This is a genomic window from Bradyrhizobium yuanmingense (assembly GCF_025200905.1).
GTDB lineage: Bacteria > Pseudomonadota > Alphaproteobacteria > Rhizobiales > Xanthobacteraceae > Bradyrhizobium > Bradyrhizobium yuanmingense.
This window is the reverse complement of the sequence record NZ_CP104173.1, coordinates 1,073,733-1,130,383: the sequence shown is the minus strand read 5'-3', so window position 1 is coordinate 1,130,383 and position 56,651 is coordinate 1,073,733. Positions and strand designations below refer to the sequence as shown.

52 protein-coding genes (2 of these 52 cut by a window edge) are annotated in these 56,651 nt (G+C 65.1%); 19 read left to right on the top strand and 33 right to left on the bottom strand.

What is annotated here, in order from left to right; translation table 11 throughout:
* From N2605_RS05320 to N2605_RS05280, 9 genes are all read right to left on the bottom strand, one after another.
* Positions 1–287, bottom strand: partial view of an acyl-CoA thioesterase gene (locus N2605_RS05320; protein ID WP_036013863.1) — the 5' portion only. It extends 121 nt beyond the left edge of the window; 287 of the gene's 408 nt are visible here — the first part of the coding sequence; it begins with the start codon at positions 285–287; its stop codon lies off the left edge, out of view.
* A 7-nt stretch (positions 288–294) separates the two neighbouring features.
* Positions 295–2,391, bottom strand: a complete 2,097-nt coding sequence (locus N2605_RS05315; protein ID WP_260347410.1) for a 3-hydroxyacyl-CoA dehydrogenase NAD-binding domain-containing protein — start codon at positions 2,389–2,391, stop codon at positions 295–297.
* 2 nt (positions 2,392–2,393) lie between these two features.
* On the bottom strand, positions 2,394–3,677 hold the full coding sequence (locus tag N2605_RS05310; RefSeq protein WP_260345989.1) for an acetyl-CoA C-acetyltransferase: 1,284 nt from the start codon (positions 3,675–3,677) through the stop codon (positions 2,394–2,396).
* The gene (locus N2605_RS05305) at positions 3,677–5,944 is read right to left on the bottom strand and encodes an acyl-CoA dehydrogenase (RefSeq protein WP_260345988.1); all 2,268 of its coding nucleotides are present in this window, start codon (positions 5,942–5,944) and stop codon (positions 3,677–3,679) included. Before N2605_RS05305 ends, N2605_RS05310 begins: the two co-directional genes overlap by 1 nt.
* 280 nt (positions 5,945–6,224) lie before the next feature.
* Complete coding sequence (locus tag N2605_RS05300) at positions 6,225–6,848, bottom strand: flavin reductase family protein (protein ID WP_036024785.1); 624 nt, start codon at positions 6,846–6,848, stop codon at positions 6,225–6,227.
* A 176-nt stretch (positions 6,849–7,024) separates the two neighbouring features.
* A complete protein-coding gene (locus tag N2605_RS05295) occupies positions 7,025–7,624 on the bottom strand; it encodes a TetR/AcrR family transcriptional regulator (RefSeq protein WP_036024783.1) in 600 nt (199 codons plus the stop codon).
* Between the two features lie 33 nt (positions 7,625–7,657).
* On the bottom strand, positions 7,658–10,795 hold the full coding sequence (locus tag N2605_RS05290; RefSeq protein WP_057026238.1) for an efflux RND transporter permease subunit: 3,138 nt from the start codon (positions 10,793–10,795) through the stop codon (positions 7,658–7,660).
* Between the two features lie 222 nt (positions 10,796–11,017).
* Positions 11,018–12,124, bottom strand: a complete 1,107-nt coding sequence (locus tag N2605_RS05285) for an efflux RND transporter periplasmic adaptor subunit (protein ID WP_057026237.1) — start codon at positions 12,122–12,124, stop codon at positions 11,018–11,020.
* 222 nt (positions 12,125–12,346) lie between these two features.
* Positions 12,347–13,678: an MFS transporter gene (locus N2605_RS05280; RefSeq protein WP_260345987.1), complete on the bottom strand. Its 1,332-nt coding sequence runs from the start codon at positions 13,676–13,678 to the stop codon at positions 12,347–12,349.
* A gap of 79 nt (positions 13,679–13,757) precedes the next feature.
* Between N2605_RS05280 and N2605_RS05275 the strand changes: the two genes are divergently transcribed.
* The gene (locus N2605_RS05275) at positions 13,758–14,201 is read left to right on the top strand and encodes a ribosomal maturation YjgA family protein (RefSeq protein ID WP_225115082.1); all 444 of its coding nucleotides are present in this window, start codon (positions 13,758–13,760) and stop codon (positions 14,199–14,201) included.
* 83 nt (positions 14,202–14,284) lie between these two features.
* Here N2605_RS05275 and N2605_RS05270 read toward each other — a convergent pair whose 3' ends face one another.
* From N2605_RS05270 to N2605_RS05260, 3 genes are all read right to left on the bottom strand, one after another.
* Positions 14,285–15,445, bottom strand: coding sequence for a winged helix-turn-helix domain-containing protein (locus N2605_RS05270; protein WP_225128112.1), 1,161 nt, complete (start codon positions 15,443–15,445; stop codon positions 14,285–14,287).
* A gap of 111 nt (positions 15,446–15,556) precedes the next feature.
* Positions 15,557–15,805, bottom strand: coding sequence for a hypothetical protein (locus N2605_RS05265; protein WP_036013887.1), 249 nt, complete (start codon positions 15,803–15,805; stop codon positions 15,557–15,559).
* Positions 15,806–15,923: 118 nt separating this feature from the next.
* On the bottom strand, positions 15,924–16,160 hold the full coding sequence (locus tag N2605_RS05260; RefSeq protein WP_036013890.1) for a hypothetical protein: 237 nt from the start codon (positions 16,158–16,160) through the stop codon (positions 15,924–15,926).
* Positions 16,161–16,532: 372 nt separating this feature from the next.
* On the opposite strand from N2605_RS05260, the gene N2605_RS05255 reads away from it, so the two are divergent.
* On the top strand, positions 16,533–17,174 hold the full coding sequence (locus tag N2605_RS05255) for an OmpA family protein (protein ID WP_260345984.1): 642 nt from the start codon (positions 16,533–16,535) through the stop codon (positions 17,172–17,174).
* Positions 17,175–17,229: 55 nt separating this feature from the next.
* Here the strand turns inward: N2605_RS05255 and N2605_RS05250 are convergent, their stop codons facing one another.
* Positions 17,230–18,519 (bottom strand): phospholipid carrier-dependent glycosyltransferase, encoded by a 1,290-nt coding sequence (locus N2605_RS05250; RefSeq protein WP_225115085.1) that lies wholly within the window; start codon positions 18,517–18,519, stop codon positions 17,230–17,232.
* Between the two features lie 191 nt (positions 18,520–18,710).
* On the opposite strand from N2605_RS05250, the gene N2605_RS05245 reads away from it, so the two are divergent.
* Positions 18,711–19,412 (top strand): FecR family protein, encoded by a 702-nt coding sequence (locus N2605_RS05245; protein WP_057026234.1) that lies wholly within the window; start codon positions 18,711–18,713, stop codon positions 19,410–19,412.
* 2 nt (positions 19,413–19,414) lie between these two features.
* Positions 19,415–20,599 (top strand): hypothetical protein, encoded by a 1,185-nt coding sequence (locus tag N2605_RS05240; RefSeq protein ID WP_036024776.1) that lies wholly within the window; start codon positions 19,415–19,417, stop codon positions 20,597–20,599.
* 159 nt (positions 20,600–20,758) lie between these two features.
* Here N2605_RS05240 and N2605_RS05235 read toward each other — a convergent pair whose 3' ends face one another.
* The 3 genes from N2605_RS05235 to N2605_RS05225 form a co-directional block, all read right to left on the bottom strand.
* Positions 20,759–21,247: a VOC family protein gene (locus N2605_RS05235; protein WP_036024771.1), complete on the bottom strand. Its 489-nt coding sequence runs from the start codon at positions 21,245–21,247 to the stop codon at positions 20,759–20,761.
* A 35-nt stretch (positions 21,248–21,282) separates the two neighbouring features.
* A complete protein-coding gene (locus tag N2605_RS05230; RefSeq protein WP_036024775.1) occupies positions 21,283–21,711 on the bottom strand; it encodes a VOC family protein in 429 nt (142 codons plus the stop codon).
* 128 nt (positions 21,712–21,839) lie between these two features.
* Positions 21,840–22,358, bottom strand: a complete 519-nt coding sequence (locus N2605_RS05225) for a cupin domain-containing protein (protein ID WP_036024770.1) — start codon at positions 22,356–22,358, stop codon at positions 21,840–21,842.
* Between the two features lie 128 nt (positions 22,359–22,486).
* Here N2605_RS05225 and N2605_RS05220 point away from each other — a divergent pair, with 128 nt between their 5' ends.
* The gene (locus N2605_RS05220; protein ID WP_036013900.1) at positions 22,487–22,705 is read left to right on the top strand and encodes a CsbD family protein; all 219 of its coding nucleotides are present in this window, start codon (positions 22,487–22,489) and stop codon (positions 22,703–22,705) included.
* 160 nt (positions 22,706–22,865) lie between these two features.
* Here N2605_RS05220 and N2605_RS05215 read toward each other — a convergent pair whose 3' ends face one another.
* The 5 genes from N2605_RS05215 to ggt all read right to left on the bottom strand — a co-directional run bounded on the left by N2605_RS05215 (position 22,866) and on the right by ggt (position 29,076).
* Positions 22,866–23,330 carry an FKBP-type peptidyl-prolyl cis-trans isomerase gene (locus tag N2605_RS05215; RefSeq protein ID WP_036024769.1) on the bottom strand — a complete coding sequence of 155 codons (465 nt, stop codon included), beginning with the start codon at positions 23,328–23,330 and terminating at the stop codon, positions 22,866–22,868.
* A 62-nt stretch (positions 23,331–23,392) separates the two neighbouring features.
* Positions 23,393–25,684, bottom strand: coding sequence for a xanthine dehydrogenase family protein molybdopterin-binding subunit (locus N2605_RS05210; RefSeq protein WP_036024768.1), 2,292 nt, complete (start codon positions 25,682–25,684; stop codon positions 23,393–23,395).
* A gap of 2 nt (positions 25,685–25,686) precedes the next feature.
* A complete protein-coding gene (locus N2605_RS05205) occupies positions 25,687–26,703 on the bottom strand; it encodes an FAD binding domain-containing protein (RefSeq protein ID WP_036024767.1) in 1,017 nt (338 codons plus the stop codon).
* A gap of 4 nt (positions 26,704–26,707) precedes the next feature.
* On the bottom strand, positions 26,708–27,322 hold the full coding sequence (locus tag N2605_RS05200; protein ID WP_036024774.1) for a (2Fe-2S)-binding protein: 615 nt from the start codon (positions 27,320–27,322) through the stop codon (positions 26,708–26,710).
* Positions 27,323–27,489: 167 nt separating this feature from the next.
* Positions 27,490–29,076: a gamma-glutamyltransferase gene (gene ggt, locus N2605_RS05195; RefSeq protein WP_036024766.1), complete on the bottom strand. Its 1,587-nt coding sequence runs from the start codon at positions 29,074–29,076 to the stop codon at positions 27,490–27,492.
* Between the two features lie 196 nt (positions 29,077–29,272).
* On the opposite strand from ggt, the gene trhO reads away from it, so the two are divergent.
* Positions 29,273–30,040, top strand: coding sequence for an oxygen-dependent tRNA uridine(34) hydroxylase TrhO (gene trhO, locus N2605_RS05190; RefSeq protein ID WP_036024765.1), 768 nt, complete (start codon positions 29,273–29,275; stop codon positions 30,038–30,040).
* Positions 30,030–30,248 (top strand): SlyX family protein, encoded by a 219-nt coding sequence (locus N2605_RS05185; protein WP_036024763.1) that lies wholly within the window; start codon positions 30,030–30,032, stop codon positions 30,246–30,248. Before trhO ends, N2605_RS05185 begins: the two co-directional genes overlap by 11 nt.
* A gap of 6 nt (positions 30,249–30,254) precedes the next feature.
* On the opposite strand, the gene N2605_RS05180 is transcribed toward N2605_RS05185, so the two are convergent.
* The gene (locus N2605_RS05180; RefSeq protein WP_225158260.1) at positions 30,255–32,156 is read right to left on the bottom strand and encodes a diguanylate cyclase; all 1,902 of its coding nucleotides are present in this window, start codon (positions 32,154–32,156) and stop codon (positions 30,255–30,257) included.
* A gap of 175 nt (positions 32,157–32,331) precedes the next feature.
* A complete protein-coding gene (locus N2605_RS05175; protein ID WP_036013926.1) occupies positions 32,332–32,547 on the bottom strand; it encodes a hypothetical protein in 216 nt (71 codons plus the stop codon).
* Positions 32,548–32,653: 106 nt separating this feature from the next.
* Here N2605_RS05175 and hemE point away from each other — a divergent pair, with 106 nt between their 5' ends.
* On the top strand, positions 32,654–33,688 hold the full coding sequence (hemE, locus tag N2605_RS05170) for a uroporphyrinogen decarboxylase (protein WP_074448117.1): 1,035 nt from the start codon (positions 32,654–32,656) through the stop codon (positions 33,686–33,688).
* A 264-nt stretch (positions 33,689–33,952) separates the two neighbouring features.
* Here the strand turns inward: hemE and hemC are convergent, their stop codons facing one another.
* The 3 genes from hemC to N2605_RS05155 are packed head-to-tail and all read right to left on the bottom strand — an operon-like array spanning position 33,953 to position 37,228.
* Positions 33,953–34,933, bottom strand: a complete 981-nt coding sequence (gene hemC, locus N2605_RS05165) for a hydroxymethylbilane synthase (protein ID WP_260345983.1) — start codon at positions 34,931–34,933, stop codon at positions 33,953–33,955.
* A 25-nt stretch (positions 34,934–34,958) separates the two neighbouring features.
* Complete coding sequence (locus N2605_RS05160) at positions 34,959–36,584, bottom strand: GMC family oxidoreductase (protein WP_260345982.1); 1,626 nt, start codon at positions 36,582–36,584, stop codon at positions 34,959–34,961.
* Between the two features lie 53 nt (positions 36,585–36,637).
* Positions 36,638–37,228 carry a TetR/AcrR family transcriptional regulator gene (locus N2605_RS05155; RefSeq protein WP_260345981.1) on the bottom strand — a complete coding sequence of 197 codons (591 nt, stop codon included), beginning with the start codon at positions 37,226–37,228 and terminating at the stop codon, positions 36,638–36,640.
* Between the two features lie 101 nt (positions 37,229–37,329).
* On the opposite strand from N2605_RS05155, the gene N2605_RS05150 reads away from it, so the two are divergent.
* Positions 37,330–37,695 carry a nuclear transport factor 2 family protein gene (locus tag N2605_RS05150; protein WP_036013913.1) on the top strand — a complete coding sequence of 122 codons (366 nt, stop codon included), beginning with the start codon at positions 37,330–37,332 and terminating at the stop codon, positions 37,693–37,695.
* A gap of 11 nt (positions 37,696–37,706) precedes the next feature.
* On the opposite strand, the gene N2605_RS05145 is transcribed toward N2605_RS05150, so the two are convergent.
* Complete coding sequence (locus tag N2605_RS05145; RefSeq protein ID WP_260345980.1) at positions 37,707–38,717, bottom strand: hypothetical protein; 1,011 nt, start codon at positions 38,715–38,717, stop codon at positions 37,707–37,709.
* Between the two features lie 203 nt (positions 38,718–38,920).
* Between N2605_RS05145 and N2605_RS05140 the strand changes: the two genes are divergently transcribed.
* From N2605_RS05140 to N2605_RS05130, 3 genes are all read left to right on the top strand, one after another.
* The gene (locus tag N2605_RS05140) at positions 38,921–39,481 is read left to right on the top strand and encodes a TetR/AcrR family transcriptional regulator (RefSeq protein ID WP_478209841.1); all 561 of its coding nucleotides are present in this window, start codon (positions 38,921–38,923) and stop codon (positions 39,479–39,481) included.
* 72 nt (positions 39,482–39,553) lie between these two features.
* Positions 39,554–40,414, top strand: a complete 861-nt coding sequence (locus tag N2605_RS05135; RefSeq protein WP_036024747.1) for a DMT family transporter — start codon at positions 39,554–39,556, stop codon at positions 40,412–40,414.
* A 171-nt stretch (positions 40,415–40,585) separates the two neighbouring features.
* A complete protein-coding gene (locus N2605_RS05130; protein ID WP_260345979.1) occupies positions 40,586–42,547 on the top strand; it encodes a putative bifunctional diguanylate cyclase/phosphodiesterase in 1,962 nt (653 codons plus the stop codon).
* A gap of 165 nt (positions 42,548–42,712) precedes the next feature.
* On the opposite strand, the gene N2605_RS05125 is transcribed toward N2605_RS05130, so the two are convergent.
* The 4 genes from N2605_RS05125 to pgm all read right to left on the bottom strand — a co-directional run bounded on the left by N2605_RS05125 (position 42,713) and on the right by pgm (position 47,352).
* A complete protein-coding gene (locus N2605_RS05125) occupies positions 42,713–43,693 on the bottom strand; it encodes a PDR/VanB family oxidoreductase (protein ID WP_260345978.1) in 981 nt (326 codons plus the stop codon).
* An 11-nt stretch (positions 43,694–43,704) separates the two neighbouring features.
* Positions 43,705–44,457, bottom strand: a complete 753-nt coding sequence (locus tag N2605_RS05120) for a GntR family transcriptional regulator (RefSeq protein ID WP_036013918.1) — start codon at positions 44,455–44,457, stop codon at positions 43,705–43,707.
* Between the two features lie 3 nt (positions 44,458–44,460).
* On the bottom strand, positions 44,461–45,510 hold the full coding sequence (locus N2605_RS05115) for an aromatic ring-hydroxylating dioxygenase subunit alpha (protein ID WP_036013919.1): 1,050 nt from the start codon (positions 45,508–45,510) through the stop codon (positions 44,461–44,463).
* A gap of 195 nt (positions 45,511–45,705) precedes the next feature.
* Complete coding sequence (pgm, locus tag N2605_RS05110; RefSeq protein ID WP_260345976.1) at positions 45,706–47,352, bottom strand: phosphoglucomutase (alpha-D-glucose-1,6-bisphosphate-dependent); 1,647 nt, start codon at positions 47,350–47,352, stop codon at positions 45,706–45,708.
* A 164-nt stretch (positions 47,353–47,516) separates the two neighbouring features.
* Here pgm and N2605_RS05105 point away from each other — a divergent pair, with 164 nt between their 5' ends.
* Both N2605_RS05105 and N2605_RS05100 read left to right on the top strand, forming a co-directional pair.
* Positions 47,517–48,653 (top strand): alpha/beta hydrolase family protein, encoded by a 1,137-nt coding sequence (locus tag N2605_RS05105; protein ID WP_260345974.1) that lies wholly within the window; start codon positions 47,517–47,519, stop codon positions 48,651–48,653.
* Positions 48,654–48,705: 52 nt separating this feature from the next.
* Positions 48,706–49,476: a transglycosylase SLT domain-containing protein gene (locus tag N2605_RS05100; protein ID WP_260345973.1), complete on the top strand. Its 771-nt coding sequence runs from the start codon at positions 48,706–48,708 to the stop codon at positions 49,474–49,476.
* Between the two features lie 68 nt (positions 49,477–49,544).
* On the opposite strand, the gene N2605_RS05095 is transcribed toward N2605_RS05100, so the two are convergent.
* The gene (locus tag N2605_RS05095; RefSeq protein ID WP_036024738.1) at positions 49,545–50,348 is read right to left on the bottom strand and encodes a response regulator transcription factor; all 804 of its coding nucleotides are present in this window, start codon (positions 50,346–50,348) and stop codon (positions 49,545–49,547) included.
* Positions 50,349–50,595: 247 nt separating this feature from the next.
* On the opposite strand from N2605_RS05095, the gene N2605_RS05090 reads away from it, so the two are divergent.
* Positions 50,596–51,444 (top strand): MBL fold metallo-hydrolase, encoded by an 849-nt coding sequence (locus N2605_RS05090; RefSeq protein ID WP_109145042.1) that lies wholly within the window; start codon positions 50,596–50,598, stop codon positions 51,442–51,444.
* A gap of 62 nt (positions 51,445–51,506) precedes the next feature.
* Here the strand turns inward: N2605_RS05090 and N2605_RS05085 are convergent, their stop codons facing one another.
* Positions 51,507–52,394 (bottom strand): aldose 1-epimerase family protein, encoded by an 888-nt coding sequence (locus tag N2605_RS05085; protein ID WP_260345971.1) that lies wholly within the window; start codon positions 52,392–52,394, stop codon positions 51,507–51,509.
* A gap of 181 nt (positions 52,395–52,575) precedes the next feature.
* Between N2605_RS05085 and N2605_RS05080 the strand changes: the two genes are divergently transcribed.
* The 4 genes from N2605_RS05080 to N2605_RS05065 form a co-directional block, all read left to right on the top strand.
* Complete coding sequence (locus N2605_RS05080) at positions 52,576–53,679, top strand: glycosyltransferase family 4 protein (RefSeq protein WP_260347409.1); 1,104 nt, start codon at positions 52,576–52,578, stop codon at positions 53,677–53,679.
* 253 nt (positions 53,680–53,932) lie between these two features.
* The gene (locus N2605_RS05075) at positions 53,933–55,072 is read left to right on the top strand and encodes a glycosyltransferase (RefSeq protein ID WP_260345970.1); all 1,140 of its coding nucleotides are present in this window, start codon (positions 53,933–53,935) and stop codon (positions 55,070–55,072) included.
* Positions 55,072–56,412 (top strand): hypothetical protein, encoded by a 1,341-nt coding sequence (locus tag N2605_RS05070; RefSeq protein ID WP_225186845.1) that lies wholly within the window; start codon positions 55,072–55,074, stop codon positions 56,410–56,412. Before N2605_RS05075 ends, N2605_RS05070 begins: the two co-directional genes overlap by 1 nt.
* Before the next feature lie 30 nt (positions 56,413–56,442).
* Positions 56,443–56,651, top strand: partial view of a glycosyltransferase family 4 protein gene (locus N2605_RS05065; RefSeq protein WP_036013938.1) — the beginning only. It continues 1,060 nt past the right edge of the window; the window shows 209 of its 1,269 coding nt (coding positions 1–209); it begins with the start codon at positions 56,443–56,445; its stop codon lies beyond the right edge, outside the window.

Genomic DNA, 56,651 nt, shown 5'->3' with positions numbered 1-56,651 from the left:
GCCCAGGCCTCGAGATGCACGGTCAGCGAGGTGCGCCCGACGCGCACGAGATTGGCGTAGACCGAGACGAGATCGCCGACATAGACCGCTTTGCGAAAATTCATCGCCTCGATCGCGACCGTCACGGTGCGCGACCGCGCGACCTTCGAGGCGAACACGCCGCCGCCGACGTCCATCTGGCTGAGCAGCCAGCCGCCGAAGATGTCGCCATTGGCATTGGTGTCGGCCGGCATAGCCAGCGTGCGGATGCAGAGATCCCCGCTCGGTCCGGCCGCTTGTTCGCTCATATGGCTCTCACTTGAAATTGTCCCAGCCCGGATCGGGCGCGAAGCGCGCGCCGAATCGTTCCGCCAGCGCGCGCAGAGTGGATACGATGTTCTCCACGCCGCGCGTGCGCGCGTAATTCAGCGGGCCACCGCGGAAGGGTGCATAACCAGTGCCGAAGATCATGGCGCCATCGACCGCGTCGGCATCGTAGACAATGCCCTCGCGAAGCGCCGCGACGCAGACATTGGACATCGGCAACACCAGGCGGTCGATCATCTGGTCGGTGACCCGCGGTCCGGTCTCCGGCAACGCTGCTTTCTCCGCCTTGCCGTCCTTCCAGGTGTAAAAGCCCTTGCCGGTCTTGCGGCCGAGCTCGCCCTTGGCGACCTTCTCGCGCAGCCAGGCCGGCGTCGGCGGCAGGAGATCGCCGAACTTGGTGCGCAGCATATCGCCGACGTCGAGGCAGATATCGAGCCCGACCTGATCGGCCAGCTCGATCGGGCCCATCGGCATGCCGAACTGCTCGGCCGCTTCATCGATCAGGCGCTGGTCGATCTTCTCGTCCAGCATCACCATCGCTTCCAGCATGTAGGGCGTCAGCGCGCGGTTGACGAGGAAGCCGGGCGAGCTCTTCACAGGCAATGGCAGGCGGTCGATCGCTCCGACGAAGGCGAGCGCCTCTTTCAGCACGTGTGCATCGTTGCCGTCATGGCTGACAACCTCGACCAATTGCAGCCGCGACACTGGGTTGAAGAAATGCAGGCCGACCAGCCGCTCCGGCCGCGCCAGCGTGGTGCGCAGATCCTGCAGCGGAATGCTGGACGTGTTCGTCGCAAGGATGGCTCCGGGCTTCATCCGCGGCTCGAGTCCGGCATAGACCTTCTGTTTCAGCTCCAGCTTTTCCGGCACCGCCTCGATGATGAGATCGGCGTTGCGGACGCCCTCGCCGTCCATGTCGGGAATGAGGCGGTCGAGCGCGTCGCGCTCGTCGGTGGGCTTGCGGATGATCTTGCCGTAGAGGTCGGCCGCGCGTTTGACCGCGCCTGCGATCGGCTCCGGCTTCATGTCGGCGAGCGACACGCGAACGCCCTGCCCCGCACACCAGGCCGCGATGTCGCCGCCCATCGCGCCGGCGCCGATGACGTGGACATGCTTCACCGTGTTGCCGGCGCCTGCCGCCTTCTTCATCTGCTCGCGCAGGAAGAAGACCCGGATCAGATTCTGCGCGGTCGGCGTCACCATCAGCTTGGCGAACGAGGCCTGTTCCGCCTTCAGCATCGCGGATTTGCTGCCGCCATGCGCTTCCCAGAGATCGATCAGCGCATAGGGCGCCGGATAATGCTCGCGCGATGCGGCCTTCGCGGCCTCCGCTCGCATGCGCTTGGCCAGCAGGCCGCGCACCGGCCCGAGATTGGCGGCACGCATCAGCAGACCAGGCTTGGCCCGCTTCAGACGGCCGAACAGCGCATCCTTCACCGCGCCCTGGACATGCCGCTCCTGCGTCACGGTGTCGACGAGGCCGAGCGATCTGGCTCGGCGCGCATCGATGGTGCGCCCGGTCAGCATCAGCGCTATCGACTGCGTCGGATTAACGAGCGCAGTGAAACGCGCGGTGCCGCCAAGGCCGGGATGCAGGCCGAGCATCACCTCCGGGAAGCCGAAACGCGCCCCATCGATGGCGATGCGCGCCTGGCAGGCCAGCGCCACCTCGAGCCCGCCGCCGAGGCAGAAACCGTGGATGACCGCGACCGTCGGCAGCCTCAAGGCTTCCAGATGGTCGACCACCGCATGCGCGGCGCGGATGCGCGTCTCCACCATGCCGGGATCGTTGGCACCGCGGAATTCATTGACGTCGGCGCCGGCAATGAAGCCGGACGGCTTTGCCGAGCGGATGACGAGACCGGCGGGGCGCTCGGTCTCGATCGCCGCGAGCACGGCGTCGAACTCCTCCATCACGTCGGAGGACAGGGTGTTGGCGCTGGCATCAGCGCGGTCGAACAGCAGCCAGGCGACGCCGTCTTCATCTCGCGTCAGCTTGAAATGCTTGTAAGGACCATCCGGCGCAGGGCGCGGCCCGAGCTCCAGCACGCGGTCGGCGAGCACGGTCATGATCTTGGAATCCATGGTCATACCGCCTCGATCAGCATGGCGCCGCCGAGCCCGCCGCCGATGCATTCGGTGGCAATTCCGCGCCGCGTGCCGAGCCGCTTCATCGCGTTGACGAGATGCAGCACGATGCGATTGCCGGAGGTGCCGACGGGATGGCCGAGCGAGATCGCGCCGCCGTCGACGTTCAGCCGCTCGCGGTCGATCTCGCCGGCCGCGCCGTCGAGCCGCAATATTTCGCGGCAGAACTTGTCGTCATTCCAGGCGGCGAGACAGCCGAGCACTTGCGTTGCAAAAGCCTCGTTCAGCTCCCAGGTCTCGACGTCCTTGAGGGTGAGGTCGTTGCGCTTCAGCAGCGGCGTCACCGACATCACCGGACCGAGCCCCATGATGCTGGGGTCGAGCGCGGCCCAATGGCTGTCGACGATCGCAGCTTTCGGCGTCAGCTTGTGCTTTGCAACGGCAGCGTCAGAGGCGAGGATCACCCAGGAGGCACCGTCGGTGATCTGCGAGGAATTGCCGGCGGTGACCTGGCCCCATGGGCGTTCGAACACCGGCCGGAGCTTGGCGAGCGTCTCCGCCGTCGAATCCGGGCGCACGCCATCGTCGTGGTCGAAGAACTTGCCGTCGCGGGAAAACGCGGTTTCGACCTCGCCTTTCAGATAACCCGCGCCTTGCGCATGCGCGAGCCGGCGATGACTCTCGGCCGCATAGGCATCCGACTGCGCGCGCGTGATGCCGAAGAGATGGCCGACGACCTCGGCTGTCTGGCCCATGTTCAGCTCGGTGACGGGATCGGTCAGGCCGCGCTCGAGGCCGATGATCGGCTTGAGATCGCGCGGCCTCAGCTTGAACGCCGAGGCGAGCTTCGCGGCCATGCCCTTTGCGGTGGCAAGGCCGGCGAACCAGCGCACGCCGGAATTCGGCCAGACCAGCGGCGCGTGGCTGAGCGCCTCGGTGCCGCCGGCCAAAACCATGTCGGCATGGCCTTCGCGGATATAGCGGTAGGCGGTGTCGATCGACTGCATGCCCGAGCCGCAATTGATCTGCACGGTGAAGGCGACCATGTCCTCGCCCATGCCGAGCCGTAGCGCGGCGACGCGGGCCGGATTCATCTCGTCCGCGATCACGTTGACGCAGCCGAGGATGACCTGGTCGAAGCTATCGGGCGAGAACGGCTGGCGCGCCAGCAGCGGTCGGCCGCATTGCACGGCGAGAGCGACCGGCGTGAACGGCCCTGGCCCCGAACGCGCCTTCAGGAACGGCGTCCGGCTGCCGTCGACGATGAATACCGGTCGTGCCATCAGCTCGCCGCCCTCTGCTCACCGAGTTCCTGGAAGAACTGATGCACATTGACGGTTTTCTTGTAAATCGGCGACAGCGCCTCCGGCGCAAAATCGTCGACCTCTATCACTTTTGTGACGGCTTCGCGGGCAGCGGCGAGTTGCTCGCCCTCGGCTTGCGTGATTACGCCCTTGGTCACCGCCTCCTTCCAGTCGCGGATATGCGCAGCACGCATGCGCCTGGCGATCGCATCCGTCGCCGCGACCAGCTTGAACGCGCGCTCCAGCCGGGCAAAGCCGCCGTCGTCGTCGACATGGGCCAGATCCGGCGTGAGGCGCGCGCGTGCCGCCGACGGCTCCAGCACGATGGCAGCGCATTGGTGCACGATGCGGTCGGACGGGCCGAGCACGCGGGCGCCGAACGGCTGCACCACGAGCCTGAGGAAGCCGGCGACGAAGCGGTTCGGCAGATTGGCCAGGATTTCGGCGAGCCGGTTCTCGATGGTTTTGAACCCGGTCGCCATGCACCATTCCAGCGCGGCAAAATCCTCCTTCTGCCGCCCCTCGTCCTGCCAGCGCTTCAGCGCGGCCGAGAGCAGATAGAGCTCGGACAGGATGTCGCCGAAGCGGGCCGACAGCATTTCCTTGCGCTTGAGCGCGCCGCCGAGCGTCAGCAGCGCCATGTCGGCGCAGAGCGCAAAGGCCGCCGAGTAGCGCGAGAGCTGGCGATAGAAGGGCGTGGCATCGCCCGCATCGGGCACTGGGGCGAATGCGCCAAAGGTCCAGCTGCGACCCATGGCGCGGAAGAGTGTCCTGAAGCTGTGGCCGACATGCTTCCAGAACGCCTTGTCGAACGCGCCGAGGCCGCGCTCGCGATCGGTATCTGCGAGCGCGTTCATCTCGTCGAGTAGGTAAGGATGGGCGCGGATAGCTCCTTGTCCGAACACGATGAGATTGCGGGTCAGGATGTTGGCGCCTTCCACTGTGATGCCGACGGGCACGGCGCGGTGGAGATTGCCCAGATAATTTTGCGGACCGTCGATCACGGCCTTGCCGCCATGAATGTCCATGGCATCGTCGACCGCGGTGCGCATCCGCTCGGTCGCGTGCAGCTTCATGATGCCGGAGATGACGGCGGGATGGATGCCGGCGTTCAGTGCCGCGCAGGTGAGCCGGCGCGCGGCGTCGAGCTGGTAGGCGGTCGCGACGATGCGGGCGAGCGGCTCCTCGACGCCTTCGAACTTGGAGATCGAGATGCCGAACTGCTCGCGGATGCGCGCATAGGCGCCGGTGGTGCGCGCGGCATAGGCGGCCCCGGCGGCCGACAGCGACGGCAGCGAGATGCCGCGGCCGGCGGCGAGCGCCGTCATCAGCATCTTCCAGCCCTGCCCCAGCCGCTCCTTGCCGCCGATGACGTAGTCGAGCGGGATGAAGACGTCCCGGCCCCAATTCGGGCCGTTCTGAAAGACCTGCATCGAGGGCAGATGACGCTGCCCGATCTCGACGCCGGGCAGGTTCGTCGGGATCAGCGCCACGGTGATGCCGAGCTCTTCCTGGCTCCCCACGAGATGATCGGGATCATAGGCCTTGAAGGCGAGACCGAGCAGCGTCGCGACCGGACCGAGCGTGATGTAGCGCTTGTGCCAGTTGAGGCGGAGGCCGACGACCTCGCGACCCTCGAATTCGCCCTTGCAGATGATGCCGGTGTCGACCATCGAGGCGGCGTCGGAGCCGGCTTCCGGGCTGGTGAGGCCGAAGCAGGGAATCTCGCGACCGTCGGCGAGGCGCGGCAGCCAGCGCTGCTGCTGCTCAATGGTGCCGAAGCGCATCAGGAGCTCGCCGGGGCCGAGCGAGTTCGGCACCATCACGGTGACCGCGGCCGCGATCGAGCGGGTCGAGATCTTGCGCACCACTTCCGAATGCGCGTAGGGCGAGAAGCCGAGGCCGCCGTACTCCCTCGGAATGATCATGCCGAAGAATTTCTCGCGCTTGACGAAGTGCCAGACGTCCGGCGGCAGGTCGCGCGATTCCCAAAAGATCTTCCACTCATCGAGCATGGCGCAGAGCTCGTCGACTGGGCCATTGAGGAAGGCCCGCTCCTCGTCCGTCAGCGTCGCCTGCGGGACCTTCAGCAGCTTCGACCAGTCGGGGTTGCCGGTGAAGAGATCGGCATCCCACCAGACGTCCCCCGCCTCCAGCGCCTCGCGCTCGGTGTCGGACATCGCCGGCAGCACGCCGCGCGCCCATGAGAAGATCGGCTTTGTGATGGTGTCGCGGCGGAAGCTCATGGCGGACCTCATGCATCGGCGCGGTTAACAGGCATTTTAGCGGAAATCGGCTGGCGGAGGCGAGCATCTCGCCTGCAACATTGACGCGGCCGGGCGGCCGCCCGAGCCATAACGGCGGGGGCGGGGGTGCAGTTCCGGGAGGGGGTGGGGGCTGAATGTCTCTCCAGTGTCATTCCGGGGCACGCGAAGCGTGAGCCCGGAATCCATCGTGCCGCAGCGTTGGTCGATGAATGGATTCCGGGCTCGACGCTGCGCGTCGCCCCGGAATGACGGAAGTGGCCTAGTCCGGCCGGACCATCTCGAACATGTTCTCCGGCTTGATCTCGAAATAATCGCCGCGCCGGCCGGCGCGGACGATGGGGCGGGCGGCGGCGGTCTGGTAGACACCGTCCTTGATCAAGGCCTTGTCGATGTGGACGGCGACGACTTCGCCGAGCGTCAGCCAAGCGTCGGCCTCCTTGCCATTGGCGCCCTTGAGGCGGACGATGTCGGACACCTTGCACTCGAAGGCGACGGGGCTCTCGCCGACGCGCGGGACATTGACGAGCTTGCCGGGCACGGCGGTGAGGCCCGCGACCTCGAACTCGTCGACCTCGGGGGCGACATGCGCCGCGGTCGCGTTCATGTGCTTGGCGAGATCCATCGTCGTCAGATTCCAGACGAACTCGCCGGTCTGCTGCATGTTCTCGACCGTGTCCTTCCAGTTGGTCGAGGAGAAGCCGATGATCGGCGGCACGTAGCAGAACGCGTTGAAGAAGCTGTAGGGCGCGAGGTTGACGTGGCCCCTGGCGTCGCGCGAGGAGATCCAGCCGATCGGCCGCGGCGCGATGATGGCGTTGAAGGGGTCGTGCTTGAGTCCGTGGCCCTTGGAGGGTTCGTAGAAGTACAGGTCTTTGTCGGTCACGCGCTGCTTCCTTTCGTCATTTCGAGCGCAGCGAAGCAATCCAGAATCCCTCCGCGGAGACGGTCTGGATTGCTTCGCTGCGCTGGCAATGACGGAGTTTTTGGGTCCGTCCCGGTCCGCCTCCGGCGGTCGTGCCGGGGCGATCAGTCTGCTTATAGGAGAAAACGCCCCGCCCGTCAGTGGCGCGGCGACAGACCCGCGATGACGAAATCGATCATCTGGTCGATGGTCGGGCCCGGCTTGGTGGCGCACTGGGCGATCATCTGGGGGTGGAAGAAGCGGATCATCGCGCTGCAGGAGCAGAGCGCAGCCAGCTGCAGGTCCGGCGCCTCGAACTCGCCGGAAGCGACGCCTTGCGCGATCATCTGGCCGATCATTCCGGCGACGCACTCCATATGGGCAACGCAGACGTCCCAGTCCTCCTCCATCGCGATCGCGACCATCTCGTGCAGCTTGTTGTCGCCGACATAGCGCTCGGTGTTCATGCGATTGATGGTGGTGAGCAGCTCGCGGAAGCGCTCCTTGACCGGACCGGGCTTTGCCACGATCCGCTGTGCCTCCAGCTCGACCTCGCCCATCAGCGAGCGGGCCACCGCCTGGTGAATCGCCTTCTTCGATTCGAAGAAGCGATACACGTTGGCGGGGCTCATCCTGAGCTCCTTGGCGATGTCGCCGACGGTCGTCTTCTGGTAGCCGATCTGGCGGAACAGCCGCTCGGCCACCTCGAGGATGCGATCCCGGGTGTCGACTTCGATATGTTCCGAAACAAGGGCCATCAGTCAGGACTCGCTGGTCAACAGTCTTCTCATCTATTCAGCCGCTTCGGCAAGCGGAATTGCGTGCGGGTCATCGCTCCCATGCTGCGGCGCGGCCGGCTGCTCGGGCGTTCCGGCCTCGTCCAGGCTCTTGCGGAACCACAGGGCGTAGAGGCCCGGCAGGTACAGCAGCGTCAGGAAGGTCGCGACGAACAGGCCGCCCATGATGGTGATCGCCATCGGGCCCCAGAAGGCCGAGCGCGTCAGCGGGATCATGGCGAGAATGGCGGCGAGCGCCGTCAGCACCACCGGCCGGGCACGGCGGACGGTCGCCTCGACGATCGCCTCGCGCCGGGTCAGGCCGTGGCTGACGTCGGTCTCGATCTGGTCGACCAGGATGACCGTGTTGCGCATGATCATGCCGGCGAGCGCGATTAGGCCGAGCAGCGCCACGAAGCCGAACGGGGCATTGGCGACGTTGAGGCCAAGCGAGGCACCGACGATGCCGAGCGGCGCGGTCAGGAACACCAGGATCAGGCGTGAGAAGCTCTGCAGCTGGATCATCAGCAGCGTCAGCATCACCATGACCATCACCGGGAAGAGGATGAAGATCGAGGCGTTGCCCTTGGCGGATTCCTCGAACGCGCCGCCCGGCTCGATCCGGTAGGCCGGCTCGAGGTGATCCTTGATCGCCTTCAGCTTCGGCGTGATCTGGTTGGTGACATCAGGGGCCTGCACGCCGTCGACAACGTCGGAGCGCACGGTGATCGCCATGTCGCGGTTGCGCCGCCACATGATCGGCTCCTCATGGGCATATTCAATTCGAGCGATCTGCTGCAGCGGCACGGCGACGCCGTTGCGCGAGGTGATGGTGAGATCGCCGACGCCGCCGAGGTCGAGGCGCTCGGACGGGATCGCGCGGGCGACCACGCCGACCTTCTCGATGCCGTCGCGCACGGTTGTGACCTGCGAGCCCGAGATCAGCATCGCCAGCGCCTGCGAGACGTCCTGCGGGGTCAGGCCCATGGCGCGGGCGCGGTCCTGGTCGACGACGAGCTTGAGGTAGGGCGACTGCTCGTTCCAGTCGAGCTGGACGTCCTTGACGCTCTTGTTCTCCCGCATGACGTCGCGGACCTGGTAGGCGATCTCGCGGACCTTGTTGGCGTCCGGGCCGATCACGCGGAACTGCACGGGGAAGCCGACCGGCGGACCGAAATTGAAGCGGTCGACGCGCACGCGTGCCTCGGTCAGGAAGCCCTCGGCGGCCGCGGTCTCGATCTTGGCCTTGATGCGCTCGCGCGCCTCGACCCCCTTGGCAACGATGACGATCTCGGCAAAGGCCTCGTTCGGAAGCTGCGGGTTGAGGCCGAGCCAGAAGCGCGGCGAGCCCTGGCCGACATAGGCGGTATAGGTCTCGATGTCCTTGTCGTCCTTGAGCAGCGTCTCAGCCTTCTTCACCGCCTTCTCGGTAACGTTGAAGGCGGTGCCTTCCGGAAGGCGCAGCTGCAGGAACAGCTCGGGGCGCTCCGAGAGTGGGAAGAACTGCTGCTGGACCTGGCCGAAGCCGACGATCGAGGCGGCGAAGACGCCGACGGTCGCGACCACCACGGTGATGCGGTGGTTGACGCACCATTTCACGATGGCGCGCAGGCCGCGGTACATGCGGGTCTCGTAGACCGCATGCGGATCATGGTTGTGGTGCGCCTTCATCTCGGGCAGCAGCTTGACGCCGATATAGGGCGTGAAGATCACCGCCACGAACCAGGAGGCGACCAGCGCGATTGCCACGATCCAGAATATGCTGCCGGCATATTCGCCGACCGCGGAATTGGCAAAGCCGATGGGGAGGAAGCCAGCGGCCGTGACCAGCGTCCCCGTGAGCATCGGAAACGCAGTAGATTCCCAGGCAAAGGACGCCGCACGCATGCGGTCCCAGCCCTGCTCCATCTTCACCACCATCATCTCAACCGCGATGATGGCGTCGTCGACGAGCAGGCCGAGCGCGATGATCAGCGCGCCGAGCGTGATGCGATGCAGGTCGAGCGACATCGTGTTCATGACGATGAAGACGATGCCGAGCACCAGGGGCACCGACAGTGCGACCACGATGCCGGTGCGCCAGCCGAGCGCCAGGAACGAGACGAACAGCACGATGACGAGCGCTTCCATGAAGGAGTGCACGAACTCGCCGACGGCGTGCTCGACCACCTTGGGCTGATCGGCAATCAGCTTGACGTCGACGCCCTGCGGCACGGCCTTCATGAAGTCGGCCGTCGCCTTCTCGACCTCCTTGCCGAGATCCAGGATGTTGGCGCCCTTGGCGGTGACGACGCCGATGCCGATGGCGGGCTTGCCTTCCTGGCGCACGACGAAGCTCGGCGGATCGACATAGCCGTGAGTGACGGTGGCGATATCGCCGAGACGGAACACGCGGCCGTTGCTCTCGACCGGCGTTTCGGCGACGGCCTTGGCACCGTCGAGCGCGCCGGTGACGCGCAGCGGCACGCGCTGCGAGGAGGTCTCGACCGTGCCGGCCGGCGTCACGTTGTTCTGCTTGGCGAGCGAATCGAACAGCGCCTGCGGCGTGATGCCCAGCGTGGCGAGCTTGGCGTGGCTGAACTCGACGAAAATGCGCTCATCCTGGTTGCCGTAGACGTCGACCTTGGTCACGCCGGGCACCTTGAGCAGGCGCTGGCGAAAACCTTCGGAGACCTTCTTGAGCTGGGCATAATCGGCGCCGTCGCCGGTCATCATGTAGAGGATGGAATCGACGTCGGAGAACTCGTCGTTGACGACGGGCCCGAGAATGCCGGACGGCAGCTGGCCCTGCACGTCGACCAGCTTCTTGCGCAGGAGATAGAAGAGGTAGGGCACGTCCTTCGGCGGCGTGTTGTCGCGGAAGGTGACCTGGAGCGCGGTGAAGGCGGGCTTGGAATAGGTCTGCACCTTTTCGAAATAGGGCAGCTCCTGGATCTTCTTCTCGATGGGATCGGCAACCTGGGTCTGCATTTCCTGCGCGGTCGCGCCGGGCCAGATCACGGAGACGTTGACCACCTTCACCGTGAAGAACGGATCCTCCGCACGGCCGAGCTTCTCATAGGAGAAGAAGCCGGCGACGCCGAGGATGATCATCAGGAAGAGCACCAGCGTCGGATGGCTGACGGCCCAGGCCGAAAGGTTGAAGCGCTTCATCGCACTCTCCGAAAGACGATCCAGTTGCAAACAACGACAGCCGCTCTGCTCAAACCGTCGTCGCGAGGCAGCGAAGCAATCCAGGGGGCTGGGCAGGTTCTGGATCGCTTCGCCGCTTCAGCCTTTGCTTAGGGACAAAGGCCGAAACTCACCTCACACGACGTAACTCACTTCTCTTGTCATTCCGGGATGGTCCGAAGGACCAGACTTTCAAACGACGGATCAGAACGACAAGGACGACACGATCCGCACCCGCTGGCCGGGATCGAGCTTCTGCACTCCGAGGGCGACGATCTTGGCGCCCTCGTCCACGCCTCCGGTGATGACGACGTCCTTGCTCTCGTAGGACTTCACCGTGACCGGCTTGAGGGTGACGCCACCGTTGTCGTCGACGACGTAGAAGGAGGGCTTGCCGCCTTCGTTGAAGAGCGCCGACAGCGGCAACCGCGCGACGCGCTCGGTCGCGGCATCCGACAGCGTCAGCGTCGCCGTCATGCCGAGCGCGACCTTGTCGTCGGCCTCGGGCAGCGAGAACTTTGCCAGATAGGTGCGCGTGGCGGGATCGGCTGCCGGCGCGATCTCGCGCAGCTTGGCCGTGTATTTCTTGTTCGGCTCGGACCAGAGAGTGACGCTGGCGACGCCCGACTTGGCACGTCCAACCAGCGTTTCAGGGATCGCGACGACCGCTTCCTTCTCGGCAAAGCGGGCGACACGGATCGAAGCCTGGCCCGCGGCAACCACCTGGCCGGGCTCGATCAGCGTTGCGGTGACGACGCCGCGGGCGTCGGCGTTGAGCGTCGCGTAGGAAAGGGAATTCTTGGTCAACTCGACCGAGCGCTCGGCGCGGTTCAAGCGCGCACGGGCTTCATCGGCGGCGGCGCGGCTCTGGTCGAGCTGGGCGTCCGTGGTCCAGCCCTTGGCCTTGAGGTCCTTGGCGCGCTGCTCGGCGGCGGCGGCCTGGGCCAGCACGCCGGTTGCGGCGGTCTGCTCGGCAACGGCCTGCTCGGCCTGGAGCTTCAGGTCGACCTCGTCGAGGGTGGCGAGCGGCTGGCCGACTTCGACTGTCTGGCCGACTTCGACGAGGCGTTTGGCCACCTTGCCGGCGACGCGGAAGCCGAGATCGCTCTCGATCCTGGGACGGATAGTGCCGACGAAGCTGCGCTCCGGGGTCTCGGCAGCGTAGTGGGCGGTTGCCACCAGAACCGGCCGCGGCGGCTCGGCCTTCTCGGCGACGGTATCATTGCACCCTGCCAGCGAAACGGCCATCAGGGCGAGCGCGGCTCCTGCGAAAAGCTTGGAATAGCTCGACAAAATCGACCGGACGAACATCGAAGGACACTCCTGCATCTCGATTGAGAGGAATGTCGACTGTTCACTGATAAAAGTCAATAATCGTCAGTCATCAGGAATGCGTGATCGTGAAGGAGTGGTAAGGAGGGATAGGCTTGGCCGCGAGGTGTTATTGTAGGGTGGGCAAAGCGGAGCGTGCCCACCAGAACCGCTCTGCGGCGAAGATGGTGGGTACAGCGCGCGACGTGCGTGCCCCCCCCCTCACCGCCCCTGGTCGGCGAATTCGTGCTTGCTGTCGTGTCCGCCGACGAACACCAGGATGCCCGCGATCAACGGCAGCACGGCGAGCACCAAGAGGCCCGTCGAGGTCTGGCCCGTGGCTTCCTTGACCCAGCCGATCAGGTACGGCCCGCCGAAGCCGGCGAGATTGCCGATCGAGTTGATCAGCGCGATGGCGCCTGCGGCCGCCGTGCCGGACAGCCAGGCGGTCGGCAGGGTCCAGAACACACCGAAGCAGCAGAACACGCCGATCGCGGCCACCGTCAGCGCCACCATCGTCAGCGTGGGATCGGTGAGATAGGAGGAGATGCCGAGCGCGACTGCGGTGAGCAGCAGCGGCGCGCCGACATGCATGACGCGCTCGCGGCTCGCATCCGAATGCCGCGCCCACAGGATCATGGCGATGGTGCCGAACAGATACGGGATCGCCGTGACGAACCCAGTCTGGGCGTTGGTGAGACCGAACGCCTTGACGATCTGCGGCAGCCAGAACTGCATGCCGTAGAGCGCGCCGACGAAGCCGAAATAGACCAGGCTGAGCGCGATCACCTTCGGTGAAGACAGCGCCTCGCCGAGCGAAAAATGCTTCACCGCCTGCTTGGCCCCGATCTCCGCATCCAGCTTCGCCTTCAGCCAGGCCTTCTGCTCGGCCGAGAGCCAGTCCGCCTTCTCCGGCTTGTCGGTGAGATAGAACCAGGTGACGATGCCGAGCAGCACCGACGGGATGCCCTCGATGATGAACAGCCACTGCCAGCCTTTCAGGCCCATCATGCCGTCGAGCCCGAGCAACAGGCCCGAGATCGGCGCGCCGATCACGGTCGAGACCGGCACCGCGACGGCGAAGGCCGCAAGGAAGCGGGCGCGATATTCGGCCGGATACCAATAGGTGAGATAGAGGATGATCCCGGGGAAAAAGCCGGCCTCGGCGACGCCGAGCAGGAAGCGCAGGACGTAGAAGCTGGTGACGCCGCTGACCACCGCCATCAGCGCCGAGATGATGCCCCAGGTCACCATGATGCGGGCGATCCAGCGGCTCGCGCCGAATTTCTCCAGGGCGAGGTTGCTCGGCACTTCGAAGATGAAATAGCCGATGAAGAAGATGCCGGCGCCCCAGGAGTAGATCAGCGGCGTGAATTTCAGATCGGCGTTCATGGTCAGCGCGGCGAAGCCGAGATTGACGCGATCGAGATAGGAGAAGAAGTAGGCCAGCACCAGGAACGGAATCAGGCGCCAGGAGATGGCGCGGATGGTCGAGGTTTCGATGTCCGACTTGGTGGCACCGGTGGAACCGGCATAGGTCGTGGTCTGGCTCATGGCTTCCCCCGGGGTTGTTGCTTTTTTCGGGTCTGCGGCCGTTTTCAGCATCGCGAGCAAAGAGTCAATGGAGCAAGCAATGCACGAGACGCAGCCGGGCACGCCTGTTGCGCCTCTACGGACCTCACTGATCCGCGCTGCTTTCGCGCTCGCAGTGATTGCCTGTGGGCTGTCCCTTCGCTGGTACGGCTTCCCGCTCGGCCTGCCTGCGTTCATCGTGAAGTACGGCGGCTCGCTGCTGTGGGCGACGATGGTGTTTCTGCTGGCAGGAGTCGTGCTGCCGCGGCTGACACGGAGCCAGCTCGCAGCCATCGCGATAGTGATCGCGGCAGTCGTCGAGTTCTCCCGCCTGATGCATACTCCTTGGCTCGATGCGTTCCGCCTCACCACCGCCGGCGCGTTGCTGCTCGGCCGCATCTTCTCGCTTTGGAATTTGCTGGCCTATGCGGTTGGGATTGCGTTTGGCATGTGGATCGATCGCGTTGCCATGCGCGGTCCCGTAGGGTGGGCAAAGGCGCCGTAGCGCCGTGCCCACGTCTCGTCATCGAATAGGCAAAACGTGGGCACGCTTCGCTTTGCCCACCCTACAAGACTGCCGTCGGAGCCTCACTCCGCGAGCTGAAACCGTTCGAAACGGTCGAGCTCCTCCTCGATCACGCGCTTCAGCTCCTTGCGGCCCGCCGTCTTCCTGCCCTGCCCGACCCAGGTCCATTTCTGCATCAACAGCTTCTTGTTCTGCCGATCGGTCTTGAGATCGAGCGCGGCGACGATCTCGTCTCCGACCAGCACGGGCAGCGCGAAATAGCCGAGCTTGCGCTTGGCTTTCGGCACATAAGCTTCGAACAGGTGGTTGTAGCCGAAGATGAGGTTGGTGCGCTTGCGCTGGATGATCAGGGGATCGAACGGCGAGAGGATGTGGACGAGATCGGGCGACACCTCATGCGGCTCAAGCGCTGCGGGCGAAGCCCAGTGCTCCTGCTTACCGGCGCCCTCGATCGCGACGGGCACGAGCTCGCCGCGGCGGACGCGCGAGGCGATCAGGCGCGCGACCGGCTTCTTGCTGGGCGCATCGAGATGGCAGACCGAATCGAGGCTGACCACGCCCTGCGAGCGCAACGCGCGGTCGAGCAGATAGGCCGTGATCTCGCTTGCCGGCGCCGGCTTCGGCAGCCTGTCCCAGCCGAAATGACGCGTCGTCAGCTCGTAGGTCTTGAGCATGCCTTGGCGCGCGCTGATGGTGACCGCCCCGGTATAGAAGGCGAGCTGCAGCGCCCGCTTCGAGGGCTTGCGGCTCTGCCACAGATGCTCCTTCTCGACGAGCACGTCGTCGTCGATGTCACGGATCGTCAGCGGCCCGCCGCGCAGCAGCCGCATCACCTTGCGCGTGTCGGCCGGCTTCACCGCGGCGAACCATTTGTGCCCCTCGCGGCGGTGCTCGCGCATCGCCGGCAGGAAGAAGCGGAAGTCGTTCGCCGGCACGTAGGAGAGCGCGTGCGTCCAGTACTCGAACACGGTCTTATCGATGCTCTGGGCCTGGCGCAGATCGGCGCGGCGGTAGGTCGGGATCCGGCTGAACAGGATGTGGTGATGGCAACGCTCGATGACGTTGATGGTGTCGATCTGCACATAGCCGAGATGGGCGACAGCGGCCGAGACGGCCTCTGCGCCTTCGCCGAACGGAGCGCGGTCGGTCAGCCGCTGGGCATGCAGCCAGATCTGCCGGGCCTGTGTCGTCGAGAGCGGAAGCGGTTTGGACGTGCGGGGCATTGCAGCGTGCAATGTAGCGGGATTCGCCGCGAGGAAAGAAGCGGGACACGAAAAGGCCGCGCTGCCATCTGCTGCCAGCGCGGCCATGACGTGTGGGGATCAGGCGGAAGCCTACTTCTTCATCGCCATCGACTTCTCGGCGTTCATATAGTGCTTGCATGCTCCACGCATGTTGCCCTTGCTCATGTCGGAATTGGCCGCGGCCATCGACTTCCTCGCCGCGATCTTGGCGGGCGTGTCTTCGCCGCCCATGCCGGCAACGAGCTTTGCCATGTTTGCACTGGTGCACGCCATCTTGGCGGCGGATGCGGGGGACAGAGCAAGTGCGGCGAATGCCGTCGCGAGCAACAGGGTCTTCATCAAGTTCTCTCCTCGAGTAGGCAGCCGGCCTGATGCCGGCCAACGCACCGCCATTCTTCAGCCACAAGTTTGCAGGGAAAAGACAATTTCGTTGCTGCGCTGCAGTGATACCCGCTTTTCAGCGTGCGGCTTTTGGGCGCTCCCCGACGCTGCCGGTGGCGACCTCCGGGTCGCAGATGGCCTTGCCACGTCCTTCTGCCTGGCAGCGATAGACACTGCCGGTGAGGCGATCGACCAGCCAGACGTTCTCGTCGGTCGGCCCTTCGAGCCCGACATAGCGGGAGGTCATCCCGGTGATCAGTGTCGAGAGCAGGATGGCCACCGCGATCATCGCCGCACCGATATAGATGGGCATTGCGTTCAGAGTCACTGTCCGATCCGGCGGGCCGCTGCGATGGAATTGATAGTCGCGCTGATAGTCACTTGGCCTCGGCACAGGACGGAACTCGGCTCCCCTCGCGTCAAATTATCGAATGATTGAAGTGTGTTAGGCGGACATCTGGACGAATTCTTGTTCGCGGGCGGGCGGTGAGGCGACGCCTTTGCGACGTTCGGGTTTCCCGGAACCCAATACGGCCGGCTCTAAGCAAACTGTGAATGATCGAACCGGACCACAGTGCCCTCGGCTCGCCGTTTCGAATGTGACCAAGATCACATCAGAGCTGTTGAACCTGCCCTACGCTCGCAGCATCAAATCGCCATCAGGCGTAACAGCGAGGATACCACCATGACCCATCTCAATAAGTCTTTTGGACTGACGGCGATCACCCTGACAGCCGTCCTGTCGATGACGGCCGGCCTTGCGCTGGCTGGCGACAACAACATCTCCGCCGGCCAGATCGTCGATGCGCTGAAGCCGAAGCCGGCGACCCGCGGCCTGTCCGTTGGCCCCCAGACCGATACGACCGTGCAGGCCAAGGAGGCGACCTTCCTGAACACCGTGCGCAACCGCTCGACCCGGTCGCTCTCGACAGGCGAGCGCGAGCAGATCGCCGAGCTCGCTGCCACCAAGCCGAAGATCGATCTGGAGATCCAGTTCGACTACAACTCGGCCGACATCGCCAAGACCTCGATGGCCTCGGTGCAGGCGCTCGGCAAGGCGCTGTCCGATCCGGCGCTGAAGGGCTCGACCTTCGTGGTCGCCGGCCACACCGACGCGACCGGTGGCGAAGCATACAATCAAGGTCTCTCCGAACGGCGCGCCGACACCATCAAGAAGTACCTGATGCAGAATTACGGCCTCAACGGCAACGATCTCGTCACCGTCGGCTACGGCGAGACGAAGCTGAAGGATGCCGCCAACGGCGCTGACGCCATGAACCGCCGGGTCCAGGTCGTGAACATGGACACCAAGACCGCAGCGAAGTGACTCTCGTCCCCTGAGTTAAGACACGCCGCCTGCCGCAGCCCGGCGGGCGGCGAAATCATATCCAGCTTTGGAACAGCATCAGCCGGTTGAATCCCCCCATCGAGGTGCCGACGAAGGCCGCGGAAATCGGCAGCATCACCGCAAAGCCGGCCGCCGCGACGCCGACATAAGCCCACAACAGCCAGCGCGGCAGACCCTCGCGGCGCAGCACATAGACCAGTGCCAGGGACGCCGCGGTCGCGGCCGGCAGATAGTAATAGATGAAGCCCAGCGTGCGCGGCAGCAACGCCCAGGCGAGCCAGGGACCGAAATAGAATGTGGCGATCAGGAATGCATCCCAGCGCCGCGCCACGATGAAATCGCGCAGCACCATGGCGAGTGCAGGCAGAGCCGGCCACAGCACGAGCGGATTGCCGAGGAAGACGATCGCGGCGATGTGGTCCTCCGCGGTCTTGTCGAACAGGAACCAGACCGGGCGCGCGAGCAGCGGCCAGGACGGCCATGCGCTCATATAGGTGTGGCCGGCGATGGCCGTCGTGGTGTTGTCGGCAAAGATCCGCCGCTGCGCCTCGATCAAGTCCGGCAGCGATAACCCGTAGAGCGGAACGAAGGCGGCAAGATAAGCCAATGCCGGCAGGACGGCGAAGCAGAGCGCGACATGATGCAGCTTCAGGCCGGGCCAAAGCTCCGGCCGATACCAGTCGTCCGGCTTCGCGTCGGCGAACAGCGTATGCCAGCCCTGCATCAGGCGGATCACCGCAACAATGACGATGCAGACGCCGAGCGGGAACAGGCCGCTCCATTTACACGCGGCCGCAAGGCCGAACAGGCTGCCCGCCACCGCGAACAGCGCTTGCGGCCGCTCTCTGCGAAACCCATGCATGAAGGCGGCGGTGGCGAGCAGGCCGAAGCCGAGCGCAAAGACATCGAGCATCGCGATGCGCGCCTGGACGTACAGCATCTGGTTGAAGGCTGCGATCAGCGCGGCGGCGATCGCCGGCCCCTGCGCGGCGAACAACGCGAGTCCGCACAGATAGATCGCGACGATCGCGAGCGCGCCGAACAAGGTCGCGGGATAACGCCATCCAAGCGCGTTGTCGCCGAACGTTGCGATCGATGCCGCGATCATCTCCTTGGCCAGCGGCGGATGCATCGGATTGAGCATCGGCTGCGACATCGCGGGCGTCAGCATCTGGCGCGCCGCCGGCACGTAATGCACCTCATCGAACACGAATTTTTCCGGCGTGACGACGCCGATCAACAGCGCCAGATGCGCGATCAGGAAGATCGCGACAGCAATCACTGCACTCCGCGACACCTCAGGAACCGCAGGCAATTCGCGCATCTTTTCTGGGGCTGTCTTGCGTGGCAAATTGGCTTCACCGCGGAGAAAAATAAACTGCTTCCCGTCATTGAACGCATTCTGCCGCAACTGTCACTAAGCATGACGCAGGTCCTGCGCCGCTTGTGATAATTCCGCCACATCAGAAGCGCGCGCGATCCGGTACGATCAGGGACACATCGATCGGTTGCGAAATGAATTTGCGTTTTTGCCTTTTCTCCACACTGCTCACGGCCGCAATCTGTGCGGCATCCGGCGCCGAAGCGCAGACGCGCGTCGGCCAGGCTGTCGTCATTCAGAACGAAGTGGTGCGCGTCGCCGCGACCACGACGCCGATCAATGTCGGCGACAGCATGCTGCGCGACGAGACCGTGCGAACCGGCGCCGACAGCGCGGCGCGTTTCGTGATGGCCGACAGCACCAATCTATCACTGGGGCCGAGCGCCACGCTGAAGCTCGACCGCACCGTCTTCAACGACGAGCACAGCTATCGTGACGTCGCGATCCGCATGACCACCGGCGCCTTCCGCTTCGTCACCGGACGCTCCGACAAGGCCGCCTACAAGATCACGACACCGCTCGCCACCATCGGCGTGCGCGGCACCACGCTCGACATTCTCTCGCAGCGCGGGCGCTCCGTCGTTGTGCTTCAGGACGGCGCGGCCAGCGTGTGCACGAAGAGCGCCCAGTGCGTGCAACTCACCCAGCCCGGCGACACCGCCATCATCACCTCGACTGGCGGCAAGGTGAGCATCACCAAGAGCAACACGCCGCCCTGGACCTTCGCCGCCAATTGCGCCGCGAGCGCCGGGTTGTGCGCAGTCAACCAGTATGCCGGCGCCTCGCCGACCATCACGCCTGCCGTCGAGGACGACGCCATGCTGTGCGGGCGCTGACGATGGCGAAATTCACCGTTCGGCGCCTCATCCTTGCCGCTGCGCTGGCCGCATCTGCGGCGTTTGCGCTCGTCACGTTCGATGCCCGCCCGGCGGCTGCACAGGCCTCGGAGTGCGGGTCCGAGTGCGGTGAACCAGAGCCCACTCCGTCCCCAACCTATTCGCCGTCGCCATATCCGTCCCCGACCTATTCCCCGTCGCCGAATCCCTCGCCCACGCCGACCCCCTCCCCATCGCCCAGCCCCTATCCGTCGCCTTCACCGAGCCCGGCTCCGTCGCCGTCGGGACCGACGGGCGCGGATTCCAGCGGCAATTCGATCGGCGGCCTTGCCAATCAGCGCTTCAATCAGATGATCACCAACCGGGTGCTCGGCACCGTGCTGCTCGGCGTCAACGAGCAGATCAATTGCGGCGACTGCATCAGCGCGTTCGGCTCGGCCGGCTCGTTCTCGGCCGGCATCCATGGTCGCAAGGCGCTGACCAACAATCTCTCGCTGCTCGCCGGCATCGCCTATACGCACTACGAAGGGCGCGGCTACGAGATCACGAGCGCACCGATCGGCGCTTTCGCGCTTCGCTACGACTTCACCGATTGGGGCTCGTCGCGCCCGTTCTTCGACGTCGGCGCGATCCTGACCCCATGGGAGAAGGCGCGCTACACGCGCAGCTACGACACCAGCCTCGGGCCGGTGACCGTGACGAGCTCGACCAACGCGTCCAACTACGCCGTTTACGGCCGCGCCGGCTGGATGAGCCGCCTCTCGCCGCGCGACGAGATCGCGGCCTCGATCGAGGTCTGGCAGCTCTGGCAACGCGTCTCCGGCTATCGCGACAGCGCGGTGGCGTTCAATCCGTTCGACGCCAGCATCGCTGATGGCACCGACCGCACCAGCCTCGTCAAGATCGGCGGCCAGTGGACGCATCTGTTCGGCAGCAGCATCGAGACCAACATCAATGGCGGCTGGGTGCAGTCCTTCGCCAGCCACAGCGGCATCGTCGCCACAGTGACCGGCCAGGGCACGGTGGTGCCGACCATGGGCAACCAGGGCTGGTTCGAATATGGCGGCCGCCTCGGCTTCCGCGTGCAGAAGGGCTGGATCGTGGACCTCTTCGCCAACGGCACGCTGGGCCCGCAGCCGGTCGGCAACACCATCCATGGCGGCGTGGGGCTGCGGATTAATTATTAGCCGGCGAGAATCCCGCCTCACATTCCGCTGTCATGCCCGGCTTGACCGGGGCATTCAGTACGCCGCGGCCCATCGGTTTAATCACTGCCGTCTCGGAGTACTGGATCGCCCGGTCAAGCCGGGCGATGACAGTGAGTATGTGGCGAGAGCGACCCGCCCTCACGCCGCCGACTTGCCCTCGAACGCGCGCCGCAGCACCTCGACGTCCAGCTTGACCATCTTCATCATCGCCTGCATCGCGCGCGCGGCTGCGGCCTTGTCCGGGCTCGACAGGAACTCGAACATCGCCTTTGGCACGATCTGCCAGGCCACGCCCCAGCGATCCCTCAACCAGCCGCACTGCTCCGCCTTGCCGCCATGGGCGAGGAACGCGTTCCAGACGCTGTCGACCTCTGCCTGGTCGTCGCAATGGATCATCAGCGAGATGGCGTGGGTGTATTCCATCTTCATGCCGCCATTGAGCGCGACCAGCTTCTGTCCGGCGACGGTGAACTCGACGACGAGCACGGAGCCTTCCTTGCCGGACGGGCCGTCCGCAACGTTGCGCTGAACGTGCGTGATCGCCGAATTCGGGACCAGCGAGACGTAGAATTTTGCAGCGTCCTCGGCATCGCCGTTAAACCACATGCAGGGCACGAGCTTGGACATGGTGAATGCTCCTCTTGAGGTCTACCGGTTTCTGCTCAGGCGTTCGCCAGGTCGGGCTGCAGAGGGGCGGCGGAAAGATCCATCCAGTTCACGCCCCACATGTGGCCGTCCGGATCCTCGAAGCTGCGGCCGTACATGAAGCCGTATTCGTCCTTCGGGCTGGGATCGGCAACGCCTCCTGCAGCCTCCGCCCTGCCAACGATGTCATCGACCTCGCTGCGGCTGTCCGCGGACAGGCAGAACAACGCTTGGTTCGAGGTCCTGGCGTCCGCGATCGGCTTGGGCGTGAACTGGCGGAATTTGTCGTGGGTCAGCAGCATGGCGAAAATGGTCTCGGAAAAGACCATGCAGCTCGCGGTCTCGTCGCTGAATTGCGGGTTCTTGACCGCGCCGACCGCCTCATAGAAGGCGGCCGCGCGCTTGAGGTCGGTCACCGGCAGGTTGACGAAGATCATCTTGGGCATCGGACGCTCCTTGGCGGGGTTCTGGCCAAGGACGGATGGCCAGGCCGCCATCCGACATGACTTCCGACAAATTTTTCGGACCCCGGCTGCGGGGCCCTGTCGCGCCGCTCTCCGCGCCCTGAAGGGACTTACTTCTTCTCGTTGGGATCCCGGTGCACCGGGTCGATCCACAGCACCGTCTCGGGCTTCTCGACCGGCTCAATGTCGAGGTTGATGGCCACCGCCTCGCCGTCGCTGCGCACCAGCACGCATTCCAGCACCTCGTCGGGGCTGGCGTTGATCTCCTGGTGCGGCACGTAGGGCGGGACGAAAATGAAGTCGCCGGGGCCGGCTTCCGCGGTGAATTGCAGGCTCTCGCCCCAGCGCATGCGCGCCTTGCCCTTCACGACATAGATGACGCTTTCGAGATGGCCGTGGTGATGCGCGCCGGTCTTGGCATCCGGCTTGATGCTGACGGTGCCCGCCCACAATTTCTGGGCGCCGACGCGGGCGAAATTGATCGCGGCCGCACGGTCCATGCCCGCTGTCGACGGCACGTTGGTATCGAGCTGATTGCCGGGAATGACCCGCACGCCGTCATGTTTCCAGCGGTCATCATGATGATGACCATGGTCATGGTGGGAATGCGAATGGTCAGGGCCGGTCATGGGACTTGCTTTCTGTTGGTTCCGTGCGCGGCAAACTAACCCAAAGCCGCAGCCGCAAGCCATGCCAAAATCGGAACCCTCATAGCCGCCCAGCGTTGTCATCCCAAGCAAATCGAAAGGAGATTTCCATGGGCAGCACGACCGACAAGATCAAGGGCACCGCCAACGAGGCGATCGGCAAGGCCAAGCAGGGCGTCGGTGAAGCCACCGGATCCGATCGGATGAAAGGCGAAGGCGTGGTGCAGGAAGTGAAGGGCAAGGGCCAGCAGGCCATGGGCGATGCCAAGGACGCCGCGAAGGATGCGATGGATCGCGCCGCCGCTGCGGCTCGCCGCGCGGCGGAGTGACGCGCGTAAGATTGAAAGTGAAAAGACCGGCCCTAAGGCCGGTCTTTTGCTTGTATCGATTTCATCCGTCATGGCCGGGCTTGACCCGGCCATCCACGTCTTGACCGCGCGGCACGAAGATCGTGGATGCCCGGGACGAGCCCGGGCGTGACGACGTCAGTTATTTCACCGCGAGCAATTCCACGTCGAACATCAGCGTCGCATTCGGCGGTATCACGCCGCCGGCACCGCGGGCGCCGTAGCCGAGCTGCGGCGGGATGATCAGCGTGCGCTTGCCGCCGACCTTCATCGAGGCAACGCCCTCGTCCCAGCCGGCGATGACGCGGCCCTTGCCGATCGGAAACTCGAACGGCTCCTTGCGATCGACGGAGCTGTCGAATTTCTTGCCCTTCTGGCCGTTCTCATAGAGCCAGCCGGTGTAGTGCATCACGCAGATCTGGCCGGGCTGCGGCGAGGCGCCGGTGCCGACGGTGGAGTCGATGATCTGCAAGCCTGAAGCTGTGGTCATGGTCTTTCCTGCGGTCTGGGCCGAGGCCGTTGTGGAAACGAAATGCGACACGTTGGCGATCACGGTGATCGCGAGTGCCGACATCAGGGCGAGGAGCGCGCGCTGGAAACGCTGCATAAAACACCTTCCGTTTGAGGCGGGAGGTGTCTAACCCAAGGCGGTCGCCGTTTCCACCCCCTTTAGAGCTCGATATCTTCGAGCCGGACCGGCAGCTTGCGGATACGCTGTCCCGTTGCATGGTAGATCGCATTGCAGATCGCAGCATTGGTGCCGACATTGCCAAGCTCGCCGAGGCCTTTCACGCCGACGGGGTTGATGCGATCATCCTCCTCGGAGAGCAGAATGACCTCGACACCGGGCACATCGGCATTCACGGGCACGAGGTAATCGGCAAGATTGTCGTTGACGTAGCGCGCATTGCGCTCGTCGATCTCGGTGGCCTCGAGCAACGCCGAGGACATGCCCCAGATCAGGCCACCCATGAGCTGACTGCGCGCGGTGCGCGGATTCATGATCCTGCCTCCCGCGAACGCGCCGACCAGACGGGGGCAGCGAATCTCGTGCGTGAAGCGGTTGATGCGGACCTCGACAAACTCGGCGCCGAACGCATAGGCGATCTGGTCCTTCATTTGATGGCCGCCGACCAGCCGGACCTGCCCGCTGTGCATGGCCCTGAAGGAATCCAGCGGCGCGCCCTCCGGCTTCCACTCGCCATATTCTTCGACCACGCCGACGCCGAGCGCATCGAACGCCTTCTCGATATCGAGCGAGCGATCGCTCTTGGCGGCCTGGGTCGAGGGTGCCGGGCTGATGCCGACGGTCTCCTTGGCCTTGTCGGCAAGGCTGTCGCTGGGCATCAGCGCCTTGAACAGGCGCTGTCGGATCTGGTCGCACACCATCATCACGGCCGAGCAGGTGCTGGCAGTGGAATTGGAGCCGCCGGCAACCGGCGCGGGCGGCAGGTCGCTATCGCCCATGAAGACCGCCACCTTCTCAAGGGGCACGCCGAGCCGCTCGGCCGCAGTCTGGGCGATGACGGTGTAGGCGCCGGTGCCGATCTCATGGCCGGCGATCTCGACCCGCGTGCGGCCGTCGCGCTGCAGACGTACGCGCGCGGCGGACGGTCCCGCCAGCGTCGGATAGCACGTGGCGGCGCAGCCGTAGCCGATCAACCAGTCGCCGTCGGATATCGATTTCGGCTGTGGCGAGCGCTGCGACCAGCCGAACGCCTTGGCGGCTTCGTCGAAGCACGCCATGAGCGATCGCGACGTGTAGGGCTTGCCATCGATGGGATCCCTGGTGGCGTCGTTGATGCGGCGAAGCTCGACTGGATCCATGTTCAGTTTCACCGCGAGCTCGTCCAGCGCGCTCTCCAGCGCGAACAGATACGGCACCTCGGGGGGCGAGCGCATGAAGCCGGGCGTGTTGCGATCGGCACGCACAATCGAGACCAGGCTGTCCACGTTCGGGCAGGCATAGAGCCGCGTGGTGGTCTTGGTGCCGCCGACGCAATAGGCGTCGGGGCGCGAGGAGACTTCGGCCCCCTCATGCCTCAAGGCGACCAGCCTGCCGTCGCGGCTCGCACCAAGCTTGATCTCGTGACGGGTCTCGGCTCGATGAGTGGTAATGGTGAAGCCCTGGTCGCGGGTCGGGACCAGCTTGATCGGACGGTTCAGGCGCCTGGCCATGGCGGCGATGATGGCGGTGCGCGGTGTCATCGAACCTCGCGAGCCGAATCCGCCGCCGACATAGGGATTGACCACGCGCACCTTGTCGGCGTCGATGCCGAGCTGCTCGGCCACGCCGTGCTTCAGGCCATGGACATACTGGCTGCCCTCGTAGATGACGAGATTGTCGCCCATCCAGGTGCAGCTGGTCGTGAACAGCTCCAGCGGATTGTGATGCTGCGTCGGCGTCTCGTAGGAGGCGGTCAGCTTGACCTCGGCCGCGTCGAACGCCTTGGCGAAATCCCCGACCTTCGGGTCTTCCTTGAACTGCGAGTTTTGTCCTTTCGCGGCGGCCGTCGTCGTCCCCGGCGAATCGAAAGTCGCGGTGGGCGCAGCAGCGCTATAGCTGACCTTGACGCGGTTGGCCGCTTCGCGCGCGGCCTCGTAACTCTCCGCCACCACCACGGCGATGATCTGGCCGTCATGGGCGATCTCGGCCGATTTCAACGGCTGGATCGTGGTGCCGGCATAGCCGCCATTGCTGTACAGTTTCGACTCCTTCAGCTTCGGGGCGTTCTCGTGCGTGACGATGTCGATCACGCCGCGGACGCGCTTGGCATCGTCGAGGTCGAAGCGGTCGATGCGGCCCTTGGCGATGGCGCTGGTGACCAGGAACGCGTAGGCTGGATTGTCCAGCGGCATGTCCGAGGCATAGGTCGCCCGCCCCGTCACCTTGGCGGCCGCATCATAGCGCGGCACGGGCTGCCCCATATTCGTCCTTGGCCCGGGAGCTGCAGCGGTCATGGTCAGATCTCCATCGTTACGGCCTGCTGGAGCGCGCGTGCCACGATACGCTTGCCGAGCGCAATCTTGAAGCTGTTGTGCCGGCGCCCGCGGGCGTCTGCGAAAGCTGCATCGGCGACGCGCTGTGCCAGAGCTTCGTCGAACCTCTGTCCCTTCAACAGCGCCTCGGCCTCACGCGCCCGCCACGGCACAGTGGCGACGCCGCCAAGCGCGACGCGGGCGTCCCGGATCGCGCCGTCCTGGACGTCGAGCGCGATCGCGGCTGACGACAGCGCGAATTCGTAGGATTGCCGGTCGCGGGCCTTCAAATACACGGAGCGTGGCCAGCGGCCGGAGATCGAGAACGCCGAGATCAGCTCGCCGGGCTGAAGCGCAGTCTCGATGTCGGGGGTGCTGCCTGGTGCCCTGTGAAGCTGCGCGAACGGCATGCTGCGCGTACCGGCCTTGCCGGTGATCTCGACCATGGCATCGAGCGCGATCAGCGCCTGCGCGAAATCGCCAGGATACGTCGCGATGCACTGATCGGAGGTCCCGAGCACCGCATGCATGCGGTTAACGCCGTCCATTGCGGCACAGCCGGAGCCTGGATTGCGCTTGTTGCAGTTCTCATAGGAGACATCGCGGAAGTAGTTGCAGCGCGTCCGCTGCATCACGTTGCCGCCGAGCGTTGCCATGTTGCGCAGCTGGGCGCTCGCGGCGAGCTTCAGCGAATCCGCGATCACGGGATAGCTGCGCTGGATCTCGGCGTGCGCGGCGACGTCGGACATCTTGGCGAGCGCGCCGAGGCGCAAGCCGTCGCCGCCTGGCGCGATCGCCGACCAGGCGGGGGCCAGCGGATTGATGTCGACGATCGCGGTGGGTCGCATCACGTCGAGCTTCATCAGATCGATCAGGGTGGTGCCGCCGGCAAGCGGCTGCGCCGCCGCCTTCGTCAGCGGATTGTTTGCAGCTGCGGCGACGCCGAGCGCCTGCACGGCCATGTCGGGGTCTGATGCTCTCTGATACGAAAACGGTCGCATGCGCCTAACCTTTCATGATCTCGGGCGCGGCCTGCTTCACGGCGGCGACAATGTTGGGATAGGCTGCGCAGCGGCAGATGTTGCCGCTCATATATTCGCGGATGTCGGCCTCGCTGCCGGCATGGCCCTCCTTCACGCACGCGATCGCCGACATGATCTGGCCGGGCGTGCAATAGCCGCACTGGAACGCATCGTTGTCGATGAAGGCCTGCTGCATCGGATGCAGGCGGTCGTCAGTGGCGAGGCCTTCGATGGTCGTGATCTCCTGTCCCTCGGCGGCGAGTGCCAGCGTCAGGCACGACAGCACACGGCGATCGTCGATCAGCACCGTGCAGGCGCCGCACTGGCCGTGATCGCAGCCCTTCTTGCTGCCGGTGAGCTTGAGATGTTCGCGCAAGGCATCGAGCACCGTGGTGCGCGCATCGATGCTCAGGCGCTTGTCCTTGCCGTTGACGTTCAGCGTGACCTCGACGGGAAGCGCCGGATCCTGCGCGGCCGGCGCCCGGGCATCCTCCGACGCCGCGCGCGCCGTCAGCGGGATCAGCGCGCCGCCCGCCGCGCCGGCCAGGAAGGCGCGTCGGTCGAATCCGGATGATCTGGAACCTGGTTTGTCGGGCATGGCAGGCCTCCGCCGCTGATCTGCAAAGCAGCGCACGCCTGCACCGCTCATCGCCCCTTAACCTGGAGCAATGGGCGCAGTTCCGGATGAGAGAAGGGCGGCGCAGCAAATGCCGCGCCGCCCTTCGTAAACTTTTCCTGATCTCGCGTGGGGAACTGCGCCGGCGATCAATAACCCAGCGCGCAGCCGTCCTTGCGCGGATCGGAGCCGCCGGTGAGCGTACCCTTGTCCCAATCGATCCAGATCGCCTGGGCGCCGCCGAGCGGGCCGACCACGCTGGTGGTCTTGTGGCCGAGCTTCTTCAGGCCCTCGACGACGGCCGCCGGCACGCTGTCCTCGAGCTGATACTGGCCCTCGTAGTGCAGGCCCCGCGGCATATCGATCGCCTCCTGCACGTCGCAGCCGTAGTCGAGAATGTTGGTCAGGAGATGAGTCTGGCCCGTCGGCTGGTACTGGCCGCCCATGACCGCGAACGACATCGTGGAACGGCCGCCCTTGGTGAGCAGGCCCGGCATGATCGTGTGCAGCGGGCGCTTGCCGCCTTCGATGCAATTGGGATGGCCCGGCTGGATTCGGAAGCCGCCGGCGCGGTTCTGGAACAGGACACCGGTCTTGTTCGAGACGATCGCCGAGCCGAAGGAATGCGCAACCGAATTGATGAACGAGCAGACGTTGCGGTCCTTGTCCACGACCGTGATGTAGATGGTCGAGGGATTCATCGGCGGCGCGACGTTCGGCAGGTCGAGCATGCCGTCCAGGCGGATCTTGCTGATGTACTCGTCGGCAAAGCCCTTCTCGAGCATCTCGGCGACGTTGATCTTCATGTGCTCGGGAGAGGCGACATGCATCTCGCGGTTCATGTAGGCGATGCGCGCCGCTTCCGCTTCGAGATGGAAGCGCTCGACGCTCACGGGCGCGTACTTGGTCAGATCGAACCGCGACAGGATGTTGAGCATCAACAGCGCGGTGACGCCCGGGCCGTTCGGCGGGCACTGCCAGACGTCATAGCCCTTGTACATGGTGCCGATCGGCGTGGTCACTTCGGTCGTGTGCGCGGCGAAATCGTCGAGCGTGTGCAGGCCCCCGATGCCCCTGAGGGTCTCGACCATGTCCTCCGCGATCTCGCCCTTGTAGAACGCGTCGCGGCCGTCCCTGGCGATCGCGCGCAGCGTCTTGCCGAGCTCGGCCTGGCGAATGACGTCGCCGGCGACCGGCGGCTGGCCGCCCGGCAACAAATAGCGCACGGTGTTGGTACCGTTCTTCAGCTTCTCGAACTGGTTCTTCCAATCGAAGGCAATGCGGGGCGCGACGACGTAGCCCTCCTCGGCCGCCTTGATCGCGGGCTGGAGCAGCCGGTCGAAACCGAACTTGCCGTGATCGCGCAAGACGGTCGCGAAGGCATCGATCACGCCAGGGATCGAGACCGCATGCGCCGAGGTGAGCGGCACGGAATTGATCTTGCGTTCGAGATACCAGTCGGCATTCGCCGCCTTTGGCGCGCGGCCGGAGCCGTTATAGGCGACGATCTTGCCCTCGCCCCGCGGCTGGATCAGCGCAAAGCAATCACCGCCGATGCCGGTCGATTGCGGCTCGATCACGCCGAGCAGGGCCGAGCCGGCAACCGCCGCGTCCACCGCGGTGCCGCCCTCGCGCAGCACCTCGATCGCGGCGAGCGAGGCCTGCGGATGCGAGGTCGCCACCATCGCGTTGGTGGCGTGGACCGTGGACCTGCCGGGGAAATGGAAGTTTCTCATCGAATGTCTTGCTCTCTTGGCCGTCGGCGCGGTTGGCGCGCCATCTCGAAAACCGCGTCTACATGACACATTCCCGCCCCGCGGGGCAATGCTGGCATACCAGGAAAATGGCTGCCATCCGCTGGGCGTATGGACCTTTTGCAGGCTTTTGCGATGCGGGTTTTCCGGGCGCGGGCCGCCTGCTAAAGGAGCGGCCATGACGTCCAGCAATACGTCTTACAAGGTCTGCGCCTTCTATCAATTCGTCGCCCTCCCGGATTACCGCGAGCTGCGCGAGCCGCTGCGCGCCTGCTGCGCCGGTCTTGGGCTGAAGGGCAGCGTGTTGCTGGCGCAGGAGGGCATCAACGGCACGGTCGCCGGCGCACCGGAGGCGATCGAGGCTTTCGCTCACGAGCTCGCACGCGGCGACATGTTCGGCGGCAGGCTCGACAATCTCGAATTGAAATTCTCCGCCGCGGAGGCGATGCCGTTCGGACGGCTGAAGGTGCGGCTGAAGAAGGAGATCGTCACCCTGGGCGATGCGGCCGCCGATCCGACGCGTCAGGTCGGCACCTATGTCGATCCGCACGAATGGAACGCGCTGATCGCAGCACCCGATACCCTCGTGCTCGACACCCGCAACGCCTTCGAGGTCGCGATGGGCACGTTCGAGGGCGCGCTCGATCCCGGCATCAAGAGCTTCGGCCAGTTCAAGGACTTTGCCGCCGAGCAGCTCGATCCGGCACGGCACCGCAGGATCGCGATGTTCTGCACCGGCGGCATCCGCTGCGAGAAGGCGAGCGCGCATCTGCTCGCGCGCGGCTTTGGCGAGGTCTATCACCTCAAGGGCGGCATCCTGAGATATCTGGAAGACGTGCCGGAGGCGGAGAGCCGCTGGCGCGGCGAATGCTTCGTGTTCGACGAGCGCGTGGCGCTCGGCCACGGCTTGCGCGAGCGAAACAAGGACGTAACGCGTGACGAATGAGATCAAGACGCTGAGCGAGCGCATCGACACGCTGGAGACGCGCCTCGCCTATCAGGACGATACGATCGAGACGTTGAACCAGACCATCACCGCGCAATGGAAGCAGATCGACAGGCTGACGCGGCAGATCACCGAGCTCAATGCTCGGCTGCAGGACGCCGAGGCAAATGCGCCAGGGCCTGCCAACGAGCCTCCCCCGCATTATTGAACGGTGTTACTGGCCGGACGCCTTGGGCAGCAGATCCATGACCTCGCCGGACATCACCAGGCGGTTGCGGCCTGCGGCCTTGGCGGCATAGAGCGCCCGGTCGGCAGCTTCGACCAGCGCAGCGACCCCCGCGGTTCGTTCGAACGCCGGCCGGCAGGCTGCGCCGCCAAGCGAAGCGGTGACGCATCCAGCCGCCTCATTGCTGCCATGCGCGAGGCCGGCCTCGTGAATGGCGTTGCGGATCCGTTCGCCGATCCGGGCGCAGCCGGCGGCATCGATGTTCGGCAGCAGCATGGCGAATTCCTCACCGCCGTAACGCGCCGCCAGATCGCCGGCGCGCTGCGCTTCGGCCGCGATGATCTTGGCGATCAGGCGCAGGCAGGCATCGCCCGCGGGATGGCCATATTCGTCGTTGTAGGCCTTGAAGTGGTCGACATCAATCATCAGCAAAGCAAGGCTGGAGCGGTCGCGATAGGCACGCGCCCATTCCTCCTTCAGGCGCTCGTCGAAGCGGCGGCGATTGGCAAGGCCGGTGAGGCTGTCCTCGATTGCCAGTGTCTCGAGCCTGGTTTCCAGCCTCTTGTGCTCGGTGATGTCGCGGGAGATCGCGACCACGCCATCGACCTGGCCATTGTCCTTGCGCGTCACCCGCATGGTCGATTCGAGCCAGATCTCGCCGTTCTGCCGATGCGAGTTGCGGTAGGTGAGACGCGCCTCCTCCTTCTCACCGCGCTTCATCGCGTCGACGATCGCCTGGACTTCCGGCAGGTCCTCCGGATTGATACCCGCGAGGGCCGGCGAACCGACCAGTTGATTGGGACGCCAGCCGACGATGCGGACCGACGAGGGCGAGACATAACGCAGTCGCTCATCGAGGCCGATCCGCGTCACCATGTCGCTGGAGCCTTCGGCGAGCAGGCGGAAATGCGCCTCCGTCTCGGTCAGCGCGACAGCCATGCGCTGGCCGCGCTGCAACTGCCGCACCAGCACGCCGCCGATGACTGCGATCAGCATCACCAGCGCGAACACGTAGAGCATGCGGGAGATCGCCGCCGCGCGCCACGGCGCGAGCAGCTCGTCCTTGTCGACGGTGGCGAGCAGGAGGAGCGGGAACCGACCGCTGCGATTGAAGAAGCTGACGCGTTCGACACCGTCCAGCGACGAGGTGAAATGATGGGCGCCGCTCGGCCGTTGCAGGCTCGGCTCGCGGAACAACGGCTTGTCGGCGACGCTGCGCCCGACGAATGTCTCGTTGCTGGGATTGCGCGCGACGATCAGTCCGTCGCCATGCGCCAGTGACACGGAGCTGTTGCGGCCGATCTCGAACTGCTTGTAGAAGTGCGACAGATAGTTCGAGCTGATGGTCGCGAGCACCACGCCGCCGAAGCTGCCGTCCTGCTTGCTGAAGCGGCGTGACAGGGTGACGACCCATTCGCCGTCCAGCAGGCTCTTCACGGGACGGCCGACATGGGCCTCGCGCTTCGGCGAGAGCTGGTGATGTCGGAAGAAGGCATCGTCGCTGAAGGTCGTGCCGATCGTACCGGGTGAGGTCAGCCAGTTGCCCTGATCGTCGATGATGGCGAGGCTGTGAATGCGCGCGATCGCCTTCTTGCGCACATCCAGCAAGGTGCGCAGCTTCGCGATCGTGACCGGTGCGGTGCCGTCCATCTCCAACCGGCTGACCACGCCGACGACACCGGAATCCAGGAGATCGAGGCTGTCTTCGGCATGCTGGGTCAGCGAACGTGCCACGTTCGCCATCTCCATCTCGGCGGCCTTGAGCACCGCATCGCGTGCCGTCCATTCACGCCAACCGCTGACGCCGAGGATCGTTGCGCAGGTCAGCGCCACGAAGGCCGCCGCGCGCAGCGGCAGGCGGCTCCATCCGGCTCGTTGGGTAGCGCTCATGTGGCAGGGTTCTCCGATCGTTCGGAAAACCTCTGCCGCTTCTGTTATTTAATTCTGAAATCGGTACCGGACTACGCGGCGGTTTCCGCCCTTTCCAGTAGTCTTACGGACACGGCGATCGGTGCATCGCTAACAAGACATTAGCGGGCCGATCGGAATCCGGCGCCCGTCGCCCCTAGCTGAAGATGGCCTTAACTTTGGCCCAGAGCGAGGGATGCTCGGCATCGGCGTCGGCCTTCGAGGGCGTCGGCTGCGCCACGCTCACGGGATCGGACGCTGGGAACGTGTCCCTCAGCCCGTCGTCGAGCTTGGACTGCCGATCGGCAGCGAGCGCCTCGCGCAGGTCTTCGGCGTGCTTGTCGTGCGGCGCGGGATTGAATGTCTCAGCCATGATCTCCTCCATTGGCTGGTCAACGCGGCCCGATCATCCAGGTTCCCCTGTTCCGCTGCGGGCCGCGGCGGTGTATCAGGAGGCACAACCTGCTTCAGGACCATTCGTGCCCCAGTCTTCGACGAAACCCTTCATCGACGTCCTCTCCGGCCAGCACCAAGCTGTCCCGCCCATGTGGATGATGCGCCAGGCCGGGCGCTACCTGCCGGAATATCGCGAGGTGCGCGCCAAGGCGGGCGGCTTCCTCGATCTCTGTTTCAACCCGGAGCTTGCCGCCGAGGTGACGCTGCAGCCGATCCGAAGGTTCGGTTTCGATGCGGCGATCATCTTCTCCGACATCCTGGTGATCCCCTATGCGCTCGGACGTTCGGTGCGGTTCGAGGTCGGCGAGGGCCCGCGGCTCGAGCCGCTGGACGATCCGGCCAAGGTGGCGACGCTGGCGCCGCACGCAGATTTCGGCAAGCTCGAGCCGGTGTTCGACGCGTTGAAGATCGTGCGCGGCGCGCTCGATCCCAGGACCGCGCTGATCGGCTTCTGCGGCGCGCCGTGGACGGTGGCGACCTACATGGTCGCGGGCCACGGCACGCCGGACCAGGCGCCGGCCCGGATGATGGCCTATCGGCATCCGGAAGCCTTCTCGCAGATCATCGACGTCCTGGTCGACAACTCGATTCAGTATCTGCTGGCACAGCTCGACGCCGGGGCCGACGCGTTGCAGATCTTCGACACCTGGGCCGGCGTGCTGCCGCCGACCGAGTTCGCGCGCTGGTCGGTCGAGCCGACGCGGCGCATCGTCGAGGGCGTAAGGGCCAAAGTGCCGGACGCGAAGATCATCGGCTTCCCGCGCGGTGCGGGCGCGCAACTGCCCGGCTATGTCGAAGCGACCGGCGTCAATGCCGTCAGCATCGACTGGACCGCGGAGCCCGCCTTCATCCGCGAGCGGGTGCAGAGCAAGGTCGCGGTGCAGGGCAACCTCGATCCACTGGTGCTGATCACGGGCGGCGCCGCGCTCGATGGCGCGGTCGACAACGTGCTGGCCAATTTTGCTGCCGGGCGGCTGATCTTCAACCTCGGCCACGGCATCCAGCCGGAGACGCCGATCGCCCATGTCGAGCAGATGATCCGGCGCGTGCGGGGGTGAGGGCCGTCTATCCACGTCGTCATGGCCGGGCTTGTCCCGGCCATGCACGCCTTGCCATGCGACGCGAAGAACGTGGATGCCCGGGACAAGCCCGGGCATGACGAGCCGTTGTGATCGGGTCTTGCAAAAAGTGCGAAAAACAACCCCATGCACAGTAGGCAAGTCGTTGAAAATATTAGGCGGGCATGACTCGCCCGTGCGTTTTGACTTGTCGGGCAAAACAGGTGCAAAATGACATCATCAGAGATCGTGATTTCGGCATGCTTACCGCGGCCGGCTGCGCTCGATGATCTCCGCCGCACCCTTCGTCAGCAGGTCCAATCCCACCGCGCGGCCGAGCTCGCGCGGACGGTTGGCCGGCCCCGTATGCGAGGCTTCGATGATGGTGTTGCCGGAGAGATCGAGCACCGAGGCGGTGAGCGACATCCGATCGCCCGTGATGGTCGAGAAGCCCGCTACCGGTGAATTGCAGTGGCCGTTGAGCACCCACAGCACCTCGCGCTCGGCGTCGGCGGAGGCGTGCGCAGCGGAGTCGTCGATCGACGACAGGATCTGCCGCGTCTGCCAATCCTGCGCGGCGCATTCGACCGCGACGATGCCCTGCCCTGCCGCGGGCAACATCTCCACTGCTGTGAATTCGTAGGCGATGCGATGGGACAGGCCGACGCGATCGAGGCCCGAGCGCGCCATGATCAGCGCATCGGCGGGCCCCACAGCGCCGCCATCCGGCAGGCGCTGTTTCTCGCCATTGTCGAGCTTGCGCACACGCGTGTCGGCGGCGCCGCGGAAGTGGATCACCTCGACATCAGGGAACAGCCGCCGCGCATAGGCTGCGCGACGCACCGCGTTGGTGCCGATCTTGAAACCCTTGCCGCGGGACTGCCGCAGCGCCTCCAGCGTCACACCCTCGCGCAGCACCAGCGCATCACCAGGCGGGTCGCGCGACAGCGTGGCACCGATGACGAGGCCGGGCGTGTCCTCGTTACCAGGCATGTCCTTTAACGAATGCATCGCCGCCTGGAGCTCACCCGACAGCACGGCGGCACGGATCTGCGCCACGAAGGCGCCGCCTTTGCCGCCATGCGGCAGCAGCTTGCTGGTCTGGTCGAGATCGCCCGTGGTATCGAATTTGACGATCTCGACGTCGAGACCGGGCACGGCGGCGGTCAGGCGGCGCGCAATCTCTTCCGTCTGTGCCAGCGCCATGGCGCTCTTGCGTGTGCCGATCTTCAGTCGCGTAGCCAAGTCCGGATCCTTTCAAAGCGCGAAACTAACGCGCATCATCCAATATCATGTCGGAGGCCTTTTCGGCGATCATGATGATCGGCGCATTGGTGTTCCCTGACACCAGATCGGGCATGATCGAGCCGTCGACGACGCGAAGGCCGTCGAGCCCCCTCACCTTCAGCCGCTGATCGACCACCGCGAGCGCGTCATTGCCCATACGACAGGTCGAGGTCGGATGATAGATGGTGCTGCCGCGTTCGCGGCAGTAATCTAGGATCTCGGCATCCGAAGATACTTTCGCGCCGGGGTCGTACTCGCTGACCACGAACGGTTTCAGCGCCGGAGCGTTCAGGATCTTGCGCAAGATCTTGATGCCCTCGACGTTGGTGGTGCGATCGGTCTCGGTCGACATGTAGTTGATGCGGATTTCCGGCGGCACGGCCGGGTCGGCACTCTTGATGCGGAGGGAACCGCGACTTTCAGGACGGAGCTGGCAAACCGAAGCGGTGAAGCCGGAGAAATCGTGCAGCTTCTCGCCCATCTTGTCGGTCGAGAACGGCAGGAAATGAACCTGGATGTCGGGCGAGGCGAGGCGCGGACTGGTCTTGAAGAAGGCGCCCGCCGTGCCGGCTGCGATCGTCAGCCATCCCTTGCGAAACAGCGCATAGCGTGCGCCGGCCATGGTGCGGCGAAGCGGATGATTGATGGTGTCATTGAGCGTGATCTTCTGCGAGCAGCGCATGACGATGCGGACCTGCATGTGATCCTGCAGATCATGCCCCACGCCGGCAGCATCGAGCACCACCTCGATGCCATGCTTGCGCAGGAGATCGCCGGGCCCGACGCCGGAGAGCTGAAGCAGCTGCGGCGAGTTGTAGGCGCCGCTCGACACGACGACTTCCCGCCGCGCGCGGGCGCGGCGCAAGGTGGCGCCTTGCCGGTATTCGACGCCTGCGGCTCGGCGCCCTTCGAACAGGATGCGCTGAGCGTGGGCGGAGGTCTCGATCTTCAGATTGCTGCGCGCCTTCGCGGGACCGAGATAGGCCACCGAAGTCGAGGCGCGCCGGCCGTTGCGCGTCGTGGTCTGAAACAGGCCGACGCCTTCTTGGGTCGCGCCGTTGAAATCAGGATTGTAGGGCAGACCGCTCTCGACGGCAGCGTCGATGAAGGCCTTCGACAGCGGATCGGTCACGATCATGTTGGACACCGGCAGCGGCCCGCCCGTGCCGTGATACTGGTCGGCGCCGCGCGACTGGTTCTCGGCCTTCTTGAAATAGGGCAGCACGTCGTCATAGCCCCAGCCGGTGTTGCCGAGCTGGCGCCAGCGGTCGTAGTCCTCGTGCTGGCCGCGGACATAGAGCAGGCCGTTGATCGAGCTCGATCCGCCCAGCGTCTTGCCGCGCGGCTGGAACACCTGGCGACCCTTCAGCTCCGGCTCCGGCTCGGTCTGGTACATCCAGTTGACGCTCTTCTCCTTGAACAGCTTGCCGTAGCCGAGCGGGACGTGGATCCAGATGTTGGAATCCTTCGGGCCGGCCTCGAGTAGAAGCACGCTGTGCTTGCCGTTCGCCGAGAGCCTGTTGGCGAGCACGCAGCCGGCGGAGCCGGCGCCGACGATGATGTAGTCGAATTCGGGATCGGTGGGTGCGAGAGAGGAAGTTGCGTTCATGCGCTACTGTTCTTCTTGTTAGAGCGGGCGTTTCGAGTTTGTGAGTAGCACACTCAGGCCTTGACGCGCAGCGCCTCGACCAGCGACTTGAACGCACGGGCATATTCCGCGCCCGCCCTTGCGATGTCAGCGCGACCAGCGCAGGCGACTGCGGCTTCCGTCACCGCGCCGAGCAGGAGGCGCGCCAGCGGCTCGACCGGCTGACGCGCGATCAGGCCGACCTCCATCGCGGCGGAGAGCGCGCGCGGCATCTTGCCGCCAAAGTGCTGCGCGTCGATCTCGCGCCAGCGCTCCCAGCCGAGCACGGCGGGGCCGTCACGCAGAATGATCTGGCCGGTCGGCCCCTTCGCGGTCGCGGCAAAGTAATGCTGGGTGCCGGCGACCATGGCGGCGAGCACGTCCTTCTCGGCGCGTGCCGTGCGGTCGATCTCGGCAACGAGGTCGCGCGACACCTGGTCGAACACAGCTGCGAACACCGCCTCCTTGGTCTTGAAGTGATGATAGACCGCGCCTTTGGCCACCGAAGCGCCTTCGGCAATGTCGTCCATAGTGGTCGCGGCAAAGCCTTGCGTCCCGAACAGGCGCCGCGCCGCCGTCAGGATCGCCTTCGATGTCGCCGCCCGCCGCTCCGCCTGTTTGGCCATAAGCTCTCGTCTAGTCGAATTCGCGAGAGCCGGCCAGTTGACTTTTCGACTATCGGTCGGTAATTACCGACTATCAGTCGGTGTTAAGCTGTGAGGTCGCCATGCCGAGCCGTGAGATCGTCGAAGCCTTTGCGAAGCGGCTGGAGGATGGCGACTTCGTCGGCGCGATCCTCGACTACTACACCGCTGATACCGCGACCTATGAGAACCTCGCCGCGCCGGTGGTCGGGCGCGACAAGCTCGCGGATAAGGAGCGCGGCGTGCTGGCGGCGTTCAAGGAGGTCACTGCCGTGCGCCTCGGCCCGAGCCTGATCGATGGCGACGTCGTCGCCAGCCGCTGGAAGTTCTCCTTCACCGACGCCGAGGGCGCGACGCGGACGCTGGAGGAGATCGCATGGCAGACCTGGCGAGGCAATGAGATCATTGAGGAGCGCTTCTTCTACGATCCGAAGCAACTCGGACGCTGAGCAGGAATGCCCTATCGGTACAGCACGACCACGGCCAGACCGACGAGAGGCGCAAGAAACTGAACGGCCTGCCACCGAGAGCCATCGATCGACCACCGTCCGTAGAAGACGGTGCCGCCGCGTTGGGATGGCGATGCCGGTTGATCCCGAAATGTCTTCCACCGCGCCTCGGCAGGCCCGAGAAAATCTTCCGCTTTGACCGCCATGTCGGCGCTGCTCAGCACCACCTGCATCGTTTCGCCTTTCGGCTGGAACATGGCCTCGGCCCCGGGTGGCGAGAAGAAGCTGCGCTTCGGGACGATATGCTGCTCATAGAAGTTTTGACCGACCGTGACGGCCGCAGCGTATGGACTGACATACGGCACCCCCGAGATGCCGGGAACGACCAGATGGCCCACCCCGCGCACCTCCTGCCAGGGAATGAAGAGACCCTTGAGCCATGGCCTGTGAAAGTGGATGCCCGCGGAAGACATGGAGACGACCGCCCGATCCGCGTAGAAGTGCCGGTAAGCTGAAAACGCGATCCATCCGAAACCCAGATAGAGCAACATCCAGCCGAAAACGTTCAGCGATGGGTTCACGAGATGAGTCCAATAGAGACTGGGCATGGTGCCGACATAGCTGGAGCGGCCGCTTGGCCCGCCGACCAACACGCTGATCACACCGATCACGCCGGAGACGATGATCAGGACAAGGACACCGATCAACAACTCAAGCAGCAAGGGCAGGCCGGCCCGCCCGATCAGGCTCGTCAGGGCATAGCCTGCGAATGCCAGCCCCAGCAGAGCCACATAGACGACTGCCAAAACCGCTCCATTCTGGCCACGGCTCTCGGCGTGAACCGCGATCGCAAGGCCGGCGACGCAAGCCCACAGGGCCCAGGGGACCCGGTCCATCCGCCATTTGTCCATCGTGTATTCGACCGTTGCCGACACATCGGCTGAAGGCTCGCTCATGGACAGGCCCTCGGAATTTCGAACGCATCCGGTGCCGACGCGGCGCACGGTGGCCTGCCGGTCCACGAAACGTATCACGCGATCGAGGGGGCGTCTCGATCCGCTGACGAGAAGAAAACATCAGCGCAGATTCCGGTGTTGAGGTCCGGATAGGAGGCTGATGATCCCCGGAGCTTGGGCTTGTCATTTAATGACTGATCGGTCTATATATCGGCATGAGGCAAAATACTGCAACGCCGATGCCCCGTGGCCGGCCGCGAAGTTTCGACGTGGACGCTGCCGTCGAACGCGCGATGGATGTGTTCTGGTCGCGCGGCTATCACGCCACGGCGCTGCCCGATCTCCTGCGCGCGACCAGGCTGTCGCGGGGCAGCCTCTACGCCGCTTTCGGTGACAAGCATTCGCTGTTCTTGCGGGCGCTCGATCGTTACATCGCGGATGCCTTGGCGCGGATGGATGGCGAATTCGACCCCCGAAACGATCCGGTCGACGGCCTGCGGGCCTGCCTGGCCGGCTACGTCGAGCGCACCAGCGGAAGCAACGGCCGGCGCGGATGTCTCCTGGTGGCCACGGCCATGGAATTGGCTGGCGGAGATGCCGACGTCGGTCGACGCGTTGCGGGCTTCTTCAAGGCGATGGAGGCCAAAGTGACCGATGCACTGTCCCGCGCGAAAGCGGCGGGCAGGTTGGCCGATGGTGTTGAGCCCGCAACGGCCGCCCGGGTTCTCGTCTGTTTCGTTGAAGGGCTGCGCGTGGTCGGCAAGACGGCACCGGCACGGACCACATCGCAAGCGGCCGTCGACGCTCTCATCGGTCGTTTCGTCAGGTAAGCAACCCCGTGACGCCTGCGCTGATGGTGCGCCCATATTTGGACTGATCGGTCTTTAAAAAGGACATCCGCCATGTCTGCCATCCAGATCGTCTGCGCGATCGCCGTTCCCCTGATCTGGGGTTATCAGTTCGTGGCCATCAAAGTGGGCGTTGCGGAGTTTCCACCGCTCTTCTTCCTCGCACTGCGCTTTCTGGCCATTGCGCTGCTGCTTGTTCCGTTCGTGGACAGGCCCACGCGTCAACAGCTCGGCCCTGTCGCAGCTATTTCGCTCTTCCTTGGTGGACTGAATTTCGGGCTGTTCTACGTTGGCCTTGGGCTCGGCTCGGGAAGCATGTCGGCCGTCGCATACCAACTCGCCACGCCCTTCACCGTCCTGCTCGCATGGCTGCTGCTCGCGGAGAGACCGTCACTCGCCACCTGCGCCGGAGTGATGCTTGCTTTCGTCGGCGTGACGGTGTTGGCAGCGGAGCCTGACCAGTCCGCCAACCCGCTTCCGCTGCTGCTTGTAGTCGGAGCGGCTTTCGCCTTCGCGGTGTCCAACGTCTTGACGAAGCGTTATGGCCCCTTCGATCCCTTGATGTTGATGGGGTGGTCCTCGCTGCTCACGGTACCGCAGGTCATGTTGATGTCGCTGCTCCTTGAACATGGACAAGCGGCGAGCCTTGTGACGGCGGGCGAACTTGGCTGGCTGGCGCTCGCCTACACGATCTTCGCCGGGGGAATTGTCGGGTTTGGCCTCTGGTTCTGGCTGATCGCCCGTTGCTCGATGGTGCGCGTCGCGCCCTTCGGTCTGCTACTTCCGGTGTTTGCCTTGCTTTCGAGCGTACTGTTTCTCGGCGACCGGCTTACGCCCAAGCTGATCGTCGGCGGACTGCTCGCGATCTCCGGGGTCGCCATCGCCCAGCTGAGACCGCGCCCCCGCCCCCTTTGATGTCCGGCCTGTCGGGCATTTGTATCGATTTGTTATCGATACTGCGTGAAGAGCACGCAGAAGTGGTCGCGGCCGGCGCGGCAAGCGGGGATAATTCATAGTTCGTCAAAGGTTTACGGCGAATTCTCCGGATCGAGCCGAAAAGAACGGCCCGTGCTGCTAGGCTATTGAATGCGGACTCAAACGACCAGCTATGTCGCACGGCTGTTCGCCGGCGATCTGTCGGCCTTTGGCGGTCCCGCAACGGACGAGGCCGTGGCCGGGCATATCCGCGCCGAGCAGATGTCGCTGGTGCTCGGCTATTCGGTCGGCATCATGCTGGCCAATGCCTGCAACGCCATCGTGCTCGCCATCGCGCTGTGGCAGTCGCCGGACAGGATGCCCGCCCTGATCTGGGCGGCGGCTGTCGCCGCCGCCGCGATCGGATTTGGCCTGCAATCCCACGTCGCGCGCCGCATCACCAAGCCGCAATTCGTCTCGCGTCGCGCGATGTACCGGCTGGTGCGCAACGCCTTCATCCTCGGCGCCGCCTGGGGCATCGTCCCGGTCGCCTTCTTCGCCGACGCTTCCAGCGGCGGCCAGCTCGTCATTACCTGCCTGTGCGCGGGCATGCTGGCCGGCGGCGCGCTCGCCTTCGCCACCATTCCGATCGCGGCGATCGCCTTCACGGCGCCGATCTTCCTCGGCATCGCCATCTGCCTCGGCCAGAACGGCGATCTCGCCTTTCTCCTCATCGCCTTTCTCGTCGTGGTCTACGGCAGCGTCCTTTTGCGCGGCGTGTTCGTCAATTCGTTCTCGTTCGCCCGGCGCATGATGCGGCAGATCGAGGCCGAGCGCACGGTGCGGCTCGATCCCCTGACCCACCTGCCCAACCGCGTCGCCTTCAACGAAACGCTCGATGCCGCGCTCAAGCGGCTGGCGCTATCGGGCGAGGAATTCGCGGTGCTCCTGCTCGATCTCGACCGCTTCAAGGAGGTCAACGACCAGTTCGGCCATCCCGCCGGCGACGAATTCCTGGTCCAGGTCGCCAGCCGCCTGCAACGCTGCACGCGCGCCGCCGAGCACGTCGCGCGGATCGGCGGCGACGAGTTCGCGCTGGTGATGGCCAATCTGACACGGCCCGAGGATGCGCTCGAGATCGCCGAACGCTTCGTCGCGGCCTTCAGCGAGCCGTTCCAGATCGAGGGTCGCCAGATCGTCGGCGCGACGAGCGTCGGCATCGTGCTGGCGCCACGCGACGGCAACACACCGCTCGACCTCATGAAGAATGCCGACGCCGCGCTCTACCGCGCCAAGAAGGCGGGGCCGGGCACGGTCTGCTTCTTCGAACAGGCCGACGACAGGTCCTCCCGCGAGCGCAAGGCGCTGCAAGCGGACCTCGCAGGCGCGATTGCGCGCAACGAGCTGTTCCTGGTGTTCCAGCCGTTCCTCGATCTCGGCACCAACCGGATCACCGGCTTCGAGGCGCTATTGCGCTGGCAGCATCCTTCGCGCGGGCTGGTTCCGCCGAGTGAATTCATACCAGTCGCCGAAGAGACCGGGCTGATCCACGAGATCGGCGAATGGGTCATCCGCCGCGCCTGCGCGACGCTGGCGGACTGGCCCGAAGACATCAGGGTTGCCGTGAATTTCTCGGCCGCGCAGTTTCACAACACGGCCATCCTCCAGACCATCGTGCAGGCGCTCGCCGACGCCAGGATCGCCCCGCATCGGCTCGAGATCGAGATCACGGAATCGATGCTGCTGGCGAAATACGGTTCGGCCGCGACGGTCCTGAACGCGCTGCTGGAGCTCGGCGTCACCCTCGCGCTCGACGATTTTGGCACCGGCTTCTCCTCGCTGACCTACCTGCGCAAACTGCCGTTCAGCCGCATCAAGATCGACCAGTCCTTCATCCGCGACATGCTGGTGCAGCCGGACTGCGCGGCCATCGTGAAATCGGTGATCTCGCTTGCGCGCGATTTGCGGATCGGCGTCGTGGCGGAGGGGGTCGAGAGCGCCGACCAGCTCGAATATCTCAGGCAGATCAGTTGCGACGAGGTGCAGGGCTATCTGATCAGCCGGCCGGTGGCCGCGGACGGGGTGATGGCGCTGCTGGAGACGAAGAAGTACCGGGCGATTTACGCGGCGTAAGCACCAGTTTGGGATGCTCACGCTTCGACAGCGTCATGGCCGGGCATAGCCGTCCGAAGGACGGCGTCGCTTCCGCTCGCCTATGTCCCGGCCATCCACGCCTAACCTCACGCGGAAGAACGTGGATGCCCGGGACAAACCCGGGCACGATGACCTTTCCCAGTGTTAAACCGCATCCGCCCGCAGCAGCGTGTCCACCGTGATGGTGCCCCGCGCGCGGGAGACGCAGGCGCAGATCTTCTGGTTGCTCTGTTTCTGATGGTCGCTGAAGAAGACGTCGCGATGGTCGATCTCACCGTCGACATCGACCACGTCGATGGCGCAGAGGCCGCATTCGCCGCGCTTGCAATCGGATATCACCTCAAAGCCGCTGGCATTGAGCACATCGAGCATCGAGCGCTCGCGCGGGATCTCGAGCTCGACACCGGAGTCTTTCAGGCGCACCCTGAACGTTTCGGTGGGCAGCGTGCCGCTGGAGCCGAACGTCTCGTAGCGGAGATCGGGGAGCGGATGGCCGGCGCCGATCCAGGCATGGCGTGCGGCGTCGAGCATGCGCATCGGGCCGCAGAACAGCGTCAGCGTGCCTTGCGGCAATGAGGCGAACAGGGCGTCCATATCGAGCCGGCTGCCTTCGTCGCTGGCATGAACGACGAGGCGATCGCCAAGCATCGCGGCGAGATCGTCGAGATAGGCGGCCTCGCGCCGCGAGCGTACGGCATAATGCAGCGTGAGATCCGCCCCGCGCCGCGCCAGCGCCTGCGCGGCGCCGAGGATCGGGGTGATGCCGATGCCGCCGGCAATCAGGCAATAATTCTCGCGAGTCCAGTCCACCGCGAGCAGCGAGGCGGGCTGGGTGATGTCGAGCCGCGCGCCCGGCTGCAAGGACCACATGTAGCGGGAGCCGCCACGGGAATCCTCCGCGCGGCGCACAGCAATTCGGAGGCCGTGCGACGAGGCCTCGCCGACCAGCGAATAGGACCGCGTCTCCGGCAGGCCGTCGATGGTGACGCTGACATTGATGTGGCTGCCGACCGGATAGGCTGCGGCCTCGAACTGATCCGGCTTGATCAGGAATTCGCGGACGTTCGGGGTGAGATCGCGGGTGCAGACGAGCGTTGCTGGGGTCCAGGTCTCGATGAAGCGCATGGTGACTGCCCTCAATCGGTTGCGGTCTTGATCAGCGCGAGCGCCGGCAAGAGGTCGAGATGGGTGCGGTTGCGCAGCGCGAGCCGCAGGTTTCGCACCGCGAGCCGGGCATGCTCGCGCATGACGGCCTCGGCGCGCGCGCCTTCGCGGTTCTCGATGGCGTCGATCACGACGCGATGGTGCTCCTGGGCGATGATCAGGATCTGCTGTGCCTCCGGCAACGCCGATTGCGCCATCACGAAGCCGCTCGGCGAGGCAAACGGCAGCGCCGAGGCGCGGTCGATCTGCCGGATCAGCGGGGGGCTGCGCGACAGCTCCGTGAGCTGGGCGTGGAAGCGCGCATTCAGCGCGACGTAGGACGAGAAAGCATCGACCGAGATCGGGACCTGCCGCAGCAGCTCGTCGATCGCAGCAAGGCACTCCTTCAGCGGCTCGAGCTCGCGCGCAGAGACGCCGCGCTCGGCGGCAAAGCGCGCCGCCAGGCCTTCCAGCGTGCCGCGCAGCTCGATGGAATCGGAGATGTCGCGCTCCGAAAACGCCTTCACCATGAAGCCGCCGGAGGGGATCGCCTCCAACAGCCCCTCCTCCTCCAGCCGCACCAGCGCCATGCGCACCGGTGTGCGCGAAGCGCCTGTGGTCTCCACCGCCTGCAGCTCGGAGATGCGCTCGCCGGGGCGCAAGGCGCCCGACAGGATCTGGTCGCGCAGCGCGAGCTGCGCCTTCACGGTCTGCGAGATGGAGCGGTCGACCTCACGCTCGGCCATGTTCTACTCCGCGGCCTGAAGGTGCTTTGGGGCGTTTTCCTTCGCCACCATCCGATCGATCAGCTTGCGCGACCACATCGCGCCGGCGTCGATGTTGAGGTTGTAGAAGATGCGATCGGGGTTTTCGTCCATCGCGCGCTGCTGCGCTTCGAGGATCAGCTCGTCCTCGCGGAAGATGCCGGAGACGCCCTCGCGGATCTCGGTGGTGAGGCGCTGCTCACTGATCCGATAATTGCGGACGAAGGACCAGAAGTAATGACAGGTCTTCTCGGTCTCCGGCGTGATCGTGTTGAGCACGAAGCCGTTGACGCCCTGCGAGCGGTCGCCTTCCGGCGCACCGGTGCCCGTCGGCGCGACGCCGACGTCGATCGCGATGGTGCACGGCGCCTCGAAGCGGATGATCTGCCAGCGGTCGACGAGGCCGGGCTTGCCGAGCTGCTTGGCCCAGAACGGCGGCGGCTCGATGCCGCGCATCCAGCGCGTCACCGTCACCGTCTTCTCGCCATGGGTGACGTCGAACGGCGCCTCGGCGACGGCATCGTTGCCGATGGAGGAGCCGTGCACGAAGGTCTCGTGGGTGAGATCCATGAGATTGTCGAGCACGAGGCGGTAGTCGCAATTGACGTGGATGGTCTTGCCGTCGCCGGCCCAGGCCGGGTCGTGATTCCAGTGCATGTCGGGGACGAGCGCGGGATCGGCGAGTGCGGGATCGCCCATCCAGAGCCAGACGTAGCGGTGACGCTCGACCACGGGATAGGCGCGCACGCAGGCCGAGGGGTTGATGGTCTCCTGCGAGGGCATGAAGGTGCAGCGGCCCTGCGCGTTGTATTTCAGGCCATGATAGCCGCAGACGACGGTGTCGCCTTCGAGCCGGCCCTTGGACAGCGGCACCAGGCGATGCCAGCAGGCGTCCTCCAGCGCGGTCACCGTGCCGTCGGCCTTGCGATACATCACGACATGCTTGCCGCAGATGGTCCGCGGCAGCAGCGCAGCCTTGACGTCGGCGTCCCACGCCGCGGCGTACCAGGCGTTCATGGGGAAGGGTTTTGTCATGTCTCACTCCCACGGCTTATGAATACGTTATGTATACAATAGCTGAGGGATAGAATTGTTCAAGATGGAATAAGCTCTACCTTAATACCTTTATCGTCGTGATTGTATACATAACGGGGGAATGACCGCGTCCGGCTCCGGCTCCGCTTACCCTCCCCTGGGGAGGGTAAGACAGCGGCGACCTCTCGGAACAACTTACGCCGCGAACACCTTGGCTAGGCCCGCCTGGGCTTCCTCCTGGATCCGTTTCAGGTGCTCGGGGCTGCGGAAGCTTTCGGCGTAGATCTTGTAGACGTCCTCGGTGCCGGACGGCCGCGCGGCGAACCAGCCGAAATCGGTTTCGACCTTGATGCCGCCGAAGGGCTGGCCGTTGCCGGGCGCCTTGCTCAGCGTCGCACGAACCGGATCGCCAGCGAGGTCCTTGAGGCCGAGCTGCTCTGGCGTGAGGGACTTCAGGATGTTCTTCTGCGGCCCGGTGGCGGCAACGTCGATGCGCGCGTAATGCGGCATGCCGAATTCGGCGGTGAGATCATTGAAGATCTGGCCGGGATCGCGGCCGGTCTTGGCCATGATCTCGGCAGCGAGCAGGCCGAGGATGACGCCGTCCTTGTCGGTGGTCCACACCGCGCCGTCTCGGCGCAGGAACGAGGCCCCTGCACTCTCCTCGCCGCCGAAGCCGAAGCCGCCGGTGACGAGGCCGTCGACGAACCATTTGAAGCCGACCGGCGTCTCCACCAGCTTGCGGCCGAGCTTTTTGGCGACGCGGTCGATGATCGAGCTCGACACCACGGTCTTGCCGATCGCCGCATCCTTGCCCCAGTCCGGACGGTGCGCGAACAGGTAGGAGATCGCGGTCGCCAGGTAATGGTTCGGATTCATCAACCCGCCGGTGCGCGTGACGATGCCGTGGCGGTCGGCGTCGGTGTCGTTGGCAAAGGCGACGTCGAAGCGGTCGCGCATGCCGATCAGGCTCGCCATCGCGTAGGGCGAGGAGCAGTCCATGCGGATCTTGCCGTCCCAGTCCACCGTCATGAAACGGAAGGTCGGGTCGATCGCCTCGTTCACGACATTGGCGTTGAGGCCATAGCGCTCGATGATCGGATGCCAGTAATGCACGGCGGCGCCGCCGAGCGGATCGATGCCGATTTTGACGCCGGCGGATCTGACGAGGTCGAGATCGACGACATTGCCGAGATCGGCGACGTAAGGCGTGACGAAGTCGTAGGCGTGGACATTCGCGGCCTTGCGCGCCTTGGCATAGTCGATGCGCTTCACGTCCTCGAGCTCGCCGGCGAGATAGGCGTTGGCGCACTTCTCGACGGCAGCGGTCACGTCCGTATCGGCCGGGCCGCCATGAGGCGGATTGTATTTGTAGCCGCCGTCCTCGGGGGGATTGTGTGACGGCGTGATGACGACGCCGTCAGCAAGACCAGAGGTGCGGCCCTTGTTATAGGTGAGGATCGCATGCGAGATGACGGGCGTCGGCGTGTAGCCGCCATCCTTGTCGATCATGACCTCGACGCCGTTGGCTGCGAACACCTCGATGGCGCTGACCAACGCCGGCTCGGCCAGCGCATGGGTATCGATGCCGATGAAGAGCGGGCCGGTCAGGCCCTTCTCCTTGCGGTAATCACAAATCGCCTGCGTGGTCGCGAGGATGTGGCCTTCGTTGAAGGTGTTCTTGAACGAGGTGCCGCGATGGCCCGACGTGCCGAACGCCACGCGCTGTGCCGGATCGGACGCATCCGGCTTGCCGGCGAAATAGGCCGTCACCAGCCGCGGAATATTGGTGAGCGCGTCCGGCGAGGCCTGCTTGCCCGCCGCGGGATGAACATCAGCCACTGGAATACCCTCGTCCTGTCGTGAGTGCGGGACACCATAGCATCGGCCAAGCCCCCGCCAAGGGCACAACACGCGCGACAGGGAAGGCGTTCCTTGGAGGCGCTGCAGTCCCCATGAGCGGCCTTCGTGCTATGCTCGGCAGCACCGCCCTTTCGAATCGTCTGATGATCCCATCGCGCAAGCTGCTCGTGCTGATCGCCGGCCTCGTCCTGGCCGGTGCACCGGCGCGCGCCGCGGAGTTCTACACCGAGGACCTGCGCATCCCGATGGCGGAGGCCGGACCGCAGGGGCTGGAGGCCTTCCTGGTGCGGCCCGTGGGGACCAAGCGCTATCCCCTGGCGCTGCTCAGCCACGGCTCGCCGCGCAAGTTCGAGGACCGCGCGACCATGTCGGCGCACAAATATTATGGCATCGCGCTGGAGTACGCCCGGCGCGGCTTTGCGGCGCTGGTGGTGATGCGGCGCGCCTACGGCACCTCGCCGGGCGGGCGCGTCGACAGCGTCGGCGGTTGCGCAAAGGCCGCGTACCTGCCGGCGGCCGCCGTCGCGGTTGCCGATCTGCGCGCCGCGATCGATGCGATGGCGCACCGGGGCGACGTGACGACATCGGGCATGATCGCGGCCGGCCATTCCGCAGGCGGCCTTGCAACGGTGGCGCTGAGCGCACAGGCGCCGGCGGGCCTCGTCGCCGCAATCAATTTTGCCGGCGGCCGCGGCTCGCGCAACGACGACGATGTCTGCAATCCGGATGGGCTGGTGCAGGCCTTCGCCACCTTCGGCAAGACCTCGCGCGTGCCGATGCTGTGGGTCTATGCCAGCAACGATTCCTATTTCGGTCCCGACCTCGCGCGCCGGCTCCATGACGGATTTCGCGCGGGCGGCGGCAATGCGAGGTTCGTCGCGGCGCCGGCTTACGGCGAAGACGGGCATTATCTCTATTCGGTCGCGGGCCGGCCGCAATGGACACCGTATCTCGACGCCTTCCTGCGCGAGCGCGGGCTCGGCCATGACCTCCTGAGCCTGCCCGATCCGCTGCCGCCGCCACGCCAGCTCAACGAGGCCGCGCGGGCCGAGTTCGCGCGCTATCTCGCCAGCCTGCTGCCGCACAAGGCCTTTGCGGTGTCGCCGAACGGCGGCTACGGCTGGCGCGCCGGACGGGCGACGACTGAGGAGGCCCGGCGCGACTCGCTGGCAGCCTGCATGAAATGGTCGCCCAGCTGCACGCTCTATGCGGTCGATGACCAGCTGGCGGAGCCGTCGCAGGCCAGATCCACCGACCAGAGCGCCCGCGCGCGACCGTGACGCACACACGCCTGAGGCCGGTTTGTTAACTCCGGCGCTCTATGACAGGCCCATGCTGCGGGATTGGGCACGCTTCATTCTCGGCGCGACGTGGAGGCACGTCGCGGTCGTCCTGCTCGTGTCGGCTCCGATCGGCGCACATGCGGCTGACGGCAGCAGCGAGCTCGGCGCCGGCGAAACGCCGTCGTCGCGGACCACGATCCGGAAGATCATCGAGAGGGAAACCAAGAGCACCAATCTGCCGGCCGATATCGCCGAGGCGGTCATCTTCGTCGAAAGCGGCTACAACCCGGCGGTCATCGGCAGCGCGGGCGAAATCGGCCTGATGCAGGTGCGCCCCGAGACCGCGGCGATGCTGGGCTTCCGCGGCAGCAGCGCGGAGCTGGCCGAACCCGACGTCAACATCCATTACGGGGTGCTCTATCTCAGCCAAGCCTGGCGGCTTTCGGGCGGGGACCTCTGCCGCGCGCTGATGAAATACCGGGCGGGTCTTGGCGAAGTGGAGATGAGCGCGCGGTCGCAGGTCTATTGCAACCGGGCCCGCAACCGGCTTGTCGCGATGAGCGCGATGCCGGGAGAGCGCGAAGCTGCGGCTGCTCCGGATCCGGCGTCCACGGTTGCAGCTGCCGTTGCGGTTGCGGCTGCGGCGCCCGTGAAACCGGCGAGCCGCCCGAAGATGCCGGTGCAGCCGAAGGCGGTCTATACCCGCTATCGTCAAGGCACCGCGGCCGCCAGCCGCGCCTATTGGGCGGCCCATGAGGCCAGGGTCAGCCGGATCAAGGCGCGCATCGAAGCACGTTGGAAGCGCGTCGCATCGCGCTGACGGCGATGTTGCTATTGTCTGAGCATGATCTTGCCGGAAAACCGCTGCACGCTTTTCCGGATCTTGCGCTACAGCCGCTCGCTGAGCGCGAGCTTGTAGCCGACGCCGGTGACGGTCGCGATCACGGGCGTGCCGCTGCCGACGAGCTTGCGGCGCAGCCGCGCCACCAGCGCATCGACGGTGCGGATGTCGACTTCGGCCTGGCGGTTGCTGACCACCTCGATCAGATAGTCGCGGCTGAGCGGCCTGCCGTCGGCGCCGACGAGCGCCGCCAGCAGGTCGAATTCGGCGCGCGTCAGCGCCACCGGCTTGCCGTCGTTGCCGAGCAATTCGCGCCGGGTCAGGTCGATGATCCAGTCGCCGAACGCGATCGAATTGTGGTTGCGCGCCGCCTTGCGGTCGATCGAGCGACGCCGCAGCACGCTGCGCGCACGCGCGAGCAGATCGCGCAGGTTGATCGGCTTGGTGACGTAATGGTCGCCGGCGACCTCGAGGCCGAGGATGCGGTCGACGTCGGTGTCGCGCCGCGTCACGAAGATGATGCCCGCGTTGCTGGTGGCCTGGATCTCCTTGGCGAGCTCGAAGCCGTCCCCGTCAGGCAGTTGCACGTCGAGGAAGACGAGATCGGTGCGCGCGCGCAGCGCCTGACGGCACTCCGTGCAGGTGCCGGCGCCGACCACGTCGAAATTGTTGTCGCTGAAATAGTCGACCAGCATGGTCCGCGTCACCGGATCGTCCTCGACGACGATCAGCCGCTCGCGGCCGGGCGGACGAGCGGAAGCTACCGCCGTCCTGGCGGTCCCATGTGCCTGCGTCCCGACCTGCAGATTCAAGTCGCCGCGCAACGCGCCGTCATGTGAACGGGCATTCACAGCCTGTTCGAGCCCCCGAAATTGCCTGCCGCGATACTGGGCGCGTTGTGATGCGCAAACAATATTGGTCATGCTCTTGGCACATTAAGTATGAATTGGCCCACAATTCTCATTTTGCGCACCGTCGCGCCGGCAGTCTCCCGATTTTCGGAAAAGCAGATCGTACTTCGGGCGGCGCTCTGCGGCTTGCTCCCCTGTGAGCTTCGCATCTACTGTGCCTCCAAAAGCCTGCACTCGGAGGTGGCGCATGGAGGTCATACTGCTCGGCACCGGCGGCCCGCGCCCGGACCCGCGCCGCATGGCGACGACCACGCTGATCAGGCTTGGCGAGGAGAACATCCTGTTCGACGCCGGCCGTGGCGTCATGGTGCAGCTTCACAAGGCCGGCGTGCCGCTCGGCGCCATCAACACGGTCTTCCTCACCCATCACCATTTCGACCACATCGGCGATCTCTACGATGTGATGTTGAATTCGTGGATGCACGGGCGCAAGGACGATCTCCGCATCTATGGGCCGCCGGACACTGAGCGGCTCGTCAACACGCTCATCACGCAGGTCTACGACAAGGACATCATCTGGCGGGACCAGGGCGAGCCGAGCTTCGGCGGCTGGAAGCCGGTCGCCGCAACGGACATCATCCCAGGCCCCGTGCTCGACACCGGTCGCTGGAAGATCAGTGCCGAACTGGTCTCGCATGGCGATGGCCTCGACATGCCGCCGGCCTTTCTGGCGCGCTGGATCTGTCTCGGCTATCGCTTCGAAGCGGAAGGCAAGGTCATTGCTATTTCCGGCGACACCGTCCCCTGCCCCGGGCTCGAGCGGCTGGCCGAGGGAGCCGACCTGCTGGTGCAGTGCTGCTTCCTCGCCACGCCGGAGATCAACAACGAGCATTTGCGCCGGCTTGCGAAATACACGATCGCCTGCGGCGACACGGTCGGGAAGATCGCGGCCAGAGCCGGCGTCAAGAAGCTCGCGCTGACCCATCACCGTCCGCGCACCGACGATGCCATGCTGAACGCATTGCTTGATGACGTCAGGCGGGACTATGCAGGACCGGTCGTGCTCGGCGAGGATCTCACGCGCATCGAGGTCTGAGGATGATCGAAGATCGAAGCACGCGCGCCGCAACAAATCATGCGTGCGGAAGCCGTTCGGCGTCAGGACGATCCGACCTCGATCCGGTAGGATAATTCTTCCTCAGCGCCCGGCGCGATGTGCATCAGTCCCGGCTTGTCGGCGAACTCGCCATGGAAGCCGGCGGGACTTGCGTAGCCGCGCCAGGGCTCGATACAGAGGAACGGCGCGCCTGACGGTTTCGACCAGACGCCGAGCTCGCGAAATCCGCGCCAGGACATTTTCAGCCATGGCCCGGTCGATGCACCTCCCGCCGCGGCATAGCGGACCGAAGTGCTCTCGATGCGGTCGAAGATGATGGCGTCGTCGACGAACAGGGAGTCCGACAAGGGAAGCGAGGTGCCTTTGACCGGGCTCGGCTCCGCTGCCGGCCGCAGCAATCCACCTTCGAGACGGCGGACCGGAGACGGTTCGGCGCTCGCGAAAGTCAGCGCATGGCTCTCCTTCGCCGCACCGGGCTGCAGCGGCCAATTGAAGGCGGGATGACCGCCGAGCGAGGCCGGCAACGTCTCCTTGCCGGTGTTGGCGATCGTGAGCGTCAGATCGAGGCCGGACTCATCGATCGCATAGGCCGCCGTCAGCCGGAACGGGAACGGATAGAGCGCGCGCGTCGTCTCATTATCATCGAGCACCAGGGTGCAGCGGCTCTCGCCGCGTTCTGCCCACACGAAGCGGCTGTCGCGGGCGAAGCCGTGCTGCGTCATCCGATACGTCCTGCCCTGATGCCGCAATTCGTCGTTGGCAAGGCGCCCGACGATCGGAAACAGCAGCGGCGCGTGACGCGGCCATTCCGGCCCCGCCTGCCAAAGGAATTCGGTGCCGCCGCCCTTCAGCGAGCAGAGCTCGGCGCCGTGCGCCTTGACGGTCGCGGTGAGCGAGCCGCAGCGGAAGGAGTGGGTGTCATCGGTCATGGCCGACCTCTACACCCCGGCCTGGCACGCAGCAAGGCGACGCCGGGCCATGCAGGCGGCGCCTCCGAGCCATGCCCGGCTGCGTCATATTTCTGTACCTAACGATTGCTCACGTGCGGCTCCTCCACCGCGAGCTCCCCGCGAACCCGGCCGGAACTCCATGAACCATCGTGGTCCCCAATTGAAATTCTTCATCAACGGCCGCTTTCTGTCGCAAAAGCTCACGGGCGTGCAGCGTTATGCCGCTGAAATGGTCAAGGCGATCGACGTGCTGCTCGCGTCGGAGCAGATTCCGGCCTCGCTGCGCAACGCAGACTGGCAATTGTTGAAGCCCGCGGATGCAAGCGAGGAACTTGATCTCGACCGGATCAGGATTCGCGCTGTCGGCCGGCTGCATGGGCACGCGTGGGATCAAATCGATCTCGCCCGCGCTGCCGCCGGGAGCCGCTTGATCAGCCTGGCCAATTCCGGACCCGTCCTCCATCGCGACCACATTGTGGTGATTCACGACGCCCAGGTCTTTCGCAGGCCCGACTTCTTCAACTGGCGCTATCTGACCGTCCATCGCACGATGGGGCGGATGCTCGCCCGGCACGCAAGCATCGCAACGGTGTCGGGATTTTCCCGCAAGGAGCTTGCGGACGTGCTGAATCTCTCGGCATCGCGCATTCCCGTCTTCCCCAACAGCGCCGAGCACTTTGCAGCCACGCAGCCCGATCCCGGCATCCTGGCCCGACTCGGCGTTCAGCCGCAGAAGTTCTTCCTCTTCGTGGGCTCGAAAACCAAGAACAAGAACCTGTCCGTCGCGATCCGCGCCATCCAGCTGCTCGACCGGGCCGACGTTCCCCTGGTCATCGTCGGCGGCGACAACAGCAAGGTCTTTCAGGATAATTCGGGCGAAGGGGCTTCCGGCCTGGTGCTGGCCGGCCGTCTGACCGACAGCGAGATTGCCGCGCTCTATGCGCACGCATCGGCCTTCGTGTTTCCCTCGCTCTACGAGGGGTTCGGCGTGCCGCCGCTCGAAGCCATGATCTTCGGCTGCCCAGTCATCGCCTCGAGGGCCGACGCCGTCGTGGAGACGTGCAGCGACGCGGCTGCGTATTTTGACGCCACGGATGCCGAGGCGCTGAAGCAGCTCATGCTCGAAAGATTGGCAATCGGCGCGATCTCGGACCAGGAACGCCGACGGCAACAGGATCGCCTTGCACTCTATTCGTGGAAGAAATCGGCGAAGACGTTGCTCGATCACCTCGCAGTGCCGGCGAACGTCGCCAGCGCTGCGTGAAACACGGCGCGGTTCGCCTATCGCGCGCAACGGTTTTTGCATAAACGGTTTGCAACTCGCGGCTCTTTGCCTGGTTCCATGAAATTTCTTCTTCGTTCTTGCGATGATCGCAAGCACGAGCGCCTTGGCGCAACATCACCACATCGCTGCCCCAATATCGCTACGTATTCGAGGAACTGTGTTTCGCACTAGCGAACACAGAACAGGGATACAGATGTCCGGCTCTCCAACGCGGCCCTACGCAAGGCAAACGATGAAAGTGCTGCACATCGCCGAAACGATCCGTGGCGGGATCGCGAGCTATCTGAACGAGTTGCATCCTCAACAACAGGCCAGCTTCGGTGCCGAGAACGTACATTATGTCGTGCCGTCGGATCATCGGGGCGACCTTGGCGCGATCGATGACAACCAGATTACAACATTCGAACGATCCGGCCGCAGCGTCGCCGGCCTATTCCAGATGCTGCGTGCCAGCATGCAAGCGCTGGATGCCTTCAGACCGGACGTGGTGCACCTGCATTCTTCCTTTGCAGGGCTCGTGCTCCGGCCCGCGCTGGCAGCCCGCTCGGGCGGACCGCGCGTCGTCTATTGTCCGCACGGCTGGGCATTTTCGCGCGAGACCGGCCGCTTCAGTCATAAGCTGACGAAGGCGGCGGAGAACCTGCTTGCGCGCACCTCGGACCGAATCATCTGCATCTCCGGCGACGAGTACAACGAAGCCGTGCGCGCGGGAATTCCTGCCGACCGCCTCACCGTGGTCCACAACGGCATCTCGAAGAGCCGCACGCCGCAGCCCATCTCCGCGGACTGGACCTCTAAGAAGGTCAAGGTGCTGTTCATCGGACGCCTGGACCGGCAGAAGGGGTTCGATCTGCTGATCGAAGCGGCACGCGCGCTCGAGGATGTGCTGGACGTCCGCATGATCGGCGCCTCCGTCGTCAACAAGTACGAAGGTCCGACCGTCCCGTCCAACGTGTCCCTGTTGGGCTGGCTCGACCGCCCGACCATCGAGACCCAGCTCGAGGCCGCCGACCTCGTCGTGATTCCGTCACGATGGGAAGCCTTCGGCCTCGTTGCGCTCGAAGCGATGCGGGCGGCCAAACCCATCCTTGCGTTCCGCAGCGGCGCTTTGCCCGAGATCGTCGTCGATGGCGTCACCGGCGTGCTCTGCGAGCCCGTCGCGGTTCAGCCGCTCGTGAATGGTTTCCGGCGCGCACTCGATCTCGATCTCAAGGTGCTGGGACAGCGCGGCTACGACCGCTTCAAGCAGCTCTATGACGTCGAAAAGACGCATGCGCAATTGCAGCAGGTCTATGTCGAGCTGCTTCAGGACGACCGGACGCCCGTCGCAACGAAGGCGGCGCTGCAGTCGGATCTCTCCAAGAATTTCTGATGGCTGCACCGCTCCCACGCACCTTGGTTCGCGACAGTCTCCGCCTCGCGAGCCTCATCGCATCCATTCTCCTTCCGGTCTCGGTCTGCGCACAGCAGGCGCAACCGCTCGATGTCCGATTTCTGCTCGGGGTCGGCACGCATCAGGGGCTGGGCGGCCCGGTGAGCGCGCGCGGATACGTGCCTTCGGAAAACGTCGCCCAGATCAAGCAACTCGGTCTCAATTCCTTTCGCGATGATTTTCCCTGGTCCGAGTTCGAGGTTGGGGGACGCCGGATGGGCTTCACACCCCGACTTGGCAGGCTCGAAGCGCAAGTCAAGTCCGGCGTCGCGCGCCCTCTCCTGATCCTCGCCTTCGGCCATCATCTCGTTCCGAATTCCTCGCCACCGACGACGGACGAGGCGCGGCAGCGGTTCGCCGATTATGCGGCGGCGGCCGCGCAATCGGTGGTGGCGCAGCATCCGCTGTTCGAGCTTTGGAACGAATGGAACCTGGCGGCGAAGAAAGATCCTGCGTTCTCGCCGGAAAACTATCGGGCGCTTGCCGAGGTCACGCGGCCGGTAGTCAAGCGGGTGGCGCCGAATGCACCCTTCCTGGTCGGCGCCCTCGGCGACGATCTGGGCTGGACATGGACCGAGAAGATGCTGCGGACGGGCATTCTTCAATATGCGGACGGCGCATCGATCCATCTCTACAATTTCTGCATGGGCCCGAGCAAACGCACCTCGGCCGAAATCATCGACAGGCTGACGGCGTTTCACCGCCTGGTCGGCCAGGCGAGCGGAAACCCCGATTTTCCGATCTATGTCACCGAGACGGGGTGGACCACGGCTGCCACCAATAAATGCGGCGTCAGCGAACAAGCCCAGTCCGACAATAGTGCGCAGCTCATCTTGTGGGCATCAACCGCGGCGCGCTGGCTCAAAGGAATGTGGTTCTACGAACTCAAGGACAGTGGAAAGGACGCATCGGATCTGGAGCACAATTTCGGGCTCTACCGTTTCGACAATTCGCCGAAGCCCGTCGCCTGCGCGGTTCAGGGCGCCTGGGCTTTCATCCGCTCCAGCCTGAGCGCCGAGAAACGCGAGCTCGCCAGTGGCGTCGTGTCGATCAATGCAACGACGACGTCCGGCGCCAGAGTTGCGGTATGGTCCGAGACTCCCGAGCGGCGTTACGAGGTCCGGATCAAGGGGGATCAGGACGGCGCAACCTTTGCGATGCCGTGCGACTCGGCCGCAAGACCTGCGTCCGGTGCCTGGATTCCGGTTTCGACCACGCCGGTTCTCATTGCAGCGAGCAACGGTGCCATGCCCGCTTTGGAGATAAGGCCGGCGCGGTAAGCGCGATTTTGCAAGACATGAGGTTCAGTGATGAAAGTTCTTTTGACGTCCACTCTTTATCCGACGCCTCAGGCCCCCAAGATCGTCGGCGGTGCGGAGATCTTCGCGCGGCGCTTCGCCGAAGGCCTGGTGCAGCGCGGAGACGAGGTCGAGGTGATCCGCAGCGCATCCGCGCCCGAGCAGGCTCGTGAAAGCTGCAACGGCATCAACGTCTATTCTGCGCCGGTGCGCAACTTCCA

What these genes read in the sequence shown, in the direction of transcription:
- N2605_RS05275 (WP_225115082.1), top strand. Translation starts at nt 13,758, where the DNA reads ATGCACGAGACGCAGCCGGGCACGCCTGTTGCGCCTCTACGGACCTCA.
- N2605_RS05265 (WP_036013887.1), bottom strand. Translation starts at nt 15,805, where the DNA reads ATGAAGACCCTGTTGCTCGCGACGGCATTCGCCGCACTTGCTCTGTCC.
- N2605_RS05280 (WP_260345987.1), bottom strand. Translation starts at nt 13,678, where the DNA reads ATGAGCCAGACCACGACCTATGCCGGTTCCACCGGTGCCACCAAGTCG.
- N2605_RS05180 (WP_225158260.1), bottom strand. Translation starts at nt 32,156, where the DNA reads ATGAGCGCTACCCAACGAGCCGGATGGAGCCGCCTGCCGCTGCGCGCG.
- N2605_RS05270 (WP_225128112.1), bottom strand. Translation starts at nt 15,445, where the DNA reads ATGCCCCGCACGTCCAAACCGCTTCCGCTCTCGACGACACAGGCCCGG.
- N2605_RS05155 (WP_260345981.1), bottom strand. Translation starts at nt 37,228, where the DNA reads ATGGCCAAACAGGCGGAGCGGCGGGCGGCGACATCGAAGGCGATCCTG.
- N2605_RS05200 (WP_036024774.1), bottom strand. Translation starts at nt 27,322, where the DNA reads ATGCCCGACAAACCAGGTTCCAGATCATCCGGATTCGACCGACGCGCC.
- N2605_RS05205 (WP_036024767.1), bottom strand. Translation starts at nt 26,703, where the DNA reads ATGCGACCGTTTTCGTATCAGAGAGCATCAGACCCCGACATGGCCGTG.
- N2605_RS05220 (WP_036013900.1), top strand. Translation starts at nt 22,487, where the DNA reads ATGGGCAGCACGACCGACAAGATCAAGGGCACCGCCAACGAGGCGATC.
- N2605_RS05290 (WP_057026238.1), bottom strand. Translation starts at nt 10,795, where the DNA reads ATGAAGCGCTTCAACCTTTCGGCCTGGGCCGTCAGCCATCCGACGCTG.
- N2605_RS05105 (WP_260345974.1), top strand. Translation starts at nt 47,517, where the DNA reads ATGATCCCATCGCGCAAGCTGCTCGTGCTGATCGCCGGCCTCGTCCTG.
- N2605_RS05245 (WP_057026234.1), top strand. Translation starts at nt 18,711, where the DNA reads ATGAATTTGCGTTTTTGCCTTTTCTCCACACTGCTCACGGCCGCAATC.
- N2605_RS05125 (WP_260345978.1), bottom strand. Translation starts at nt 43,693, where the DNA reads ATGCGCTTCATCGAGACCTGGACCCCAGCAACGCTCGTCTGCACCCGC.
- N2605_RS05305 (WP_260345988.1), bottom strand. Translation starts at nt 5,944, where the DNA reads ATGAGCTTCCGCCGCGACACCATCACAAAGCCGATCTTCTCATGGGCG.
- N2605_RS05240 (WP_036024776.1), top strand. Translation starts at nt 19,415, where the DNA reads ATGGCGAAATTCACCGTTCGGCGCCTCATCCTTGCCGCTGCGCTGGCC.
- N2605_RS05175 (WP_036013926.1), bottom strand. Translation starts at nt 32,547, where the DNA reads ATGGCTGAGACATTCAATCCCGCGCCGCACGACAAGCACGCCGAAGAC.
- N2605_RS05150 (WP_036013913.1), top strand. Translation starts at nt 37,330, where the DNA reads ATGCCGAGCCGTGAGATCGTCGAAGCCTTTGCGAAGCGGCTGGAGGAT.
- N2605_RS05100 (WP_260345973.1), top strand. Translation starts at nt 48,706, where the DNA reads ATGCTGCGGGATTGGGCACGCTTCATTCTCGGCGCGACGTGGAGGCAC.
- N2605_RS05075 (WP_260345970.1), top strand. Translation starts at nt 53,933, where the DNA reads ATGAAAGTGCTGCACATCGCCGAAACGATCCGTGGCGGGATCGCGAGC.
- N2605_RS05315 (WP_260347410.1), bottom strand. Translation starts at nt 2,391, where the DNA reads ATGGATTCCAAGATCATGACCGTGCTCGCCGACCGCGTGCTGGAGCTC.
- N2605_RS05115 (WP_036013919.1), bottom strand. Translation starts at nt 45,510, where the DNA reads ATGACAAAACCCTTCCCCATGAACGCCTGGTACGCCGCGGCGTGGGAC.
- ggt (WP_036024766.1), bottom strand. Translation starts at nt 29,076, where the DNA reads ATGAGAAACTTCCATTTCCCCGGCAGGTCCACGGTCCACGCCACCAAC.
- N2605_RS05070 (WP_225186845.1), top strand. Translation starts at nt 55,072, where the DNA reads ATGGCTGCACCGCTCCCACGCACCTTGGTTCGCGACAGTCTCCGCCTC.
- trhO (WP_036024765.1), top strand. Translation starts at nt 29,273, where the DNA reads ATGACGTCCAGCAATACGTCTTACAAGGTCTGCGCCTTCTATCAATTC.
- N2605_RS05250 (WP_225115085.1), bottom strand. Translation starts at nt 18,519, where the DNA reads ATGCGCGAATTGCCTGCGGTTCCTGAGGTGTCGCGGAGTGCAGTGATT.
- N2605_RS05160 (WP_260345982.1), bottom strand. Translation starts at nt 36,584, where the DNA reads ATGAACGCAACTTCCTCTCTCGCACCCACCGATCCCGAATTCGACTAC.
- N2605_RS05135 (WP_036024747.1), top strand. Translation starts at nt 39,554, where the DNA reads ATGTCTGCCATCCAGATCGTCTGCGCGATCGCCGTTCCCCTGATCTGG.
- N2605_RS05230 (WP_036024775.1), bottom strand. Translation starts at nt 21,711, where the DNA reads ATGCCCAAGATGATCTTCGTCAACCTGCCGGTGACCGACCTCAAGCGC.
- N2605_RS05310 (WP_260345989.1), bottom strand. Translation starts at nt 3,677, where the DNA reads ATGGCACGACCGGTATTCATCGTCGACGGCAGCCGGACGCCGTTCCTG.
- N2605_RS05225 (WP_036024770.1), bottom strand. Translation starts at nt 22,358, where the DNA reads ATGACCGGCCCTGACCATTCGCATTCCCACCATGACCATGGTCATCAT.
- N2605_RS05210 (WP_036024768.1), bottom strand. Translation starts at nt 25,684, where the DNA reads ATGACCGCTGCAGCTCCCGGGCCAAGGACGAATATGGGGCAGCCCGTG.
- N2605_RS05215 (WP_036024769.1), bottom strand. Translation starts at nt 23,330, where the DNA reads ATGCAGCGTTTCCAGCGCGCGCTCCTCGCCCTGATGTCGGCACTCGCG.
- N2605_RS05085 (WP_260345971.1), bottom strand. Translation starts at nt 52,394, where the DNA reads ATGACCGATGACACCCACTCCTTCCGCTGCGGCTCGCTCACCGCGACC.
- N2605_RS05255 (WP_260345984.1), top strand. Translation starts at nt 16,533, where the DNA reads ATGACCCATCTCAATAAGTCTTTTGGACTGACGGCGATCACCCTGACA.
- N2605_RS05235 (WP_036024771.1), bottom strand. Translation starts at nt 21,247, where the DNA reads ATGTCCAAGCTCGTGCCCTGCATGTGGTTTAACGGCGATGCCGAGGAC.
- N2605_RS05090 (WP_109145042.1), top strand. Translation starts at nt 50,596, where the DNA reads ATGGAGGTCATACTGCTCGGCACCGGCGGCCCGCGCCCGGACCCGCGC.
- N2605_RS05285 (WP_057026237.1), bottom strand. Translation starts at nt 12,124, where the DNA reads ATGTTCGTCCGGTCGATTTTGTCGAGCTATTCCAAGCTTTTCGCAGGA.
- N2605_RS05260 (WP_036013890.1), bottom strand. Translation starts at nt 16,160, where the DNA reads ATGCCCATCTATATCGGTGCGGCGATGATCGCGGTGGCCATCCTGCTC.
- N2605_RS05130 (WP_260345979.1), top strand. Translation starts at nt 40,586, where the DNA reads ATGCGGACTCAAACGACCAGCTATGTCGCACGGCTGTTCGCCGGCGAT.
- N2605_RS05295 (WP_036024783.1), bottom strand. Translation starts at nt 7,624, where the DNA reads ATGGCCCTTGTTTCGGAACATATCGAAGTCGACACCCGGGATCGCATC.
- N2605_RS05120 (WP_036013918.1), bottom strand. Translation starts at nt 44,457, where the DNA reads ATGGCCGAGCGTGAGGTCGACCGCTCCATCTCGCAGACCGTGAAGGCG.